Source organism: Bacillus sp. Medicinal_06 (genome assembly GCF_056711665.1).
Genome location: NZ_JBWYHD010000002.1, coordinates 173015 through 230685, shown reverse-complemented (window position 1 = coordinate 230685; position 57671 = coordinate 173015). Strand labels below are relative to the sequence as shown.

Below are 57671 nucleotides of genomic sequence, written 5' to 3'. Positions count from 1 at the left end.
AGGATCAAATCGTTTTACACCTTGCACTTCTTTTAATTTACCGACCTCTTGAACAAGACGACCTCTTTCATTTAGTAGTTCTAAAATTTGCAGGTTCATTTGATCGATTTGAGAACGTAAACGATCTAATTCTTGTGATGCCATAAGAAAGCCACCTCTTTCAAGTTATATATCAAAATCACCTTATTATCATGGTTAAGATAATTTATTATATCCGATAGATGTCAGGTTGTCACATGATATACTCAGCTTCAAAAAACTCAAAAAAAAGGAAGACTATGCAGTTTTAACTCAATAACAGCAAAAATATCCATAGCCATCCAGTTAAAACTCTATAACTCCTAAAAAGCTAAAAGTCATTGATACTTTACACATTAATAAAAATGAAGTGAAGCGCATAGCCTCTATTACTATTTAAAATTGAAATTCCATTCGTTTATTCCATTGGCAGGGCGACCCAATGCTCTTCAGACACCTCTACAAGCTTGGATTTCCGTAAAGAATATTTATCCTCTTCATTTGTTTCTTCTATTATCACTCTTTTTTTCTTCGATTCAATTTTAGGATCCGGAATTGGTATTGCAGATAGCAAAGATTTCGTATACTCATGTTGTGGATTCGTATAAAGCTCTTCGCTTTCAGCAATCTCCACAATTTTCCCAGCATACATCACAGCCACTCGATCACTAATGTGCTTCACCATTGAAAGATCGTGCGCAATAAATAAATACGTCAACCCTAATCGATTCTGCAGTTCCTCTAACAACTTTACAATTTGAGATTGGATAGATACATCAAGTGCAGAAAGTGGTTCATCGCATACAATGAACTTCGGTTCTACCGCAAGCGCACGTGCAATTCCAATACGTTGACGCTGTCCACCAGAGAACTCATGTGGATAACGCATTGTATATGCAGGATCAAGTCCGACCATATCAAGCAATTCTTCAACTCTTCTTGTCCTTTCTTTTTTACTCCCACTCAATCGATGCACATCCAATACCTCGCCGATAATATCAATAACTTTAAAACGAGGATTCAGAGATGCATAAGGATCTTGAAAAATCATCTGCATATGCCGACGCATCATTTTCATTTCACTCTTTGAAAAACGATTCACGGCCATTCCTTGGTATAATACATCTCCAGCTGTTGGTTCATGAAGACGTAATATCGCACGTCCTGTCGTGGACTTTCCCGATCCAGACTCTCCTACAAATCCCAAGGTCTCACCCTCCCAAATTTGAAAGCTAATATCATCTACTGCTTTTAAAACGTTCCCTTTTCCTAAATCAAAATATTGTTTTAACGATTTCACTTCAACTAAAGGTTTATCGAGAGGCTTACTATGTACAAATTTCGTTTTCTTTTTTTCATGTAAACGCGGCAATGCATGGAGGAGCTTTAATGTATACGGATGCTTGGCACTTTCAAAAATTTCTTCTGTCGTTCCAGTCTCTACAATCTCTCCATCTTTCATTACAGCGACTCGATCACACATACTAGCAACAACTCCTAAATCATGTGTAATCAATATAATTGAAATTCCAAAACGCTCTTGAATATCTCTCATTACATTCAAAATTTGCGCTTGAATCGTTACATCAAGTGCTGTAGTCGGTTCATCAGCAATTAATAAAGTAGGACGACAAGCAAGTGCCATCGCAATCATAACACGTTGCCGCATCCCTCCAGAAAACTCATGTGGATATTGATTATAACGTATTTCACTGCTTCTAATACCTACAAGTTCAAGCATTTCAATTGCTTGTTCCTTAGCCTCTTTTTTAGATAAACCTTGATGTTTCATCAAAGTTTCGGATATTTGTTTCCCAATTCGAATAGTTGGATTAAGAGACGTCATCGGATCTTGAAAAATCATACCAATTTCCTTACCACGTATGCTTTCCATTTCCTTCTCCGTTTTATAAGCAAGGTTATCTCCTAGAAAGATGATTTCTCCTTCTTTTATATCAGAAGTAGCTAGTGGAAGAAGGCGCATAATAGAACGAGCTGTTACACTCTTCCCACTTCCTGATTCGCCTACAATTCCCAGTGTTTCTCCCTTTTTCACCTCAAAATTCACACCTCGAACAGCCTCAAATTCTTGATCCCTTGACTGAAAAGACACACGTAAATTCCTAACTTCCAAAATAGATTCCAAATCTCCAACCTTCCTTTATATATATTTAAAATAATCTGAATATTGACTTTTTAAAACCCTTAAAATAAAATATACTATACACATCGGAATAATTCAATTTACTATTTAAAAAAGGAGGTTCAATCTATTGGAAGTAACAAAAGTAAAAAAAGTGAGTACTACCTACGGAAGATTCAATCTAGCAAATATTATTAATCGTACTCATGGAAAAATGCAACTACGTCTTCCCTACAAATATTTACTCCTTATACTTGGCTTACCAGTTAATATCGCTGTCTTTTTTATCTACCTATATAGAAAAAGGGGAGATTCATATTTCTCTATTTTGGAAGAAACAAAGAACTCTTTACTTGAATCTGGATACCGTGAACATGTAAGACATGAGTTATTAGATCAAGCCCTACGGAAACAGGAGTTTTTTGGTCAAAAGGTTAGTATCCAGAAAACGAATCAACTGGTAGAAAAATGGACAGAAAAACAATTTCACAAAACTGTGATTGAAAAAGCAAGTCAAATTCTTGAACAACAAGGTAAACAAAGAATAACATTTGAAAATACTTTTCAATCTCTTATCTCGTATCCTATTTTTTTAACTTTATCATTTATCCCAGGTTTATTTATGTACATATTCATTCTTCTCTATAGTAATTCCTATCTAAAATATATTTTTGAGAGACTAATTATGAGTGTGTTTGTAATTTTTGGAGTCTCCATTCTTGTGTTTACCATTTTATATTTATCACCTTTTGATCCAGCATCAAACATCCTTGGTGAAACAGCAACAAAAGAACAGATTCATGCATTTAATCATTTGTATGGCCTCGATCAGTCATATTTTCAACAGCTATGGAATACTCTTAAAGGCATTGCAACTTTCGACCTAGGTATTTCTTTCTCAGGTAATGAAGAAGTGATTGCAAGTATAGCAAAAAAATTCCCTATAACACTTACACTAGCTGTCATCTCATTACTCATGGCTATCATTATTGCAATCCCAATCGGTATTATTTCAGCGACAAAACCTAATTCATTTTTTGACTATACTTTTATGTTCATCGCTCTTATTGGATTATCTATTCCGAATTTTTGGCAAGGGCTCATATTTATTTTGAATTTCTCTATTAAATTACATTGGTTACCAGCAACATTTAACCCTGAAAATTGGCTATCTATCATTATGCCGATTATTGTACTAGGAACTGGATTTACAGCATCGATTGCCAGAATGACACGTTCATCAACACTCGAAGTGATTAACGAAGATTACATTATAACAGCTAAAGCCAAAGGTTTAAGCCAGAACTATATTCTTTGGAAACACGCTATCGGTAACGCCATGATTCCAATTATTACTGTAATCGGCCTGCTATTCGGGGGAATGCTGGGCGGAGCTGCTGTTACTGAAAAAGTATTCAATATAAGTGGTATCGGAAGTTATATCGTCGATAAACAGTTTATTCCTGATATTCCAAGCATTATGGGTGGAGTTATTTATGTAGCGATTACCATCTCCTTAGTGAATGTATTTATCGACATCTTGTATGCATTTTTTGATCCCCGTATCCGTTCGAAAATGAAACAATATTAAAGAAGGTGTATTCATGCTCAAGACCATAAAATCAATAAAAAATCATCAAAAGACACAAATTCTACATTCACTCCCAGAATACACACAAGCTAGTTTCACATGTATTCTATCTTTCACACTCACTTTTATTCTAGGCCTAAATATCTATGACTTTAGCCATCAAACATTAAACATATATATATTCGGTACGTTTATCGCCTACATTCTATTTACATGCTTGCAATTTATTATCACACTTAAAGTTAAGCATGACCTTCTTCATGTAGGGTATGTACAAAATAAGACGAGGCTACTGGGTTACATACAACTTTTAAGTATCTTCGTCGGTAATATCTTTATTACTATCACTGCATTCCATTTAATAAAAAAACAAAAGACACTTGAATATACATTTGCTGTATACATGTTTCTTACACAGCTCCTTATTATTGCTTTATCAGCACTTAACCTGTTTAAACCGTATGTTGCAGATACATTTCTTTCATCAATGTTTATACTACTTCTAGTCTTAATATTCCAGCTAATCACACTTTTGCTAATAGCAAAGTATGTACAAAATAATAAAATAGCACCTTGGTTCATATACATAGCCATTCCACTTTTACTTACAGCTATAACAGGTAACCTTTTTGCTCTATTGCTTGGAATAAATCTGATTCTAAAAATTTACAGTAACGATAAAACGAGAATGATGCAATGGGATAGTATGTGGAAAAAAATCACGCAGAATACAACAGCTATGCTAGGACTTTTCTTTATCGTTTTTATATTTTCTATTTCTATATGTAGCTATTTAACATTCGACTACAGTATGGCTGTCGAAAATAATTATAATGTTATTCTTCAGGCTCCAAGTCTTGCTTACCCATTCGGAACAGATAATTTCGGAAGAGATTTGTTTTCTAGAATCGTATTTGGAGCTCGTATTTCGCTAGTTGTTGGTTTAATCTCGACGATTATTCCTGTAGTTATTGGTGGTATTTTAGGAGCATTATCAGGCTATTACGGTCACCGTACAGATAATATTATTATGAGACTCCTAGATATCTTATATGCAATTCCAGGTATTTTATTAGCAATTGCAATAATTGCTGCTTTTGGAGCGAATACAACAAATTTAATTGTCGCACTCAGCGTTGGATCCATCCCAACATATGCTCGAACAATGCGAGCAAATGTAATGATGGTATCAAATTATGAATATGTGCTTTCCGCACGTGCATACGGATTAAATAATTTTTCTATTATTTTTAAACATATTGTCCCAAATTCACTTGCGCCAATGATTGTTAAATCGACCCTTACGATTGGAGGTGCTGTCATTGCGACAAGCAGCTTAAGCTACCTAGGATTAGGTGTCGAACCGCACATACCAGAGTGGGGGAACATTTTAAAGATTGGAAGCACGTACCTTGAATCTCATTCCTATTTGGCAATATATCCAGGTCTTGCCATCATTGCTCTTGTCTTATCCTTCAACTTTTTGGGTGATGGCTTGAGAGATGCACTAGATCCAAAATTAGATTAAATCTATCACTATGCTTTGAGGAGGAATTTATTGTGAAAAAAGTTTTAACTTCTCTCCTGCTAACATCTGTATTGTTAGTAGCAGGATGCTCTGTAAATACAAAATCAGAAGTGGCAGAAAAAGAAAAGAAGAAAACTAGTGTAGTTGATGATAAAAATCCAGTAGAAATCGAAATCCTTGGCCAAAGTGGTAGTGAAACGGACATTAATATCGTTCGAGATCAACTTACCAAAAATGGATTCAAAGTGAAATTAAACATCCAACCCGATTATGGAAGTTTCAAAGCGCAGCAAAATGCGGGTAACTATGATGTTGCGTTATCTAGTTGGACCACAGTTACCGGTAATCCTGATTATGCAGTACGTTCATTATTCAAAACAGGTGGAGACTACAGCATACTGGCTGATGCAGAAATCGATAAACTAATCGATAAAGCGAGCACACAGACTCCGAAAGAATATGCAAATACGTACAAACAATTAGAACAACGTCTTGTATTTAATAAAGCCTATATCGTACCGCTTTACACATCATTGAAAACACAAGCTATCAATAAAGATATTTTAAATAAGGATTCAGTAAGATTGGCGAAATCTCGTGCTCTCGTATGGGAATCAATTGATTTCAAAGACACTAGTAAACGTGAAACAGCACCTCTTGTTCTTACGCAAACTGCTTCAACATTAACATCACTTGATCCTATTAAAGGTAATGATGGCTCTATTAATATGATCAATACAAATATGTATGTTCGACTTATCAACCTTACAGATAATGACAAAATCACATCTGAGGGATCTTTATCTCATAACTACAGTATGGCGGAAGGGAATTCAGAATACTATTTCCTACTTAGAGATGATATAAATTTCTCGAAAATTTCGAACAAAAAGGCAGAAGATACTGGTGAACGTGTAGGAGCTGATGATGTAATTTTCTCACTGAATCGAGCAAAAGATAAAAAATCTGTTCCTGATCACCGCACATATAGTTTACATGAACATATTCAAAATGTAGAAATCGTTACAGACCTCAGCACGCTCGATAAAGTGAAACAATCCGGTAATAGTAAATCCGTAAGAGAAGAGCTTGAAAAGGGATTAACTGCAAAAATTACAGAGCTCGTAACTGACAAAAAACAAGCCAATAATAAGGAAGGGAAATATCAAGTTGTAAAACTTACAACTACAACACCTTTTCCACAGGTATTGAACTATTTAGCGCATCAATCCGCAGGTATCGTCTCTAAAGCACAGGTAGAAAGCATCAATACTTATGATGTTGCTTCATTTGATGTAAATAAAGACATTCCTTACGGTGATCAAAATACAGTTACAGATGGAAATAAATATAATAATACGTTATATGCAAGTGGTCCCTATATTCTTTCTTATAAGAATGATTACGAAGCATTTTTCCAAAATAACCCAAATTATTTAAAAGGGACAAAGCATGAGCCGAAAATTTCAAATGTAACCCTTCGATTCATTAAAGACACAGATAGTGCACTTTCTGCACTACGCAACAATGAGATTTATTTATATTCCAGTGTTCCAGAAACAAAACATGACCTTATCAAAAATGACAATAAATTAGCATTACAAAACATCGAGAGTAATGGTGTAAGCTACCTACTATTTAACACAGCAAATCGCGAAGTTACGAAAAGTGAAGACTTACGAAAAGCTGTTCTCTACTCTATCAATCAAGATGAGATTCTAAGCATTTATCAAAACAAAAAAATTAAAGCTATTTCTACAGTCAGCCCAATTGTGAAAACAGGAAATGAGCTGAAAGCCGATCCAGAGAAAGTACAAAAATTCTTGAGTAACTATAAAGCAAGCAAAAAATAAAAACAAAAAGAGAGTGAACCTAAAGAAAATCTTTTAGTTCACTCTCTTTTTTATTTGATGTTCTCTTCTAAAGTTTGCTTCTTAATATTCCAATGGGATGTATGCCATACCGCCATGCCATCTTTTATGTATAATACTTGTGGTGACTCATGTTTAATACCAAAGTGCTCTGCAGTACGATTCGAAACTTCTCTTGCATCTTGCACATATAAATAATAAGCAGGTACTTCTTTGGCATCGTGACAATATGTCTCGAACTCTGCGTATGCTCCTTGGCTAATTGGGCATGTTGTACTATGTTTAAAAAGAATATATGGTTCTGCTGTTTCTAACAATGCTTCAAACTCTTCCATTGTTTCGATTTTTGTCATGCTCATGTTATTCACCTCTCATACGAATTGGAAGTCTAGAGCGCTTCTCTTTTTTCTCCGCCTTCTCTAACTTTTTCTCTGCTTTTTCTAGTTTTTTCTCTTGTCTAGTAGCTCGAAAATGATTATATACTTCAATCGCTGCGCTACTCCATTGTACAACTTGGGCAACTTTGTCTGCATTATTTTCAATTTCATTTGTTACAGAATCCGATACATTGCGAAGTTTCGTATTTAAAGAATGAATTGTCGTTCCAATTCCGTCTACGCCTTCTACTACTTTATTTAACGACTGAGATTTCTGTTGAATATCATCGGCTAATGCATTCGTCTTATGTAATAATTGCTCTGTCTCTACGCTTATCCCTTGCATTTGTTTCTCTAAGCCTTCTAATGTACTTGCAACATTTTCTAACGTCTTCTGCAATGATAATAAGGTTCTACATGTATATATCACTAAAATTGCAAAAGCAACGGCAGCTATAGCTGCACTTACGTATAAAAGAACTTGCATTTCATCACTTCCTTTATCTTTTTCATACTTTCTCCTATTATACAATCATTTTCCGTTTCGTTCTAATCCTTATGGATCCGCAAGAATTTTCATACTTGTTCGTCAACTGTAACATAAATCAGTCAACAAATTCCAGCAAGTAGGGTACAATAGAAATGGATATATAATTACTAGGGAGGCTTTACATATGAAAGACCCACGTATTGAAACTTTAGCACACAATTTAATTAACTACTCCATCCGCTTACAAAAAGGCGAAAAAGTATTAATCGAAAACTTCGGTCTGCAAAAAGAACTTGTAACTGCACTTGTCAAAGAAGCATATGCAGCTGGTGGTTTCCCATTCGTTTCATTGAAAGATCATCAAGTTGATCGCTCTTTATTAATGGGTGCTACTGAAGAACATTTTGAGCAAATCGCTGCATATGAAGCAAGCGTAATGAAAGATATGGATGCTTATATCGGCCTTCGTTCTGGCGACAACATTAACGAACAAGCTGACGTTCCAAGTGAACGTATGAAAATCCACGGTCAAACAGTTGGTAAAAAAGTTCATAGAGACATCCGCGTTCCAAAAACACGCTGGGTTGTTCTTCGCTACCCAAATGCATCTATGGCGCAGCTTGCGAAAATGAGCACTGAAGCATTCGAGGACTTCTACTTCGAAGTATGTAACTTAGATTACGGTAAAATGGACAAAGCAATGGATAACCTTGTTGAACTGATGAACAAAACAGATAAAGTTCGCCTTGTTGGCCCTGGAACGGACTTAACATTCTCTATTAAAGACATTCCAGCTATTAAATGCTCTGGTCATTTAAATATTCCAGATGGTGAAGTATACTCTGCACCAGTTCGCGATTCTGTTAATGGTACAGTTTCTTACAATACGCCATCACCATATAACGGCTATACATTTGAAAATGTACAACTGAAATTTAAAGATGGCAAAATCGTTGAAGCAACTGCAAATGATACAGAACGTATTAACAAAATCTTTGATACTGACGAAGGTGCACGCTACGTTGGTGAATTTGCAATTGGCGTAAACCCATACATCTTACATCCAATGGGTGATATCCTATTTGATGAAAAAATCGATGGTAGCTTCCACTTCACTCCTGGACAAGCTTACGACAATGCATGGAACGGCAACAACTCTAACATCCACTGGGATTTAGTATGCATCCAACGCCCTGAATACGGCGGCGGTGAAATTTACTTCGATGACGTATTAATCCGTAAAGACGGACGCTTCGTTGTATCTGAATTAGAAGCATTGAATCCTGAGAATTTAAAATAAAAAGAAGAAGAGCTCTCCTTCTAAATAGGAGGGCTCTTCTTGTATTTCTCCACTCTCTTTTCCTTACTTCTAGTCTGACGAGCATGATAATAAAACAAAAGTACAACTGCTAAAATGCCTACTGCTATTGATAAGTATATCGGCCATCCCCAGCGAACATACCCTCTCATACAAACGACGAGTACCATCAATAATTCAAAACAAAATAACAGTCTAATATGCTTCATTGCTCACTCCCGTTATGCTTTCACATCTATTTTCACATGTGGATTTGCTTCTTGAATAAGCAACAACAATTTTTCCTTATTCCGCGGCATGGCAATCATATGCACCTTATATTGATTTGTTGTAATTTCGAGGGATTTTCCAACTTGGCGAACAACTCTCACATCGGATAGTACAATGTCATCATTTAATATACCGTACTTGAGTACACCATTTTCTACCGTATGCTTTTTAATAAATACATCCCAAACGAGCGGGACATTTACAATAAGACAAATTGCCATTCCAATTAGTGCTGATCCCCAGTTTCCATTGTCCATAATGAGCATTCCGATTGGCCAAACAACCATAAGAATTAACATTACACTTACAAAAATCATAATGGGTGTACTTCTTTGGATAGGAAAGTTCATATCATCACCCCTCAACCAAATTATACCATTTGATACAATAAAAAAGCTAGAGACTACTTTAATCTCCAGCTTTCACAAACTATGAAACGCCTTATTCAGCAATATTCTTTGTTGGTCCCTCCATTAAAATGAATGCAACTCATATGGCTCATTGAATCTTCTTCCATTCTGAAGCCAATAAACTATACACCGCAAGATCATGAAAATGATCATATAACCATTCTTCATCTCGCAAAATACCGTCTAAATTAAAACCAAGTCGCTCTGGAATCGCACGACTTTTCTTGTTTTCTACCCCACAACGGATTTCAATCTTGTTTAATTTTAAATCCTCAAACGCATAACGAAGTACCGCTTTTACACTTCGTGTCATAATTCCTTTTTCGCCTGCTTCTTCTGCAAGGTAGTATCCAAGACTTGTTGCTTTCTTAGCCCAGTTCACCTCGTGAATACCAACCATTCCAACGAGCTTTCCTTTGTAACGTATACCTGTCTCAAAACCGTTTCCATCCGCAAATTTCTTCAGCCACATCGGAATAATTTCGTCATATGCATCAGCAGATTTTGTGCCATCTACCCATGGAAGCCATCTTTTTAAATGCTCTCTGTTTTGATCTACTAATTGATATAACTCTTCTTTATGATGTTTTTCTAGTAATTGAAGTTCGATTTCATCATCAACGTGAAGTATGAACATTTCTCCATCCCCCTTTTTAATTTCTTATTATTCTAACACTTTAAATCAGGGAATGTTAAGATTTATATATTCACACTCTCTTTTTTCGTTTTTATAGTAAGAAAACCGGAAGAATATAAAACACCCGTAATAACTAAAATCATTCCTAAATATTGCGGGATTGTTATATTTACTCCTTCCACAAAAGAAATAAACATCGTAACAACGGGAACTAAATTAAAGAACAAAGATGTTTTTGCTGCTCCAATTTTCGCGACTCCTTTATTCCACCAAAGATAACCAAGCACGCTCATTCCAATCGCCATAAATAGGATTGATAGCCATGCTAGTAGAGGAATTTCTGAAATAGGCGCTACACTCTTTTGCATGAAGGAGACCATAATGAAAGCAAGTGCTCCAACAGTCATTGTATATGTGGTTGTTTGTATCGGAGTACCATCCTTAATAAACTTTCTTCCTAGCACACCGTATAAAGCCCAACAAATATTCCCTAATAAAATGTAGAAATCTCCTTTTGAAAAAGCTAAATTTTGTATGACAAAAAACGAACCTTGCGTAATAACAAAAATAACTCCAAGCAATGCAAGTAACATTCCGATAGCTTGACGTTTTACAATTCTTTCGTGCAAAATTATACTGGCCAATATCGTTGTAACAAGTGGATTCGTCGCCATAATAAGCGAGCCGTTTATAGCCTCCGTATTTTTCATTCCTAAAAAGAAAAAGAAGTTAAAGCCAAATACCCCAACTATGCCGAGTAAAATATAATAGCCAATATTTTGTTTCCATACTTCTAACTCAAAGTTTTTTCTTATCTTTAAAATACATAGCATTACAAGAGCAGCTATTCCAAAACGCCATGCCGCAATGTGAACTGCTGAAAAATATTGTACTGCGTATTTCGAAGCATTGAATGTCCCACCCGTAAATATTGCAAAGCCTAACAACTGAACATACACTTTATTTTTCATTGTCTTCCTCCAAGGCTTTGTCTTCTAAAAAACCATAATAAATCTCTAATTTATTCTCTGTTAGTTCTATTACACGCTGTAATTGCTCTTGCTGTTCCTTTAAACGTTCCAAATGAACCGTTAAAATCGAAATACGTTTTTTTATTTTAGCTGGTACTTCTTCTTTTCTTTGCTTAATTTCTTCTATAATGCAACCGTCACTTGCAAACTCTGCTATCTCTTCTAGTGACATTCCTGTTTGTTTTAACGAGTACAAAAATTTCAACAAGCGTACATCTACTTCTGTATATTGGCGAATGCCGCTATTCCGTGTCGGTGGTGGTAATAATCCCAGTTTTTCATAATAGCGAAGTGTATGAATGCTCATCCCTGTTAACTCTGCTACTTCACCAATCTTATACATGTTATCTCCCCCTTGTTTTTTCACATTTTCATCTTACAACTTAGAGTTAACTCTAGGTCAATACATAAATAAAAAAAGACGTGCAGCCACCGCTGCACGTCTTCCCTTTATTACTTCTCCGCAACTTGCACTTCTTTCACGTAAGCCGCTTCGAATTTTTGGATGTCACCTGCGCCCATGAAAATAAGAACGCCGTTTTTATGTTTCTTTAATACATCCGTTGTTGTATCTGTAATTAATTCTGCACCATCAATACGTTGTTGCAGATCTTGAATCGTTAAGTCACCTTTGTTTTCACGTGCTGATCCGAAAATATCACATAGATATACTTGATCAGCCTTGCTTAGGCTTTCTGCAAACTCATCTAAGAACTTTTCTGTACGTGAGAATGTGTGCGGCTGGAATACAGCGACAATTTCACGCTCTGGATGTTTTTGACGAGCTGCTTCAATCGTTGCGTTAATTTCTGTCGGATGGTGTGCATAATCATCAATGATGACCTGTTCTCCCATCGGCTTTTCATTAAAGCGACGTTTTACACCTTCAAACGTTGTTAATTGATGTTTTACTGCTTCTACATCAACATTTTCATAATGACAAAGCGCAATAACTGCTAGTGCATTTAAGACGCTATGATTGCCGTATCCTGTGATTTTGAACGTTTCATAATACGTATTACGAACGAATACATCGAATACAGTACCATCTGTTCTCTTTTGGATGTTACGTGCTTGGAAATCATTATCTTCACCAAATCCATAGAAAATAACAGGTACTTTCGCTTGAATTTTTTGAAGTTCTTCATCATCACCACATGCAATAATTCCTTTTTTCACTTGAAGCGCCATCTCTTGGAATGCACTAAACACATCATTAATGTCTGTAAAGTAGTCTGGATGGTCAAAATCAATATTTGTCATAATTGCATAGTCTGGATAGTAAGACAAGAAATGACGACGATACTCACATGCCTCAAACACAAAATACTTACTATTTTCTACCCCATGCCCTGTTCCATCTCCAATAAGGTAAGATGTTGGGTGTGCACCTTGCATTACATGGGCTAACAAACCAGTTGTTGATGTTTTTCCATGTGCACCTGTTATAGCAACACTTGTATACTTACTCATAAGGTCCCCTAAAAAGTGATGGTAACGGTGTACTGGGAGATTTAACTCTTTCGCCGCTACAATTTCTTCATGCGTATCAGGGAATGCATTTCCGGCGATAATCACTTGTCCTTCTTTTACATTGTTTTTATCAAAAGGAAGGATGGAGATACCACGCTTTTCCAATGCTGTTTGTGTAAAGAAACGCTTTTCAAAATCAGAACCTTGAACAGTATGCTTCATATCATGAAGAATTTGTGCTAATGAACTCATTCCTGTTCCTTTAATTCCTACAAAATGGTAAACTGTCATCTTAAAGAACCTCCAACATTTCGAACTAATACAACGGCCTATCTATAAGACAGTATATGAATCTTTTCTTATTTTGGTAATCATCATACATTTTCGATATAGCGGAACTTTTATCATTTCTCACCAATCGGGATAAACACGTACGTACTTCTTATATGTCCACAACAAACTTATTATAGCAAAAAACAATCCGTTATACTATGATAACAGAAAAACTGATAGGGTCAATCACCTATCAGTTTTTCAAGTTTTTACATCTCTTCTCTTTTTTCTAATTCAACACGCTCTAAACGTGGGTTTGGACGATATTTACGTCCAGCCTTCGCTTCTGGTTTTCCATTTAATTCTACATTATCACCTGTAAAACCAATATTCATCTTTAATAAACTGCTTCCTACTCCGTATAAATCTACAGGAACATTTTGTGCTTCAAATTCACGAATACGTTTTTCATCGAATCCACCAGTTACAACAATATCTACGTGCTGGAACCCTTCCTCATCGAGCGCTTTACGAAGAGCGAAAACAAGTGATGGATTGACACCACGTGGGTCAAATGTTCCAAGCACTTCTGGATGACGAATGAAATACTGATCAATCATTGTACGTGATGTATCAATACGTACACCTTTTAATTCTGAACCGAATTCACGTGCAACGCGAAGCCCATCTGTAATAACATCATTGTTATAGTCAATCAGTACAACAAGATCGTCCTCTGGAAACTTTTTATGGTATGCTTTCGCAGCTTCTACAACATCACCATTAAACATTTGAATTAATGCGTGAGGCATTGTCCCCATTCCACTCTTGCCCCACCATTCATTCATTGCATGCGTTGCCTGTGCGCTCATGCCACCGATATACGCAGCATATCCGTCACCAGCTTGCTGTGTATAATGATCATCACGGTCTCCCATGAAAATAACAGGTTTTGCTTTTTCACCGCTGCGAGCAGCTTGTACAACGTTATATACATTTGTCGCAACAGATGTACGACGAGCTAAAATCCCATCAATTACACCTTCTAAAAATCCGAAATATTCATAAGGCCCTGTAATTGTTAGAACTGTTTCAAATGGATTAATATTGTCCCCATCCTTTAAAGAATGAATTTCAAGTTCTTCAGGATGTGTAGCGAATGTTTGTAACAATGCTAATACTTCATCTGTTCCGCAAAGTACCGCATGTTCTTTTTGGAAAAATTGCATTGTCACAACACTTTTTGGGCGAAATTCTTGAATAATGTCACGAGTTTTTAAAAAGTAAACAGCAGAGAACCAGCCTTCCCCAACTCGTTCATCAAATTTAAATGTTTTATTTGTTAGTCGATTGATTTCACCTTTTAATTTTAATTCAATTTCTTTCATGTCGTTTACTCCCTACTTTACTATCCAACATTTTCTCTTAGTATACAGCAAAACCGCTTCCTATACATTCGTTTCCTGCATAGCAGCAAACTCATCCTCTGAAATAAGGACATCCCTCGGTTTTGTTCCCCGTGCTTCGGAAATAATTCCTTGCGCTTCCATCTCTTCAATAAGACGTGCCGCACGATTATAACCAATACGGAATTTTCTCTGTACAGAAGATGTGGACGCGCCCCCTTGTTCTACAACAAATTGACATGCATCAAAAAACAGTTCATCTTCGGCTTCATGTTGCTCTGTTTTTGCCAATAAATCCTCTTGCTTAAATAAATAGTTTGGTTTCATTTGCTTTTTCACATGTTCAACTGTTTTTTCAATTTCATCATCTGATACGTATACACCTTGCACACGAACAGGTTTTGACGTACCGTTTCCTAAAAATAGCATATCACCGCGGCCAAGTAATTTTTCCGCGCCCCCAATATCAATGATTGTACGTGAATCGACTTGGGATGATACTGTAAACGCAATACGCGTTGGAATATTCGATTTAATTAATCCTGTAATAACATCTACAGATGGACGCTGCGTTGCAACTAATAGATGAATACCACAAGCACGTGCTTTTTGAGCAATACGGCAAATTGCTTCCTCAACATCACCAGGAGCAACCATCATTAAATCAGCTAACTCATCAATCACAATGACGATATATGGTAATGCCTCACCTGGAACTTCCTGCTCGCTCACAATTGTATTATAACGATTTAAATCACGTGCACCAGCATGCGCAAACAATTCATAACGGCGCTCCATCTCTTCTACAGCCCATTTTAACGCTGCTGTAGCTGCTTTTACATCGGTAATAACAGGTGCTACAAGATGTGGAACAGAATTATATGGTGCAAGCTCTACCATTTTTGGATCAATCAGCATCAACTTCACTTCATGCGGTTTTGCTTTATATAAAATACTCGTTAAAATCGCGTTAATGCACACACTTTTCCCTGAACCAGTCGCACCAGCAATCAGTCCATGTGGCATTTTCCTAATATCCGTTACAATTGGTTCTCCAGAAATATCAAGCCCAAGTGCAACCGTAAGCGGGGATTCACTCTTCGTGAACACAGGGCTTCTCAAGATTTCCCTTAGAAATACCGGCTTACTCTCTTTATTCGGAACCTCAATTCCGATTGCGCTTTTCCCTGGAATCGGTGCTTCAATTCGAATATCTTTTGCAGCTAAACTCAGCTTAATATCATCGCTTAAGTTTGTAATTTTATTTACTTTCACACCTGGATCAGGTTGTACTTCAAAGCGGGTTACAGCCGGTCCTTGTGAAACATTAATAACATGAGCCCCAACATGGAAATTATTAAACGTCGTATCTAATAATTCTTTCTGTTCTTCTAACCATTCTGTATTATCTAACGCCGCTTGCGTAGGGATCGTCAATAATGTTAATGGTGGCATTGTATATTCCGGCGGTGTTTGCAGTACATTACGCATATCATTCTCTCTTTTGGCTACAACGTATGCTTTTTCTTGTACTCCTCCATTTGCAACAGGTGCCTTCACTTCTGTTTGCTGTACTGGCTTCCCTATTACTCGAGCTTCCGCTACAACTCGTTCTACTGGTCTCTCTTCTACTTGAGTTTCTACCACAACTTGTTCTACTGCTCTCTCTTTCACTTGAGTTTCCACTACAACTTGCTGTGCTGGTTTCTCTTCCACTTGGGTTTCCACTACAACTTGCTGTGCTGGTTTCTCTTCCACTTGGGTTTCCACTACAACTTGCTGTGCTGGTTTCTCTTCCACTTGGGTTTCCACTACAACTTGCTGTTCAGTTCGCCCTTTTTCTTGTGGTATTTCTTCCACTTGTTGCACAGGTTGCGCGTTCACTTGCGAAGTTTCTTCAGCTTGTTTTACAGGAGTCTGCGGTGTTTGCACCCTAACCGCATGCCTCTCCATCAACTTTCTTCTGTCTTGCTTTAACATCACAACATTAAACGGCACATGGCGCTTCTTCTCACGCTTCGGTTCTTCTTTTTGCTTAACAGGCTGTTCCAAAGCAACCTCTTGCTTTTCTTCTGCCTCTTCAATTAATACATTTGCAAAGTTTTGAATCACTTCTTTCGTATGCTTATCCGCCGCTAAAGCTGTTTCAGAAATATCGTTTTCTGCTTTAGAAACAAACTTCTCTTGTTCTGCAGGTTCTTCTACTACTTCAACTTCCGGCGTTGTTTCAGATTCTTCCGCTACTTCAACTTCCGGTGCTGTTTCACTTTCTTCCACTACTTCAACTTCCGGTGCTGTTTCATTTTCTTCCGCTACTTCAACTTCCGGTGCTGTTTCACTTTCTTCCACTACTTCAACTTCCGGTGCTGTTTCACTTTCTTCCGCTACTTCAACTTCCGGCGCTGTTTCACTTTCTTCCACTACTTCAACTTCCGGCGCTGTTTCACTTTCTTCCACTACTTCAACTTCCGGTGCTGTTTCACTTTCTTCCACTACTTCAACTTCCGGCGCTGTTTCACTTTCTTCTACTACTTCAACTTCCGGCGCTGTTTCACTTTCTTCTACTACTTCAACTTCCGGCGCTGTTTCACTTTCTTCTACTACTTCAACTTCCGGTGCTGTTTCACTTTCTTCCACTACTTCAACTTCCGGCGCTGTTTCACTTTCTTCCGCTACTTCAACTTCCGGCGCTGTTTCACTTTCTTCCACTACTTCAACTTCCGGCGCTGTTTCACTTTCTTCTACTACTTCAACTTCCGGCGCTGTTTCACTTTCTTCTACTACTTCAACTTCCGGCGCTGTTTCACTTTCTTCCACTACTTCAACTTCCGGCGCTGTTTCACTTTCTTCTACTACTTCAACTTTTTCTTCAATAACATTTTCTTTCAAAACAGCGTTCTCTACTGACTGTTCTTCTGTCTCTTTCTTATATTCAATTTCTTTCGTTGACGTTGTATTGATGTTCTCTACAGTAGAGTCTTGTAATTGGCCTTGTAGAGATTCTTCATTTCCTCCGTTATCATCTTGTGATAACACCACTACATCTGGTTCTTGTCTAAATATCTGTACGTTTTGAGCATTATGTTCTTCTTTCTTGTTATCCTGTCCAACTGATTTATGTAACAAGCTATCAGTTGCAAATGGACGCGAGTCTGAAGCGATATCTACCTTGCCTTGCTCTTCTAACGAACTAAGTGAACGTTCAGAATCGTAACCGTTTTTCTCTAGCCACTGATCAACAACGGATTTTTCCTCTTTTTTACTTTCTTGTTGTTGATGATCTAGATTTTCATCCTGCTTCTCAGAAGGAACAAAGGATTCGTCTGAGAAATCGGCAAGTGAGTATCCTTTTTTCTCTAGCCATGCATCGACGACTGATTTTCCTTCAACCGATATTTCAAGATCTTCCTGCTTTTTTTCTTCCGTCTTCACTTCTTCTTTCTCCATAGACGGACGTTTATATCCAAAGATCGGTGAAATCATCTCTGTTGGGCGAAATGGTCTTCGATTTCCTTCTTGTGTTGGTACAGATTTTTTTTGTATGAACGGCTCTGGCTTAATTTCTCGTTCAGCTTGTTGAGGGACAAATGTATGAATAGGTTCTTCTACATATCTCGGTTCGCGCCTCTCCATGTTTGTTACTCTCGGCAGTGGCTGCTTTTCAACATGTGTTGATTCTTCCACATTCTCCTCATCGAATCCATCATCAGGCACTAACGGAAATCGGCATTTCACACCTGAATTCCGACTAGCCATTTGCGCTTCTCTTGCTGCAGTGTAGTGGTTTACACGAGGAATTTTCGGCTTACTTTCAGTGTTCTTCGGTACTTCTTTATTCATCGCTGTTTTTTCTTCCTGATGTTCCTCTTTGTTAAACAGCTTTTTCATCCAATCTAACATGTTTACCACTCTTTCTACTAAATAGTAACATCCTTTATTGTATCAGCATTCGGCAAAAAGTGCAGGTAAAATTACGTTCTTGTATTTTGTACACCATATTCAAATTTTCAGTAAGTATAATACAAATCTATTTTAATTTTTCAACATATAAGTCGGTACCCGAAAAACAAAAAGTGACCTTGTACTCGTGTTCTCGCAGGAAGGTGACCTGATCGCTTCTATCCACGATCTGATACTCTCTACTACCTTAAAAAGTTGTTTTTATATAAGAAAATAGCAGCCTCATATATAAGGCTGCCACTTAGAGCTTAATCCTCCGGTATTCTTCTACACTCTCTGCCACACTTTGCAGTAAAGATCCTAAATATTGTGTGTCTGATAGTTTCTGATCTTCTTCAGGATTCGACATAAATCCAAGTTCAAGTAAAACGCCTGGAACTTTTGACCAATTGAATCCGGAAAGATCATCTCGAAACTTAATCCCATTTACTTTTACTTGGCTGTTTTCTTTCATTTTCTTTACGATTATTTGAGAAACTTGTAAGCTTTCTGTATAAATTTCTTTTGTATATGTATTTCCTTCCGCTGGCGTCAATACAGCAAACCCTGTTTGCGCTCGATTTTCAGAACCATCTGCATGAAGACGTAAAAATAAGTTCGCTTGATGATCATTCGCAAATGTCGCACGTTCTTTATTACTGATGTCAACATCATGTGTTGTTCTTGTCATCAGTACTTGCATGCCTTTCGCTTCGAGCTTCTCTTTTAGCATAACCGCAGCTTCTAATACAAGAACAGATTCTCGTTTTTTCGTCACAACACCAGTCGTTCCATCAGTCACTTTATATTTCTGTTCAACTGCACCCGGGCCAATTGGTTCTAAATTTAAATTTGCTTTCTCTTGATGCCCTGGATCAATCACCACAAGAAACTTCCCTTGTTTTTGCTCAGCATCTACTTTTACCGCAGGAGGGTTCGCTGATTCCTCAGCCGGTGGTACTTGTTCTACCTTTGGCTCTTGTTTTTGATCTTGCTCCGTGGATAACTCTTGTTCAGTTTTTTTCTCTTGTTCTCCATTTTGTTCCACTGGTAATTCAGTTTCTACTTTCTTCTCTTGCTTCTCTTGCTTCTCTGGCGGGGCTTCTTTCTTGTTTTCTACAACCTTTTTACTCTCTTCTTGAACAGTAGATAGCGTTTCTTTTTCTTGTTCTTTCGAGCATGCACCCATATATATTCCAAGTAATGCAACTACACACATCATTTTTATATACTTCATCGTTTCTCTCCCATCTAAAAAGAAAGATTTCATGCCGGTTTTTCAATTTTTATTTAGGTTTTCGCATATAAATCGCGGCTATGAAGAAAAAAGGACCTACTCTTATTCTCTCTTTGTTTTCACTCCGCATAGGGTAAGGTCGACGCTCTCTTCCAACTTAAGAGAAAGGTTTTCAATTAGATTTTTCACTTTTTATGTCTATATTTAAAATAGTTTCATAATCTCATCAATACTACGTGCGATACAAACTGGTTCCCATATCTCTGCTCCTTTTTCTGCTGTGTATATGGGCTGAAGATCATTCTTTATATCAACAAAGATAGGATCACCCATATCCGTCTCATATCCAATAACAATCCAACCCTCTTGCCAATCTCCCTTTTTTCCACCAATAAGCGAATTTTTGTTTTTATCATATCGATATCCCGTTTGTCCCTTTTCCAATTCATTTTCATGAAATAAGTATATTTCAAATGATTGTAATTCAATATCATGTTTCCTCGAAGTTTCGATAAGACCTAGAAGCTCTTTTACTTTTGGATGCTGTTTCATACACTCCTATCCCCTTCTATTTTTTCTAAATTTTAACTAATTTGTTTTTGAAATACAATATGATTTTTTGGGAAAAGCGTTACAATCTAGGGACATTTCCGCAAAAAAAGTAGCCTCATTTTATAATGAGGCTACTTTTCTATATCAATTAAAATTTAAATTCTTGTCCAACTTCATAGCTATCTTCTAATACAAGGATACCTTTTTCTTGCGGAGCATCTGGAAGCTCTAATTCACGTGCAGAGCAAAGCATACCAGAAGATGGAGTACCGCGAAGTTCAGCTGGTTTAATTAGCATACCACTTGGCATTACAGCACCGATTTTTGCGACAACAACTTTTTGTCCTGCATCAACGTTTGGTGCGCCACATACGATTTGCAATGTCTCTGTACCAATTTCCACTTTACAAATGCTTAATTTATCAGCATTTGGATGTTTTTCTTTTTCAGCTACGTAGCCAACAACAAATTTCGGCGTTAGATCTGCTTCTACTTTTTCTTCAAAGCCATTCTTCGCTAAGATTTCATTGATCTTTTCAACAAGCTCTTTTGTCAAAGTAAGGTTTCCAGTTTCCTTTACTTCTACATAAGAAGACGCATTAAAGATGTTAAATCCTCCTGTTACATTGCTTTCACGATCATAAACGCGAGCAACATCTCCTTTGCGGTCAAACGTACGGTTTTCTAATGTGATATCTTGTAAGGCAACGATTAATGTGTCGCCAATTCCTTCAAGGTTATAAAAAACGTTCACTTTGTTCATCCTTTCTCTTTTCCATCTGTCTTCTTCCGATTTTTTGCTAAAATAAAGATCGGCTCAAAGTTCCCATCTTCATATACAAATGAAAGTGATGTAATCGGAACATGACCCTCAGCAAAAAACTTCATTGTCATTTGTGCAATAATATCATAACCGATTTCGTTCACGATATCAGCAATAATTAAAACATCTTGGTGCGGAACAGCCACCACCATGTCGCCTGAAATCTTTTCACGCATTGATTGTAATAGCGATTCATTCAAAATACGACTCGCATCATAGCCATCATTTGTGTTTAAGAAATAAAATGTATTTCCTGCTACTTCATCTTGCTTAAATGTATGACTTAATGAACGCACATTAAACAATGCCATTTCACGTACTTGCTGCTCAGTAAGCCCTAATTTTTGTAATAAACGCTCATCAATTAAGCGATATGTTTTATTAGAGTCTAATGCATAATAAATGCGCGTTTCTGCTGTATGATCCGTCATTAAAAACGGATTGCCTTCCTCGGCTTGTTTCGGGAAAGAAGTAGAGCGAATAACCGGCAGAATTTTTGCTGCACTGCTTTCTTCTTTATGCATTGCAACCAGTGCCTCTTGCACGTAATAGACGACATCTTCAATTGCCGCTTCTTTTTTCACTTCCCATTTTGCTACAACTCCTGGAAGCGAAATGTTAATACCTTTTTTCGTATCTTTTTGCTCAATGCGAAGTACATCTTTTTCACTATCATAATGAAATTCCCATTCTGGGCGAGCTAATCTACTCATTAGCTCTTCTTTCATTTTTTTATTTGTCATTTTCATCTTGTTTGCCTCCCTTCCAAAAAAATAACCTCCCCCGCGAAGGTAGAGGTTGCTTTTACAATTTAATTGGCTACTCGCCTTATTTTAACCCTTCAATAAACGCTTCAATTTGTTCTTGTGTTTTACGATCTTTGTTTACATAGCGTCCAGTTTCTTCACCTTTATTGTACGCTACAAAGCTCGGAATGCCAAATACGTCTAATTTCACGCATAGATCAATAAATTCATCACGATCTACATAGTAAAATGAGAAATCACTATATTTCTCTTCCACTTCCGGCATAAATGGATCAACAAAACGGCAATCTGGGCACCATTCTGCTGAGAACATAAAAATTACTTTCTCTTCATTTTTTAACTCTTGGAATTGCTCCATACTTTCTAATGATTTCATCTATATTTCCTCCTCTAACGAAGTGTATCTTTTCATGTGTAATCTTTCTTTTATACTACCATACATCACGCATGGTGCAAGGTTTATGCTTGCTTTTCATCATACTTATATTGTCCAATTAACAGCTTTACAATATGTACAAATAACCCTGTACGATCCACATGATGATCTGTGAAGATTCCAATTGCACCTTCATGACTGCGAATATCTTTCCGCATTACAAATTCCTCCATGACTTCGCTTAGCTCTTTCCCGCTTTCAAGAGGAGCAAGAAAATCGTCGGGTAACTTAATACGCGCCCCGCCCGCTATAAATATTTTCCCTTCCCTTGTTGCTAAAGCACCCCAGTTACACATAAACAAGCCGTGATCTGTTTTCATAACGCCTCCTTCTAATCCAAACCCGATGTCAGCTTGCTCTGCTTCTAGCGCTCGCTTTGCTCTATTGATTGCACCTTGCATCGTTTCTTCATCAGAGAATGGTTGCGCTGCGACTCCTGAAGGAACGGAAACTGCAGTAATAATCGCATCTTTCCATACTTCTTGTACGGCTCCTACTTTTGTTTGATTTTTCGATCCAATTGCTACTTTCATCTTATCCACCTCGATCTCTATATACATCCTGGTCAATACGAAAAAATTCGAATTATTTTTTATGGCAATTCATATTCCCATCTATGCGTACATTCTGTCAGCATGTATTTTCCTGTGTCTCTTTCTAAATCCCGCTTATAACTTATGTAACTACATTGCTCTGGCGAAGTAATAATTTCAATAGGAAGATCCGGTGACTGCTTGAAACGACTCAGGTCAGGTATCACTTCTATCCAACTTTCTTTTGTTTTTTCATCATAATGGGATTTTAAATGATATATGAGCCAACCTTCTGCCTCTTTAGGTGCATCACTGGCTAAAGAAGCCTTTCCTCCAAAATATTGACGAGCTACTGTAATTTCTCCCTCTTTTCCGTTCTTCATGTCCTCCATAAATTGTACGATTTCATGAATATCTGCATCTTTCACTCCCTCCTCAAAGACACTGCGATTCACCAAAAATAGTATAGCTATAACCGACACTATAATACCGATTATTACCCATTTTTTTGTCATGTGGTTCCTCCACTATTGATTTATAAATGAGCAGACACTCTTTTCCATCAAAAAAAGAAAGGGTTTTATCCCTCTCTTTTAAGCGTTATTTTTAATTGTTTCTAACGTCGTTTTATCTGTTGCTTTCACAAGTTTCGTAATCAATTCTTTCGCTGCTGCATAATCATCCACATGTAAAATAGATGCATGTGTATGAACGTAACGAGCGCAAACACCAATTACTGCTGACGGAATACCAGAGTTACTTGTATGTACACGACCAGCATCTGTACCACCTTGTGAAACAAAGTATTGGTATGGAATGTTATGTGTTTCTGCTGTATCTAAAATAAATTCACGTATTCCTCTATGTGTTACCATTGTACGGTCATAAATACGAAGAAGCGCTCCTTTTCCTAATTGGCCGAACTGCGTTTTATCCCCAGATGCATCATTTGCTGGACTTGCATCAAGCGCATAGAAAATATCTGGCTGAATCATGTTCGCAGCTGTTTGCGCCCCTCGAAGTCCTACTTCTTCTTGTACAGTTGCACCAGAATATAATGTATTTGGTAATGTTTCATCTTTTAGTTCTTTTAATAATTCGATCGCAAGCCCACAGCCATAACGGTTATCCCAAGCTTTTGCCATGATTTTCTTTTCATTTGCCATCGGTGTAAACGGACAAATTGGAACAATTTGTTGTCCTGGTTTCACACCAATTTCAAGCGCATCTTCATAACTATCTGCACCGATATCAATTAACATATTTTTTATATCCATTGGTTTTGCACGTTGCGCATCACTTAATAAATGAGGGGGAATGGAACCAACAACCCCAACAACCGGTCCGTTTTTCGTCATAATTTGTACACGCTGTGCTAGTAATACTTGACTCCACCAGCCGCCTAGCGTTTGAAAACGAATCATTCCGTTTTTCATAATTTGCGTAACCATAAAGCCGACTTCATCCATATGACCAGCTACAAGTACACGTGGGCCAGTTTCATCCCCTTTTTTCAGGCCGAATACGCTACCTAAACCATCTTGGACGATTTCATCTGCATATTTACTTAGCTCTTGTTTCATAAAGCGGCGCACATCATGCTCAAATCCTGATGTACCTTGTAATTCTGTTAACGTGCGAAATAATTCTAATGTCTCTTTATTCACGAAGTCCCCTTCTTTCAAACCTTAGTAGAATACCTCTTTTTATTGTAACGAAATTTTCGAAATGTTTCTAGTTTCTTCTTTTTTCGTTAAAATTGCATTATAATTGTTATCGATACACTATTTTATAGAAGTGAGGTGAATATATGAGCTGGAAAGGTTTACTAGCTGGTGTTGGTGTTGGTTTTGCAGCTGGTTATCTTGTTGCAAACAAAGTTCAAGAACAATCCCATATTTCTTCAGAAAAAGCATTGAAAATGGTGAAACAAGCATTAAGTCATAAAGGCGAAGTTACTGGCTCTTGGGTACATATGGTTCCAGAGACATTTGAAAAATATGATGTCGCGTACGAAGTATACCGCGGCGGTCTTACAACAATTTTGAATGATATACAAGAACGATTCGAATTTTTAGTAGATGCAAAAACAGGTACAGTTTTAGAAGTAAAAGCGGCCTAAAGGAACTCTAAAAATCCGAAAACATACGTTTAAATAAAGTAAAACTTTAATCAGTAGAGGGTTTGCTTCCTTATCAACTGATTATTAACTCTCACCAATCGATATTTTACAAGCAGTAGCCACATAACAGCGTGCAGACGAATTTCTGCACGCCTTTTCACATTCTTTCAATTATCGTTGCAGTCGACATCCCATGTCCAATGCAAATTGTCAGCAGGCCATATCTTCCCTGCCTCCTCTCCAATTCATGAAGAAGAGAAGTCATTAATTTCGCACCAGTTGCCCCAAGTGGATGACCCAATGCAATTGCACCACCATTAACATTGACCTTTTGCAAATCTGCTTCCATTTCCTTTTGCCATGCTAACACAACCGATGCAAATGCTTCATTAATCTCTATAACATCCATATCCTGAATTGTTAAATTTGATTTTTGCAGCACTTTTTTCGTTGCAGGGATAACACCATCAAGCATTGTCGTCGGATCAGAACCAACAACCACTTGATTCACAATACGAGCACGCGCTTTACACCCCAGCTCTTTCGCTTTTTCACTATCCATCAGCAAGATCGCTGCAGCACCATCACTAATTTGGCTTGCATTCCCTGCTGTAATTACTCCATTTTCTTTAAACACCGTTTTTAAATTGGCTAACGCTTCATAAGAAGTATCCCTTCTCGGTCCTTCATCATTTTCAACTAATATTTCATTTCCTTCTTTATCTACACCGCGCAGTGGGACAATCTCTCGCTGAAAGTTTCCAGATTCAATCGCTTGAAGTGCTCGTCTATGACTTTCTAACGCGTAAGTATCTAACTGTTCACGGGTAATACCGTATTTTTCTGCAATCATCTCAGCAGACACACCTTGATGTACAATTTGATACTTTTCATGAAGACTACTTGGGATAGTCTGTTCATTTCCATCGCTTAAAATAGGAACTTTTGTCATATGTTCTACACCAGCTGCAATTGTAATATCGATATCCCCTGATTTAATTTCTTGCGCGGCAAAGTGAATCGCCTGTTGCCCAGAACCGCAAAGACGATTAATCGTTACTGCCGGAACTGTTATAGGAAAACCTGCTTCGAGTGCTGAAAGTCTTCCAATATTAAAACCTTGTTCGTTAATTGGCGTTACACAACCCATAACAATATCTTCTATGAGTCCTTTCTCTATATTTCCCCGTTTTGTTACTTCATCCAGTGCAACTGCCGCAAGTTGTACTGGATGAAGTAAACGAAACGCTCCATTTCTTTTACCAACCGGCGTACGTACAGCTTCAACAATGACAACATCTCGCTTCATATTTTCTCTCCTACTTTCCCTTTTGAATAATCATAAAAACCTTTCTCAGTCTTTCTTCCAAGATGCCCTGCTTCTACAAGTTTCACAAGTATTTGCGGTGCTCTAAACCTATCACCAAATGCTTCTGTTAGTCCTTTGCTCGCAAATAGCATTGTATCTAGTCCTACATAATCTGCTAGTTCAAATGGTCCCATTGGATAGTTCAAACCAAGCTTAATTGCTTTATCAATCTCCTCTTTACTTGTAATGCCTTCTTCATACATACGCATGCACTCTAACATATGAATAGCAATTGCCCGCGATGTCACAAATCCTTGCATATCTTTCACAACTACCGTTTCTTTTCCAAGTTCTTCTGATACTGTTCTTACTGCTTGTATTGTGCTTTCTGCCGTAACCACTCCTCGTACAATTTCAACGAGCTTCATAACAGGAGCAGGGTTAAACCAGTGCATTCCGACTACTTTTTCGGGACGACTCGTTGCACTTGCAATCGCAGTTACACTTAACTCAGAGGTATTTGTTGCTAGAATGGTAGATTGCGCTGTATATAAATCTAGCTTTTGAAAAATCTCCTTCTTCAACTGTAATATTTCTGGTACAGCTTCAATAACAAGCTCTACATTTTGGCAAGCCTCTTGCAATATAACTGTAGAAGTTATATTGGATAAGATTCCATTTTTCTCTTCATCCGTCATACGTCCTGCGCTTACGAAACGACTCAAGCTTTTGGTGATCGTTCCATAAGACTTTTGTAAACTTTCTTCCGATACATCATACATTTTCACATGTTTACCACCCATCGCTAACGCCTGGGCGATTCCACTTCCCATAATTCCTACACCAATTACTGCGATATTTTGAATCATCGTATTCCTCCTACCATTACTTTTCATTTTTTCTATGTAATGCATTCAAACAAAACATTCGTTGCAAAATAGTCTTGAATACTATTGGGTAATAGAATGAGAGATATCAATAACGATTATTCCTTACAGCATCATAGGTCCATACTTTTTGCAATTATATTTTTCATGATTTCATTCGTCCCAGCATAAATCGAACTTACCGGAATATCACGATAACGGCGCGCAATCTCATATTCTTCCATGTAGCCATATCCGCCGTGCAGTTGTATGCACTCCGCTGCTACTTTTTTTGCAAGATCTGTTAACCACCACTTCGCCATCGATACTTTTGTTACAATATTCTCGCCATTCATATGAGCAGTAATACAGTCATCTACAAATGTTTTACCAATTTCAATTTCCGTATACATCTCTGCTAATCGAAACTGTACCGTTTGAAAATCGCTTATATGTTTCCCGAATGCTTTTCTCTCTTTTACATACTTTTTCGTTATATGTAGCATCACTTCCGCTGCTGTTTTCGCTGCAATTGCAACGATAAGACGTTCTTGTTGCAACTTTTCCATTAGATAATAAAAGCCTTTTCCTTCTTCCCCTAACAAATTAGAAGCAGGGACTTTTACATCTTCAAAAATAAGTTCCGCTGTATCTTGACTATGTAAGCCAATTTTTTTTAGTTTTTTTCCTCTTTTAAATCCTTCCATTCCTCTTTCTAAAACGAGCAGGCTCATTCCTTTATGAACTGGTTTAACATTTGTGTCTGTCTTACAAACAACAATGACTAAATCCGCATGAATACCATTTGTAATAAATGTTTTTTCACCATTCACGACATAATCAGCACCTTCTTTCCTTGCCGTTGTTCGAATACTCGCCAAGTCAGAACCTGCTCCTGGCTCTGTCATCGCAATTGCAGTTATATATTCACCGCTTACGCATTTTGGTAACCAGCGTTTCTTTTGTTCTTCTGTTCCGTACTGCGTGAAGTATGGAACAACAATATCATTATGCAAACCAATTCCAATTAAACTTGATCCAACCTTTTCAAGTTCCTCATTAATGACAATCGAATATCCAAAATCAGCACCTGCTCCACCATACTGCTCATCTACCATCGGACAAAGGAAACCTTTATTTCCCATACTTGTCCAGAAAGAACGAGGAATCATCCCGTTTTTTTCCCATTCGTCATAGTATGGATATGCTTCCTTTTCTAAAAATTTATGAAAAGCATCACGAAAAATGTGATGCTCTTCCTGTAAATACTTATGTTTCATCATATCCTCTCCTTAGATTCCTCTTCTATCACTTGGCTACGTAAAATAAATTTTTGAATTTTACCGCTCGCATTCCTTGGCAATTGTTCAACAAATACATAGCGACGCGGACGTTTATAATCAGCAAGTTTATCACTTGCTTTACAGTACTCATCTAATATTTCTGCGGTAAGAGACTGATCTTTTGAAACGATGTACGCTAAAACACTTTCTCCCCAAAGCTCATCTTTTTCTCCAAGTACCGCAACATCTAAAATGCTTTCATGCGTATACAAAAAATCTTCGACTTCACGTGGATAAATGTTTTCTCCACCGCTAACAAGCATATCGTCAACGCGATCTGCAACATACAAATAACCATCTGCATCTACATAGCCTAAATCTCCTGAATGATACCATCCTTTATATAGGGCTTTTGCTGTCGCCTCTTCATTGTTGTAGTACCCTTTCATCAAACAGGAACCCCGCATAATAATTTCTCCGATTTCATACGGCCTTACTATATCATTGGGCTCAGATGGACCTTCTTCATTTGGACGGACAATACGAATTTCATGATTATAGGCAGCTTTTCCTGCAGAACCTACTTTAGTAAGTTGCTCATTCTCTCGTAAAAAAGTAACTGCCGGTCCCATTTCCGTCATACCATAAGCTTGTACTAATGAAACATTCAATTTTTCATCACAAGCTTTTACAAGTGCCGGTGCCATTGAAGCTGCTCCATATAAACCGTACCGAAGAGAAGATAAATCATATCGCATTAAATCTTCCTGCAACATCATATTCCACATGGTAGGTGCCGCAAACATAACAGTAACCTTTTCTTTTTCAATCATTTCAAGAACATTCTTTGCATCGAAATGGTGCAGAATAATATTTGTGCCACCGCTATGTACCCTTGGAACGAAACAACAATGCAGCTCTGCACAATGAAACATTGGTGCTGTTACAAGACCACGACTATTTTCGGTGTAATGTAAATATGCGATTCCCATCAAACTTTGATCAATAATTTCTCGGTGCCGGTGAAGTACCCCCTTTGGATAACCAGTTGTTCCACTTGTATACATAATGGAACAAACATCATCTTCTTTTACTTCTACTGCTTCAAATTGTGGTAATGCATTGGATAGTTTTTCTTCATATGAAATAGAAAACGACGGATGAGTTTGGTCGATGTACCAGAACTGAATATGAGGAAATTGTTTATGAATGCTTTGTACTTGAGAGGATAATTGCTGTTCAAAAAGTACGATTTTTGGAGAGGCATCTTCTAATATATAACTGAGTTCTTGTGGTTTTAATCTAAAATTAATTGGGTTAAATATGGCACCAATTTTTGCACAAGCAAAACATGTAGTTGCGAGCTCACTACTATTAAAGAGAAATGTCGAAACGCGGTCACCTTTTTGTATACCACTTTTTTGAAGTGCATGAGCTAGCTTATTCACTTGTTCATTCCATTCTGTATACGTCCAGCGAATATTTTTCTTCGGTTCAACAATTGCTTCTTTATTTGGATAACTTTCAGTAGTCAATTCAAGCAATTTTCCAATCGTTATATACAATATATTTCCCCCTTTCGAATAAAGTGAAACTTTAATCAGTAGGGGGTTCTTCATCCCCCACTGATTATTAGCCCTCACCAATCGGGCTTTTACGGGCAGCCCTCCCCCTACCTATCTTCCCCGTTTCCCTCTGAATCTTGAGGTGGGGGCTTACTGCCTGTTAATGCGGGATAAAACGCTTCTCATATAGAACGTGTAATAATGTAGTAACTCAGAGATATTATAACAATTTTCAGAATATTTTAAAGTTTATTCTTTCGACAAATCCTTACAACGAAGTGGTTTGTAGTTGTAAGGAAGCATGAAGTGGAGGGGTCCTCTCCACTTCATGCTTCTATCTTTCTTACACTTCGCTTGATACATTCACTTCTTTTCGTTCTACCTTCTCAAGCATATTTCCTTCTTCATCCCACTTCACAGCGCGGTAATACGCATCATGGTAAAATGTAAACCACGCCTTTTTCTCCATTCCATACTTCATCCACTTCTGCTTATGTTCAATAGATGTCATTGGGTAATCATCATAAGCCATGACCCATAGTACGTTTTGGTGAGCGTGCGTTGGCAATAAATCTGCTAAATGGAGCATCGTTTCCCCCTGACTTTCAAGAACAATCACAGCATGACCATCACTATGTCCGCCTGTATGCACCATTCTTACTTCATCTGAAATTTGGATTTCTTCTTTGAAGGTGACAATTTGCTCTACAATCGGCTCCCAATTTTCTTTCCAATATGTATTACGAGAACGAATATTAGGACTTTTCATTTCATTCCATTCTGTTTCTGACACGTATACTTTTGCATTTGGGAACGTTGGAACAAGCCTACTACCTTCCCACTTCGTTAATCCTGATGCATGATCAAAATGAAGGTGCGTCATTAATACATAATGGATATCTTGTGGCTTTAAACCAAGCTCGGCTAAAGAAATTTCCACTGACGATTCTTCCGTCACACCTTGATTCCGCTTCATCTTTTCATTCATTTTATCATTTCCAATTCCTGAATCAATAAGCATATTCCCATCTTTCGTTTGCACAAGCAATGGGTCTGTCCGTAAATAAATATGATTTGTATCATTATGTTTATATTTGCGTGACCATAAAACTTTCGGTACAACACCAAACATTGCTCCCCCATCTAAATGTGTATTCCCACCGCAGAGCCATGTCACTTTGATTTCTCCGATTTTTAAAGATTCCATTCCACATTCCCCCTTTTCATCTTTATTTTAACATAAAATTCAGATTATTTTTCCGTATAAAAAAACCTGTGCATTACTGCGCAGGTTCTGTACGATATTTCGCTTCAACACGATAAATACGATGTCCTTTACTAGAAAATTTCTCTTCATATTCCGTCATAATGTTACCTTCAAAATCACTATTATGAAGATCTAAGCTAAGGAATGTGAGTAGCATACCATATTCAGCCATACTCATAAGAGAGTATTCAAATAAACCTTGGTTATCCGTTTTAAAATGAATTTCTCCGCCCGTTACTAACACTTCTTCATAATTACGTAAAAACGTTTTATACGTTAAACGACGCTTTGCGTGGCGGTTTTTTGGCCATGGATCTGAGAAATTTAAATACACACGGTCAATTTCACCGTTTGCAAAGAACACGGTTAAATCTTCAGCATCTTTATTAATCAATTTTAAGTTTGGTACTTCTTCTTCAATTAACTTATCAAGCGCATCTACGATAACACTTGTGAATTTTTCAATTCCGATATAATTAATATGCGGGTTCGCTTTTGCCATCTCATAAACGAAACGGCCACGACCTGTTCCTACTTCAATATGAATTGGATTGTCATTTCCAAACACTTCTTGCCAATTGCCACGACGCTCCTCTGGATTTCCAATTACAAACTGTGAGTATTCATTAATTCGATCCATTGCATATGGTTTATGTCTTAAACGCATAGATGTCTCCCTCTCTTTACCAGACTATTTTTTGAAGGTTCATTCCTTCTTTCTTTTTTAATCAATCTACCAAACAAAAAACCAAGTACGTACGAGCACTCGGTCCGTTTCTTTCAAGTATAAGGTGTACCATTTTGATACAAACTACAAAGAGCATAGAACGAAACTTTCATTTCTGTAGAAAGGTTTCGTTAGCCACTGATTAGCTACTCCATGACGAAACAGAAAATTTCTCTTACTTGTTCACATTGAACAACAATCGAAAGGATGATCCAGTCATGCCGATTAATCAACAACATCAATTAGAAGTTTTAAAAGATATTTTAATCAACCACCAAAGTGATTGCTGTGGAACGGTTTCTGAGTGCGAACAATTAGAACGGCTCATTCAATCATTGCTTGCAAACGATAACGTGAACAGCGATGTAAAAGCAATGCTAAACGATGTATATTACTATAGTCAATCGGGTAAATATTCTCCTGATTTAGACAATCATATTTCTAGTAATCAAGAGCAACTCACACAATGGATTTCTGGAATGGACAATTTCTCTTAATTCTTTACTCTGAAGCAAGTAGTTGCTGTAAATATTGATGCCAATATTCAGCTTCTGCTTGCTGTTTTTTTGTTATATGCCATTGAATAGATAAAATAGTTTGTGCCACTACATACCATTTCATACGCTGAACCAATGATTCATTCATTTGAATCCCATAATACGCTAACCACTCGTCCCATTCGTGACGCGGAACATACCAATGTAATAACATGCCAAGATCGAGGGCAGGATCTGCAATAACAGCTCCATCCCAATCAATTAAAAATAATTCATCTTCATTCGATAATAACCAATTGTTATGATTCACGTCACAGTGACATACAACAAATTCATCATATTCAATATCCTTCAATGTAGCTTTTAAATACTCCAGCCCTGTCTGAATCGTTTCATCCGTTCTTATGTCTCCTCTTAAAATAAAATACAATTGTTCTAATAACTCCTGTGCATGCAGCGGCTGCTTTCCAAGCCTTTGTATCATTTGCACAAGTGCTTTAGACGAATGTATTTTTTTTAAAAGCTTCGCAACACGCTCTAGTTTCATATCCTCTGGCTCTAGCTTTTTCCCTGGAAGCCACTTTTGAGCCGAAATTACATCGCCGTTTGTCACTCTTCTTGTCCAAAGTAATTTTGGAACAATTCCTTCTGCCGACAATACCGCTAAAAAAGGCGATGTATTCCGCTTTAAAAATAGCTTTTGTTGTCCATTTTGCGCAATATACGCATCGCCCGTTGCCCCACCAGCTGGTATGAGACTCCACTCTTCTCCTAATAATTGTTCCAACCATTCCATATTCATTACCCGTTAACAAATCCTTATCTTTTATAGTTATGAAAAGAAAAACCGCAACACCTTTTGAACATGTTGTGGATTCATATATTTTTTTACTGTAATTAAATGAAAGAAAACTTGGCATAAGCCAAGAGATGAGGACAAACGAACCGCCCATCCTTTTACTTTATTTTACAAAATCAATAGTAGAATGACAATTTATCGAAATCGTCACCTTTGTCAATTCTACATTTATTACATTCTCATCGTCAAGTAGCGATTTGTCACATTATCGCCAATATATACGAGCTAATCGGAGCCACTTGAAATTCACTTCCTTGAAATGAAGAAATTGGCTGTATTTTTGCTTTTGTATCATCGGCTAATACGTACCACATTTCATGTTTTGGCAGCGAAATCCTCTCTAATTGCACACCATTATGAAACAAAACAACAATTTCTTTCCACGGACCGAACTCCCCTACATTTTGTAAATGATAAGCAACAATAGCAGGAGGCGCTTGTAAAAATGTCATATGCTTCTTTATAAGATGAGCCTCCGGTAAGCGAAACGCTCTATGCGCCTTACGAATCGCAATCAAACCTTGTATATAAGCAATCGTTTCCATTTCTTTCTCTTTTTGATTCCAATCAAGCTGATTAATTTCATCAAGCGCATTATAACTATTTTCATTCCCTTTCTTAGAACGATAAAATTCTTGTCCTGCGTGTAAAAACGGGATTCCTTGTGAGAGTAATGTCATTGCTGTCGCTAGGCGATGACGTCTTTTTTGCACTTCTTCCGCTTCCTGATTGCTGCGCACGAGTTTATCCCACATCGTCATATTGTCATGACATTCCACATAGTTAACACTTTGAATGGGCTCTAAAAATAACCCTTCTCTTTTTTCATTTACAAGACTTCCTGTTAGCACATATTGTAAATGGGCGTGATCTACACTTCCTCCAAACGCAAAACCACGCTTACTTACATCAAACGTACTACCTTTTATCGCATCACGAAATTGATCGTTGAACTGTGCTATTCGCGGCATTTTGTTTGCATTGTTAAGCGTCGCTTTCTCCTCTAGCGAAAGCGGTGTTTGTAAATCCCAACCTTCCCCCAACAACAGTGCATCCTTTTTTATTTTTCTGACTTCCTTTTCTAATTCATTCATTGTTTCCACATCTAAAACTCCCATTAAATCAAAGCGAAAACCATCAACGTTATATTCAGTAAGCCAATATAGAACAGAATCAATAATAAATTTCCGCATCATTTTTCGTTCTGATGCTATATCATTCCCAACTCCCGTTCCATTTGATGGCATGCCATTTTCATCATGTCTGAAATAATATCCCGGTACAAGCTTTTCAAAAGATGACGTTTCTCTTTCATATACATGGTTGTATACAACATCCAAAATCACGCGGAGGCCACGTTCGTGAAACTTCTCAATAAGTTGTTTACAATCCTTGATTCGATTATAAGGATCGGTAGGATCACTTGCATACACGCCTGTTGGGACGTTGTAATACAATGGATTATAGCCCCAGTTATACGCCGCAAAAGGACGCATTTCATCTACTCCAGCAAAATGATGAAGAGGTAAAATTTCAACATGTGTAACCCCTAAGCCTTTTATGTAAGAAAAGGCCGTCTCTGTCCCAAGTGTCCCCTTCGTATTCTCTTCTGTTAATCCCGCATATGTCCCCTTTTTTATCACACCACTATTTGGATGCATAGTAGCATCACGAATATGGACTTCATAAAGGATTGCATCGGTAAAAGAATCTATTTTCGGCAACGCATTTTGCTTCTTTATATATGTCTTCTCAAGATCAACCACAATTCCATACTTACCATTAACTGATACGGATTTTGCATATGGATCTACAGCTTCATTCCATATCAAATTAATACAAACGAGAAATGTGTACTGCGCCCCTTCAAAATCTCCTTGTAAAACATAGGACCAAACACCATTCTCTTCTCTTTTCATCTCATAATCCATATACTCTTTATCGTTTTTATAAATTCTTACTTTCGCAAGTCTTGCAGTTGGTGCCCACATCTTAAAAGTTGTTTTTTCCTTTCCATAACAAACTCCTAAATCGCTACCATCATAATAATATTTTTCATCAAATACAGCTGTTCGAATAACCGCTCCAATTTGTAAATCTGTTTCCTCATTTCGCTCATCTCGCACTGTATAATACTTTCCCACATCAAGTGGATCTTCTATATAACATTCATACTTTGTTACATCTGAAAGAGATATGATTTGAACAATCTTAAGCTCCCATACATGATTTCCTTCCTGTATAAAAAATGTCCGGCTTGTTCCATACGTATGCGGGAGCAAGATTGTAATTTTATTCATTTCATCTAAATAGGCTTCAAATGGACGCTTTACTTTCAGCATAAAAAATCACCATCATTCTCGAAATTAAAATGAAACTACCTTTTAAAAATAGGTATTCCTAAAGGTGAATCGCACACTACACACAAACTTACTATTTTCTATAGTATATTCACATTCATAAGAAACGTTTTTTACACTTTAAAGTTCTGTAACTTTATTTCATAAATTGACTTATACTTCGGAGTTTGATGGACGTGAGACTCGTACAATGTAATGGTGTCAGCTTGAAACAATAACGCATCCATTGTTTTCAGGTTTGTAAGATTAAATTTTTCTTCTCCCATCCACTTACGGGCAACAGTAATATGCGGATGATACGGACGTGTTTCAAGTAAAAAACCATTTCTCTCACAAATCGCATGCACCTGCTTTTGCAAATCAAATAACACTTGATTTTTTTGCAATCCAGCCCAAAATATACGCGGGCTCTCTACTAGGCCGAATGTAGAAAAGTTTTGCAGCGTAAGATTTAACTCTGGTGTATTCACAAGGAGTTGTAATCCTTTCTCTATTCCTTGCAGTTGTTCCTGCGTTGCACTCCCTAAAAAAGCAAGTGTAATATGATAGTCTTCTTTATGTACCCATGAGCGAAATGGTAACTTATCTTTCATTTCTTCTTTATAACTCGCAAGCCTTTCTTTTATATGATCTGGCAAGGTAACTGCTAAAAAATAATGTGGTACCATTTATATCTTCTCCTTTTTATTATTGTTGCTCTTCTTTTGTATCTCATTCCAACAATATAAAGAAACCCGCCCTCCAAATAGAGAGCGGTCATATTTCAGCATACAATTAACCTATTTCGCTAATTCATAAATTGCTTGTGCATAAATTGCTGTTGCTTTTAGTAAATCTTCTATTTCAATATACTCATCCTTTTGATGGGCAAGTTCTTCTTTACCAGGGAATAGCGGTCCGAATGCAACGCCAGCTTTTAATGAACGAGCATATGTACCACCGCCGATTGCTAATAACTCTGCTTTCTCTCCTGTTTGTTCTTCATACACACGTTGCAATGTACGAATTAAAACATGATCTTTATTAACATGATGTGGACGTGAGTTAGAGTAATCAGCTACTTGGAAGTCGTTCTTGCTGGCATAGTCTTTTAGTTTCTGCACTGTCTCTTCAAAATTCGTTGTTACTGGGTAGCGTACATTTAATCCTAAGTTTCCGCCTTCTTCTTTCGTATAAGAAAGGCGCCCCACATTCACTGTTAACGGTCCGCTAATTTCATCTTTATAAGCGATCCCTGCTTTTTCTCCAAGCGTATCGTTCGTAAATGTTTCTGCAACAAATGCCGCAAATGAAGCACCTTTACCGTCAAGAGCAATCGTTGTTAAAAAGTTCGCTAACAAGAGACCAGCATTTTCACCTTTTTCAGGAGTAGAACCGTGAGCAGAAACTCCCTCTACTTGTAATGTCACAGTATTTCCTTCTACATTTGCTGTCCCTGTTTTCTTCTCAGCTTGTAAGTATTGTTCGTAAGTATCTTTAATCGTCGCTGCCTTTTCAGTCGTAATCACTGCTTCTGCGAAATCAGGAACCATATTTAAACGACGACCTGAAGAAAATGAAACAAGCTCATATTCTCCGCTTTTTGTTTCACTATTCTTTTGCACAACTTGTATATCAGAGATCCCTTTTTCCGCATTAATAATAGGAAAATCAGCGTCTGGTGCAAATCCCATTGTTGGCATTTCTTCATTCTTAAAATAGTGATCAACACATTTCCAGTTACTTTCTTCATCCGTTCCTAAAATCATACGTACGCGTTTTGAAAGTGGTAACCCTAATTCTTTTACAATTTTCATCGCATAATAAGCTGCCATTGTCGGCCCTTTATCATCAATTGCACCACGTGCAAAAATCTTTCCATCACGAATATCAGCGCTGTATGCAGGTGTTGTCCAACCATCTCCTTCTGGTACAACGTCAACGTGACAAAGAATACCCACTAATTCTTCTCCTTGTCCCATTTCAAGATGCCCTGCATACCCTTCTAAATTTTTAGAAGTAAATCCTTCTACTTCCCCTTTATGTAGCATGAACGAAAGTGCTTTCGCTACACCTTCTCCAAACGGCGCCCCTTCTTTTGCTGTTTCTTCTTCCCATACGCTTTTAATTTGCAGAAATTGCTGCGCGTCATGAATTAATTCTTCTTTTCTTTTCTCAACTTCTTCTGTCCAATTAATTACTGACATAACTCATTCACCTCTTCTATATTCTCTCTTTCATCATAGCAAACGAAAATCTGATATGCCAACAGGAGAACATTAAGTAACGAACAATTGTAATATTTCAGATATTTCGAACTAGTTTTTCTTTTGTTTTTCTAAAAAAATTTGCAGGAATTTGACGGTTTACGTAGAAATTTATGTGGTAGTTGATAGAAGAGACATAGAATGTCAACTACCAATATTTTTCTATTTTATTATTTGTTAAACTTTTGTAAAATTTAACTAGATGAAAGCATGAAATTTGTCATGTGGAGTACAATGGAAGTAAAGACCTTCTTTCCTGAATGGGGTCAAAAAAACTAGTAGAGGAGTGGTTTTCTCTTGAAACCTACAACTACTCGTATGCTAACACGCATTAAATCAATTTATATGTACATCAATGAGAATGGTACGGTAACGACGAAAGACCTTGTAGATGAGTTCGGGATCACACCACGAACAATACAACGTGATCTGAATGTGTTGCAGTTTAATGAGCTCGTGTATAGCCCTTGCCGCGGTAAGTGGACAACAACAGGAAAGAAAGTGAGAATGACCTCGTAACGAAAACAATTGTATCTAAAATATAATACATACCCCTTTCTGTGAAATCAGAAAGGGGTTCTTTCTATTTATTGGAATCGGTCTCAATCTTAGCTTTCTGCTTGAACTTGATATGTTTTTAACATTTCTACTTCTTCATCTGTTAATTCGCGATACTGACCAAGTTCTAATTCTTCATCTAACACTAAAGGACCCATCTCTGTTCTCTTTAAGTAAACAACTTTCTTTCCAACAGCTTCAAACATACGCTTCACTTGATGGAATTTCCCTTCTGTAATAACAAGCTCGATTTCAGATACATCATCGCTTTTCAGAATGGTAAGCTCGCCCGGCTTTGTTTCATAGCCATCATCTAAAATAACACCTTTTGCAAATTCTTCTACATCTTTTTCTGTTACAACTCCAGCTACGTGTGCATAATATTTTTTTGGTACATGCTTTTTCGGAGATAATAGCTGATGAGCAAGTTTCCCGTCATTTGTTAATAATAGAAAGCCTTCTGTATCAATATCAAGTCTTCCAACTGGAAACGGATCAAAGATTGCATCTTCCAATTCCAATAAATCGACAACTGTTTCATGGTTATCATCTTCTGTTGCCGAAATAACGCCCTGTGGTTTATGCAGCATTAAATATACAAATTCCTTATATTCAACAATCTCACCGTGAATCGTCACTTCTTGTTCTTCCACATTCACATGAAACTTCGCGTCTTTTACTGGCGTTCCATCAATTTTTACAACACCGTCTTTTAATAGTTTCTTTACTTCTTTTCTACTTCCGTATCCCATATTTGCTAATAATTTATCTAATCTCATTCTTTCACCTTCTTGTATTTATCATAGAAAAGGGACGTGTATTACGCCCCTTTTGATTTCAACTTTATTTTCAACTTACCGCCAAGTTTGCGCTGAATCTTTTCTAAAGCTTCTCCACCAAATACTCTTTCTAGTACACCTGTGCGAATTGCTAATAATCCGTAAGCAAGACCACCAATACCAGCACAAATCGCAACTGTAATGAGTGCACCAAAACGGCCATCAGGCGAAATCACAAAGGATAAAATTCCTTGGGATAGTTTGACTACAACGACCATCACAATTGTTAATACTGCAATTTGGAAAGTTCTCTTATATACGACACCGAATGAATAGTGTGCATATTTTCGAATCTGTTTATTCGTATACCAGACGGAAACTAAGAAACCGACAGCTGTCGCTAAAACAGCTCCAATTGTGCCGAAATAACGAATAAAGATTACGTTACATAAGAATTTCAAAATAACACCCATACCAAGTGCAATGATTGCATGTTTTTGTTGGTTAATTCCTTGCAAGATGGCTGCAGTTACTGTAAATAAAGCAAATAGTAACGCAACTGGCGCGTACCACATCAGTATTTGTCCACCTAATGGATCCTTTTCATAAAACGCTGTATAAATCGGATACGCAAGCGTAGAAATACCAACTACCGCCGGCAATGTTAAAAACATATTTGCCTGGAATGTTTGCGTAATTTGTAGTTTTAAATAACGAAATTGTTTTTCTGTAAATGATTTTGTAATTGCTGGAACAAGCGTTAAACTAAACGCCGTCGCAAGTGAAACAGGAATCATAATTAATTTATGCGTCCACATTGTGAAGATACCGAGTGCTCGCTCTGCAATATCCCCTTGTCCAATTGCTTGCATAATAGAGTTAAATGTTAATGTATCAATTTGTTGATATAAAGGAATTGTTAACCCAATAACAACATAAGGAATTGCATACGCAAATAATTCTTTAAATAATTGAATTGTACTTACTGTTGATTCTGGGACAGTTTGTTCAATTAAATATTGATCGAGATGCTTTTTGCGTTTTAACCAGTACCATATTAACACACCGAGCGCTCCCACAGCTGAAACAAATGCTGCGAAAGTTGCCACTCCAACTGCTGCTGCTACTGATCCTCCTATTACTTTAATGACAATAAAACTACCCGCTAATAAAAAGACAATACGAATAATTTGTTCAATAATTTGCGATACCGTAGTTGGCCCCATTGATTGATGACCTTGGAAATAACCACGAATTAAGCTTGCTGCTGGTACAACAATAAGCGCAAAACTGACGAGGCGAATAACCATCGTAACGTCTTCTATACTATTGTGTACACTTTGTTTACCCAGCATTGCCTCAGCAAATAATGGCGCAGACATGTAAAGAACGAGGAAGGAAAGGATTCCTGTTGCAATCATCATAACCATTCCCGAGCGGAACATTCTCCGGCTCGTCTTATAATCTCCAAGCGCATTATATTTAGAAACAAATTTTGAAACAGCAAGCGGCACCCCCGCCGTTGCAATACTTAAAAAGATCGTATATGGAATATATCCATACGTATAGAGCGTTCCGCCTTCTGTGCCAACTAAGGCATGAAATGGAAAGACATAAATCATGCCTAAGAACTTAACTAAAAAAGTTCCTAACGTCACAATAAGCGTTCCGCGCAGAAATTTTGAATCGGACATAGATGATCCTCCTACATATATAACGCTGAACTCTAACCTTTGTATTGTACCACAATTCTTCAGTGAAACAGTACCTCACTGAATTTTTCTTTTCTACGAAAACATGCTATTCTTTTAGGCAGGAAATGTAGAAAATGAGGTCGATATACTATGCATTATGATGTTATTGTCATCGGAGGAGGCCCTTCAGGATTGATGGCCGCAATCGGTGCTGCTGAAGAAGGCGCACGCGTCTTGCTTCTTGATAAAGGAAATAAACTTGGACGTAAACTTGCTATTTCTGGTGGAGGTCGCTGTAACGTAACAAATCGCTTACCACTTGATGAAATTGTCAAACATATACCAGGAAATGGTCGCTTTTTATACAGTGCTTTTTCTATTTTTAATAATGAAGATATTATTACATTCTTCGAAAAGCTTGGCGTAAAGTTAAAAGAGGAAGACCATGGCCGCATGTTCCCTGTCTCTAATAAAGCACAATCAGTTGTAGATGCTTTATTAACAAGACTAAACGAACTAGGCGTTAAAATCCGTACCAATACACCAGTTGAAACAATCGAATATGAAGACGGTCAAACAAAATCCGTTGTTCTCAAAACAGGTGAAGTGCTTGAAACAAACCATGTTGTTATCGCCGTTGGCGGGAAATCTGTTCCTCATACTGGCTCAACTGGGGACGGTTACGCTTGGGCTGAAAAAGCTGGGCATACCATTACTGAGCTTTTCCCAACAGAAGTTCCAATTACTTCAAGCGAACCATTTATTCGTGATCGTACACTGCAAGGACTTGCTTTACGCGATGTAAATGTAAGTGTACTGGATCCAAAAGGTAAAATTGTCATTTCTCATAAAATGGACATGCTCTTTACCCACTTTGGTATTTCTGGCCCAGCTGCTCTTCGTTGTAGTCAATTCGTTGTAAAGACGATGAAAAAATTTAAAATGCGTGCGGTAGAAATGAGCATTGATGCATTGCCGGAAGAAAATGGCGAACAACTCTTCCAGCGCATGATGAAACAAATGAAAGAAGAACCGAAAAAAGGAATCAAAAATGTGTTAAAAGGATATGTTCCTGAGCGTTACTTCTTATTCTTATTAGAAAGAAACGAAATTGACGGTAGCGAGCAAGCTGGACAAGTTTCTAACGAAAAGATTCGCGCACTTGTGAAAGACTTCAAAGAGTTTAAAATAACAGTAAACGGCACACAGCCTCTTGAAAAAGCATTCGTTACAGGCGGCGGTGTTTCTGTTAAAGAAATTTATCCGAAAGAAATGGCCTCTAAATTCATGAATGGCCTATACTTCTGTGGGGAAGTTCTTGATATTCATGGTTACACGGGTGGCTATAATATTACTTCTGCTCTTGTTACAGGTCGAATTGCCGGAACAACTGCAGGACAAAACGCGAAAGTGCGGTACTAAAAAAGAAACACGGGTGGATTCTTTCCACTCTTGTTTCTTTTTTGTTGCTTTATATAGCTTAGTAGCTTTATATTTTATAATGTTGAATAATTGAAACAAAGGGGAAAACATATGCGAAAACAAGTCATGATATCTTTAATGTTAATGACGTTTCTTTCCGCTGTAGAAGGAACGATTGTAAGTACAGCAATCCCTCGTATAACGAGTGATTTATCTGGAGTCGAACTTGTTAGCTGGGTATATGCAATTTATATGCTAGCAACAGCTGTCTCAACTCCCATTTATGGGAAATTAGCCGATTTATTCGGCCGTAAAAAAGTACTTCTCATTGGTGCAGCCATCTTTTTAATTGGTTCTGCACTATGCGGAGTCGTGACATCAATGGAACAATTAATCATCTTCCGTGCTCTTCAAGGTATAGGTGCTGGCGCTGTTATGCCAATTACAATGACGATTATCGGCGACTTATATAGCGAAGCAAAAGATCGTGCAAAAGCACAAGGTTGGATGAGTGCTGTTTGGGGCGTTTCAGGTGTTATTGGGCCGCTAGTAGGTGGATTCTTAGTTGATTCTCTTTCTTGGCGTTACATCTTTTTCTTAAACGTTCCATTTGGAATTCTTGCTTGTGCGATGATTGCCATTTCTTATAAAGAGTCAATTAAACCAGCGAAACATCATATCGATTATCCTGGTGCAATCATCTTCTCACTAAGTACAATTGCGTTACTTTATGCACTTCTAACAGGAAGTAGTAAGCAAAACTGGGGCGACATTACAATTATCGGCCTCTTAATCTTTGCAGCTATTTCATTCATTATTTTCTTATTCGTTGAGAAAAAATCTCCGGAGCCATTAATTCCGTTAGCACTTTTTTCTAATCGTACATTATCAACAGTAAACATCCTAACACTGATTGCTGGTGCAATGATTATTAGTATTACAATGTACCTTCCAATTTGGAGCCAGGGTGTATTAGGAAAAAATGCGACAGAAGCTGGACTTATTCTTATGCCAATTCCTGTTATGTGGACATTCGGCGCGATTTTTTCTGGCAATTTAGTTGGTAAGTTACAAACGAAACAAATTATTTTACTTGGAGCTAGCATTTTATCCATTGCTACCTTCTTATTATTTACATTATCAACTCATTCACCAGCATTTCTTATTTATGTTGCAGTCGGACTCTTCGGGTTAGGGATGGGCCTTATCACACCTATTTATATGGTAACCATTCAAGCAGCTGTCCCAGCACACACACGCGGAACAGCAGTCGGCTTAAACACATTTATTAATACATTTAGTCAAACATTAGGTGCTGCTATCTTCGGAACAATCTTTAATACGATGATCCACGCGCAAGGCATGCAAAATGTTGATCTTGTCTCAGGTGGGCACGGCGGCGCAGCAAATGTAGTAACAAAATCACAAGAGGCATTAGCTTCTAGCGTACATGTTATTTATATGAGTACATTTGCGCTCGCACTACTTACACTATTTATCGGCTGGCTTCTATTAAAGCCAGCAGGGCAAACCGCTGAACAGTAAAAAAAGAGGCTGATTGCTTATAGCGATCAGCCTCTTTAACATATTGGGAAACAAGAGCCAGTAGACTCTTGTTTTTTGTCATTATTTGTTGAAAGGTCGATATCCTTTGTCGAATCGCTGATATATTCGAATTTGCGCCGATATATGGTGAGAAATGGTCGATATATTGGAAAAATCGCTGATATAATCTCATTTACCAATTTACACCTCTCCCCTCATATATAGAACAACACTTACTCTTCATTTTCCACCACATATTTCAGCATGGACAATTTATTGTTCCAAAACTGTTCATAATACGAAAGCCACTCTTGTAATTCAGCTAACGGCTCGGGCTGCAAACAATATATCTTTTCCCTTCCAACCTTTCTTCCTCTTACTAATTTCGCTTCTGAAAGAATATGAAGATGTTTCGCTACAGCTGTACGGCTCATCGGAAAATGATCTGTTATTTTAGAAATTGGTAATTCTTTTTCAGTTAATAACCGGAGTACTTCTCGGCGCGTTGGATCAGCAATTGCTTGAAAAACATCATATTTCGCTGTTGATGAGGACATTTACCCTTCAACAACCTTTTTCAGTTTTTCATTTACAATCGTTACCCAGCCGCCGGCCATTCTATCACGAATAACAGAAGCTTTCTCGTTCGCTTTCGAAATCTTTTCATCAGACTGTTTCCATCCACCATGAATAAGAGTGAACTCCGTTTTATCTCCTAAATCTTTTAAAACAAACGAAACGATCCAGCCATCTGTATCCCATGAAAACGATAAACGATGAGGCTCATCGATTTCTAACACTTTGCATGGTGATGGTCCAAAAGGTGATTGCACGTGAAATTCATGTCCTACCTTCGCTTCAAAGTCATTTGGCATAAACCAAGATGCAATTCCTTCTGCAGTAGATACTACATTCCATACCTTTTGAATAGGCGCTTCAAAAATAACTGTTTGTTTAATATCTTGTAATGTATTTTGCTGATTCATATTATGTCTCCTTTATGAAGTGTTAAAATATAACACCTTTTGGTTTCGTTTTTTATAATATAACACCTTTTGGTTTTATGTCAACTTATGCAATTTCGCAATGATTGTTGAGAAATGCTCAACATTTTTTCAACAGGACAAACACCTTTGCAACATTTCCTCATAATATACTCACAAAAGCAAACATACCTCACCCATTAGCCTTCCTCCCTCCCTTCGGATTTATTTTAGAAAGCGAGATATGTTGCCTGATCCATTGGAGCAAGGAGCGATTGTCTAACTCCATGCAATTCCTACTTGCTCACTCTTTTTCTTTATAGATTTTCTACAATAAAAGGAGATGAAAGATATGTACTATTGCATTCATTGTTCTGAAATTCACCACGAAAAAGGTGGAACCGATAGAATATTTAAAAACGGTTTTTACATTGATCCTTTCTTAGGTGAACGTTATCACCTCGGCATGTGCAAAGACACCCTTGCCGGTGAAACAATTCTATCTATAAAAGAAAACCTAGCACCCCAATCTATCATGAACGCTTTACCAACGCATATCATTTCTACTTAAAAACATAAAAAAGAGCTGGCTCCCCAGCTCTTTTTTATGTTTTATAAACAACCATCGCCGAAAAACAATAAATTTGATTTTCATCATCATTAATGGATACACCAACTTGATATTTAATATCTATAAGCTGTTCTTCATTTAGTTTCTTCAAAAACACATTTACGGAGTCTTCCAAGTCCTTTTCATGACTTTCATCAAACATCTTGACTCGAATCATTTTAACACCATCCTAGATCGCAGCCCTCCGCCGCTTGATTATTGCCACGGTGCGTATCTATGATGCGATAAAACTTACCATCTTCATATATATATCCGTCTTCTAACACATATTTCTTATCTTCAGTATAGACATAAAACTTACCTATCATAAATTTACTCGTATATAATTCCAAATAATTTGATTTGAATTTTGCTACTACCTTATTCGTAATATCAATTTTAATTGTGCGCCCCACCTTCTCTCCCCTCCTTTAAAAAGAACGGATTTAGGTATATTGTATTAACGAGTTTACATTTTATGATTAAAAATAGTTGGATATGCCCCTATTTTTCTCCGGACGTTTCTGAGAATACTCACTCCATTTCACATACAGCTCTTTCAACAAAAGGTGTGATTCATTTCCGTCTAAAAACGCGATAAAAAACAACAGCAAAACCATTGACACCAATATATAACATATGATAATATAATAAATTTGATATTTTTCTCCATATGTGTTATCATTACATATAGTTACCACATATGGAGGTGGATGATTTGTTTCAAATCGGCGATAAAATTGTTTACCCTATGCACGGAGCAGGAATAATCGAAGCAATTGAGGATAAAGAAGTGTTAGGAAAAACACGTCAGTATTGCGTGATACACATGGTGATTAGTGATATGCAAGTGATGATTCCTATGGATAAAGTAGAAAATTCAGGCATACGTTACGTTGTCGACAAAAATACATTAAACGATGTATTAGTTGACATTCATAATGGTGAAGCTGACCACTCCCTCTCATGGAAACAAAGATATACCATGAACATGGAGAAGATGAAAAACGGGAATCTTCTAGACGGTGCTGAAGTTGTTCGCGATTTAATTCGTCGCAATAAAGAAAGAGCATTAAATGCGAGTGAAAAGCAAATGTTAGACAACGCACGCAGAATTTTAATTAGTGAAGTTGCACTTGTGCAAGATGTTTCAGAAAATCAAGCAACTGATTTCCTTCAAAACACAATCAGTCATTAACATGAAAAATATATGCAAATTTAAAATAGCTGACCGCTATTTTTTTTTGCATAAATACAAATTAAAAAACTGACGCACAACCTTTCCTTTTGGCAGGAAAGAGCATCTAGCCATGTATAAAGGCGTTCAACTCCTCTTCCTGCACCATATCTCAAACCAATACAAAAAGCAGCATGACTCCGGTACAAAAACTAGAATCATGCTGCTTTTTTCTATCTTTTTAAGGAACAGTACAATCATTTCTTCTATTTATGATTCAACATCACTAACAACTTTTCTTGACTATACATCCACACTGTAATAATTAAACATGCAAGCGCTACTTCTGACAGTGCCATAAACCCAATTGCATAATGACCTGTTAATTGGAATAGTAACGTTAAAATTAACGGTGGGAAAAAGCCTCCTAAGCCACCTAAAGCTGCGACAAGCCCGTTCACAACCCCAGCTTGTTCAGAAAAGTACATCGGTACGAGTTTAAAGATTGTTCCGTTTCCAATTCCTGCACAAAATGCGACAAGCAGGCAACCGAATGTATATACGTTCATACTTGGCATAAACGATAAAATAATGCCGGATAGTGTTAAACCGATGAATACGAAGATTAAAATTTTAAACGGATTAAATTTATCACCGAGCCAACCACCAATTGGGCGCATGACTGTTGCCAATACGATAAAACCAGCTGTTCGCATACCTGCATCTACCTTTTCTAATCCAAAGTGAGATACTAAGAAGTTTGGTAAGTATACTGTAAAGGCAACAAACGATCCGAAAGTTAAGAAATAGAAAATACATAAGAACCAAAGTTTTTCATTTTTGTATACACCTTTTAACTGTTCCATTAATGGTGTATTTACTTTTCGCTCACCCCGATCTCCTAATAAAAAGTTCAGAAGTGCAAAGACAGCAAGTAAGATTAAAAAGGATTGGACAGTTGCTCTCCAGCCAAATGAAGTTGCGATTACAGGCGCTAAGAACGAGGTAACCGCTGTTCCTGCGTTACCTGCACCGTAAATACCATTTACAAAACCGTGACGCTCTTTCGGATAATATTTTGGCAAGGACGTTACACCTACGGAGAACACTGCTCCGCCAACCCCGACAAATAAACCACCGATAATTAAATCCATCATAGAGTTCGCAACGCTAATATAAAAGACAGGGAATAATAAAATGATAAAGCTTATAAAGAATAATTTTCTTGCGCCATAACGATTGGTCCAATAACCAATTGGAATCCGAAGCACTGACCCTAAAATAACAGGTACTGCTGTAACAAGGGAAATTTGCCCTGCTGTTAATGCAATATCCACTTTAATAAATGGCATTAGCGACGATAAAATCACCCATACCATAAAACCAATAACAAGATTAGAAGTTTGTAACCCTAATTGAAAATTCGGACTTCTCATCTTTTTCGCCTCCTATTTTGCTCATTATTTCACAATATATATTAATTCCCTCCAGTCTAATCACAGATTTCCGTGATTAGACTGGAAAAAATCAACCACCGCTCACTGGCGGAATCAATGCGACAACATCACCAGATTGTATTTTGTCATCTTCATTTGCATATTCTTCATTAATCGCGACCATAATTTGCTCTGAAACTGCGATATGATGTTCTTTCGTAATGATATCTTTTAATTCTGCAACAGTAATATTTTCACAGTCTAGTTTCAGCACATTTGTTCCCGCTTCTTCTTGTAAATGCGCAAACAGTAATACTTGAATCATTTTCCCATCTCCTTTCCAGGTTCCCCATTTGGATACGATATTTTTTCTAATTGATCACCAATCCATGAATCGCCATCTTCCCAAAGCTCTTTTTTCCAAATCGGAACAATTTGCTTGATGCGTTCCATAATGTATTCATTTGCTTCATATGCAGCTTTCCGGTGCGGTGTTGATACAGCAACAACAACGGCAATATCAGAAATTTGAAGTGTACCGATGCGATGTGTAATCGCAACGTGTGTCCCAGGCCACTTCTCTTTCACTTCATCTCCAATTTTTGCAAGCATTTTTTCAGCCATTGTCTTATAGGCTACGTACTCTAAATATAACGTACGGCGCCCTTTCGTAAATTCTCTTACAGTACCAATGAAAGTTGTCACAGCACCACATTCACGGCGAATGACTTTATTTGTAACCTCTTCAATCGAAATTGGTGTGTCTATTACTTCATAATACGTATATGTCATTGCGCACCCCTTATTGTTTGTACGAGCCATTCCATATATAATGCTTCCTCTGATATATGGAATGTTTTATATGTTTCTTGTAAACTTTGCATAGCATCATTCCATGTAATAACCGCTCTCACATTCTCTACTTTATCTAGTAAAGCAATATCTTCATTTGTCCGAAGTAAAACTACTTTGGGATAGTTTTCTGTTTTATATCCTTCAATTAAAATGAGATCTACTTCAAAAAATTGATATAATCGTATGATTTCTTGTAAAGGCCATTCATCCCGAAGAGAAGAAAGCGATAATAATCCAGCTCCTTCTACAGCGCTCACGACCGCACCCGCTTGCCTATGTCGTTCACTATCCTTTTGCGGCACTTCTGGATAGCCACCATGTCCGTGATGCTTAATTGTAGCAACTTTCATACCTTCATCCGAAAAAGCTTGAATTAATTTCTCTGTTAGCGTCGTTTTTCCGCTATTTTGATAGCCGACTATTTGTAAGACTGGAGTGGTTCTGCCCACGGCCATTCACTTCCTTGGCTCGATTCTAGTAATAACACCGAGACTGTCATCCCAGCTTCAAATCCTCTTGTTCCTCCTGGTAATACAATTAAAGCGTTACTATCCGCAAGTGAGGAAATTGCACTTGATTTATCGAGTCCAACTGGAGTTACTTGCAACTGACCATTCATAAACTCTACTTTTCCTCTTACAAATCGCGTAAATGGATTTGCCTTTGGAAAATCCTTCTTTAAAATTGCATCCGCTCGATATGCATGTGGTTCTTTCACATGAAGGAATGTCTGAATAACTGGATAAACGAGTAATTCAAAACCGACATAACAAGCAGACGGGTTACCTGATAATCCAAATAACAATTTCCCATTTACTTCAGCTACTGTTGTGACACTACCTGGTCTCATCGCGATTTTATTAAACAGGACATTCGCATGTAACTTTTCGTAAATCGCAGGTAAATAATCATAATCACCTACCGAAACACCGCCTGTTGTGATTAAAATATCCACTTCATTCATCGCAGTTTTCACTGCTTCATAGCAATCTTCTAAGTCATCAGCAAGCTGTCCATAATACTTCACGATTCCACCGGCTCTAGCAATTTGAGCTGCGATCATATAAGAGTTACTATTTCTAATCTTTCCTTGCTGAAGTGGTTCATGCACTTCTAGCAATTCACTTCCCGTCGTTACAATTCCGACAACTGGCTGTTTCACAACCTTTACTGAACTGTAACCAAACGTCGCTAACAGTGCTGCTACACCCGGATTAATCTTCGTACCTTTTTTCACAAGTATTTGATTTTGTTTCACATCCTCACCTTTAAACGAAACATTATCACCGGCCTTAAAAGAACGCTTTAACTTCATATACGTTTTACCGTTATGCTCAAACCCTTCCGTCAGTTCTAACATGACAACTGCATCACAACTTTTTGGGATTGCTGCACCTGTCATAATCCGAACCGCCTCGAAAGCCTTTACTTCATCTCTAAAAACAGAACCAGCTCCAATTTCTCCGACTACTTCAAATTCAATTGGATGATTTTGACTCGCCTCTTTTGTATCTTCCGCTCGAATCGCAAATCCGTCATAGGGAGAGCGGTCAAAATGCGGTACATCGTGATCTGCTACAACATCTTCTCCCAAAATTCTTCCGTAGCTTTCGATAATAGCAACTGTTTCTATCTCGCCTTGCTGAGCATAGTTCATAACCTTTGTTACTGCTTCAGCAACTGGAATTGGTACTCGTTTTTCTAACATTGTTTTCACCCCATATTTGCAAAATATCACATCTTGGTTACACTTTATATTGTACAATGCTAATCATAATAGCAATTACTTCAAGGAGGAATTCCATGTCTTCATTTACTCATTTTAATGACCAAGGCCGTGCGAAAATGGTCGATATTAGCGATAAAAAAACTACTGTACGAACAGCAATCGCTCGCTCTAGCATCTTAGTTACGAAAGAAATTTATGATAAAATCTCTCAAAACGAAATTGGTAAAGGCGATGTATTAGCCGTTGCACAAATCGCCGGTATTATGGCTGCCAAACGGACTTCTGATATTATTCCGATGTGTCACCCTTTACTTCTAAAAGGAGTAGATGTCTCTTTCGACTGGGAAGTGGCGAAAGAACAATATCGTTTACTCATTGAGGTAAAAGTGAAAACAGAAGGTAGCACGGGAGTTGAAATGGAAGCTTTAACAGCAGCCTCTGCAACTGCTCTTACCGTGTATGATATGTGTAAAGCCGTTGATAAAGGTATGATTATTGGCGAAACATATTTACTTGAAAAAACAGGTGGGAAAAGTGGAGACTACGTTAGAAATCCACATTCCTAATCCCCCCGAACCTAAAGGTTTTCCTTTAGGTTCATCCTATATATCTCGCATACAACCCTTTTGCCACCGTCATATCATTCGTTCCATGAATAAACGCCCTGCCGTCTGTAAATAAAACAAAACGATATTCATCAACAAAGAATGATAATAAATATGGTGTTGTTTTCACATCTACGCTTTTTTGTAAGCGCTTTTTAATTTCTTCTAAATTAAGAATTTGCGGTACTCCTGGACGGATTTGCACCGTGTTTCGTCCACATAACACTTCTGTTTTCATTTGTGATTCAAACGTTAAACTTGGATACGTGCGCAGTTTTCCGCAAGATGGACACGTTTCTTTTTTCTGCCTAGTTACTTTAAACGCCATATGCTGATTGTTCCAAAGATCAAATGACAGCATCGTTTCACGAAGTGCACCAAAATCTTCTACCAATATTTTAAGGGCTTCTGTCACTTGGTGACTGGCGACCATTTGGACAGCTGGTTGTATAATTCCCGCCGTATCACATGTTGCCCCGCTTGATGGATGCTCCATCAGACAACGGAAACACGGTGTTTTCCCTGGAATAATTGTATATGTGACCCCGTAGCTTCCAACACACCCTCCGTATATCCAAGGAATATTGTATTTTTGCGAAATATCGTTAATAAGCAGACGCGTTTCAAAGTTGTCAGTTGCATCTAATATTAAATCCACATTCTGAATTAACTCTTCCATTTCTTGCACCGCTACATCCGTTACAACCGGTACAATCTCCACTTCAGAATTGATCTGCCTTAAACGTTCAGCCGCTGCAACTGCTTTCGGCTTATACCACTTTGCATCTTCTTCTGTATATAACTGCTGCCTTTGTAAGTTGCTCCACTCGACATAATCACGGTCTGCAATCGTCAGCTTGCCAATTCCCGCCCTTACAATCGCCTCTGAACTTGCTGCTCCTAATGCACCAGCACCAATGATGAGCACATGCTTTTCCCTTATTTCCCTTTGACCTGTCTCGCCGATTCCTGAAAATAACATTTGTCTTGAATAACGCTCCTGCACATGTCTTTCCCCCTTCCTTATCCACCGATATAAGACATTTCAATTTTCGGGCGGTTATTTGCACTTTCTTCAGTCCGCTCATCAGAATATCGATCTTTTCGATATTCCCATACGTTTTGTATTGCCTTTAATAAATCGGCATCCGAAATATCCTCTCTAAGTAAGCTTCTTAAATCTGTTCCTTTCGTTGCAAACAAACAAGTATAAAATTTACCGTCTGCCGAAATCCGTGCTCTCGTACAGGAAGAACAGAAAGATTCAGAAACTGAAGTGATGAACCCAACTTCCGCATCACTACCCACATAACGATAACGCTTCGCAACTTCTCCAAAATAATGAGGATCTACAGGTTCAATTGGGTATACCTGATTGATTTTCTCAATCAATTCTTGCTTCGTAATGACCTGTTCAAAATTCCAGCCATTCGTACTGCCAACGTCCATAAACTCAATGAAACGAAGCGGAATTCCTCGCTCCTTAAAATAAGAAGCCATCAGAAGAATTTGATTATCATTCATTCCTTTTTTCACAACCATATTTACTTTTACATCAAGTCCAGCTTCTTTTGCTGCGGCAATTCCTTTTAGCACAGGTTTTGTACTAATATTTCGGCCATTAATTTTGCGAAATACATCGTCTTCTATTGCATCTAAACTAACATTCACTCGGTGTAATCCCGCTTCCTTTAACGCCTTTGCTTGCTTTGTTAAATGAATCCCATTTGTCGTAAGTCCAATATCTGTTAAGCCATCCAACTTTACAAGCCGTGTAATAAGCTTTGGCAAATCTTTACGTAGTAATGGTTCCCCGCCCGTAAGTCTAATTTTCTTTACACCCATACCTACAAATAATTTTGCTAATCGTTCAATTTCATCAAATGTAAGCAAAAATTCTTCTTGTAAAAATGCATAATCAGGCCCGAACACTTCAGCTGGCATACAGTATGTGCATCTGAAATTACAACGATCAATGACAGAGATGCGTAAATCTTGAAGTGGACGCTGCAAAGAATCTGTAATCTTCTCGCGCATCGTTATCCCCCCCTTTTCTGCTAAATTCTATCTGTCTTCATTCTATTATAATATATTTTTAAACTGCGATGTTTTTGCTTAAACTCTTTATTCACTTTCTATGTTTTTTAGTTGCCTCCATCATAAAAAAGAAGAAGAAGGTACGTTGTGATATTTCTCACATCGCCTTCTTCATTCAAAAATTCTTCACAAATTCGTTCAAATTTTATTCACATTTCAGTTACAATCACTGTATTTGCGTACGGTACTCCTCACCCCACTCACGCATAAGTGTGATAATTGGTGTAAGGGATTTTCCGAATTTCGTTAAAGAATATTCCACTTTTGGTGGAACCTCTTTATATACTTCACGATGAATTACTCCAGCTGCCTCTAGTTCTCGAAGCTGCCTAGTTAGCATGCGCTGTGTGATGCCAGGCATTAATCGTACAAATTCATTAAAACGAATCACTTCGGCATTCATTAAGTGAAATAGAATAACCCCTTTCCATTTCCCACCGATTACATCTAACGTTACTTCTACCGAACAACGATTTATATCTTTCTGTTCCATTTTGTCACTCTCCATTAGTATACAAATTGATACTATATGCTAAAAATGTGCGTACTTACATCTTTTATTTTACTATTGTAGAATCAATTTTGTAATCAGCTTACTATAAAAAAGCAAATTATTAAAAGGTGGTTGTTTAAATGGAACATACAAAAGAAGAAATTTTAAAAGCTTATCAATTTCGACATGCATGTAAAGAATTTGATGTAAATAAAAAAATCTCTGATGAAGATTTTCATTTTATTTTAGAAACTGGCCGACTTTCTCCAAGTTCATTTGGTTTTGAACCTTGGAAATTTGTTGTGATTCAAAATCAAGATATTCGTAACAAGCTTCTTCCTGTATCTTGGGGTGCGCAAAAACAATTACCAACAGCAAGCCACTTTGTCGTTATATTAGCTCGTAAAAAAGAAGAGATGATTTATAACTCATCCTATATTTCTAACTTTATGAAAAATATTCAGCAACTTCCTGAAGAAGTTATAACGATGAAACGCGGTTTTTATAAAGAATTTCAAGAATCTGATTTTCAATTACTAGAAAGTGATCGTGCCATGTTTGATTGGGCTTCTAAACAAACTTACATCGCTCTTGGCAATATGATGACTGCCGCTGCTCAAATCGGCATCGACTCTTGTCCGATTGAAGGGTTTCATCAAGAAAAAGTAGATGCAATTTTAAAAGAAGAAGGAATTATTTCAGATGATGCATTTGGTGTGTCTGTTTTAGTTGCTTTTGGTTATCGCGCAGAAGAACCAAAACGTGATAAAACTCGTCAAACAATGGATATGGTTGTGGAGTGGATTAAATAAAGTAAAAGGGTGTCTACAAAAGACACTCTTTTTTTCAGTACGAAATGTGCGCTTGTTCACAGCTAAGTACTAACTTATCACCTATAATGAAAAGATATTTCTTGCATTTTCACCATGTTTACATCCACAATAAGAAATAGACTGCTTTTAAAAGAAAGGTGATTGCTGTGACAAACCGTACGGCATTATCAGAAGATTTAAAGGAATTGCTTGCATCTGTTGAATATAAAATGCAGATTAATAAAGGAAGTTATATTTTCCAAGAAGGTGTGGAGGCAAAAGAACTCTATATCGTTCGCTCTGGAAAAGTGCAGATTAGTAAAATTAGTGCTGACGGACAGGAGTTAACACTTCGCATTTGTTCAACGCATGATATCATCGGAGAATTAACATTATTTACGGACAATGCAAAGTATTTATTAAATGCGAAATGCCTTGAAAATGTTGAGGTTGGCGTAATTAAACGAGATGCTTTAGAGAAGGCATTACTTGAAAAACCAGCCCTTGCCTTTGAATTTATGAAATGGATTAGTGAACATTTAAGGAGAATGCAAACGAAATTCCGTGATTTAGTGTTACATGGTAAAAAAGGTGCTCTTTATTCGACTCTTATTCGTATGACGAATAGTTATGGCGTATTAAAAGAAAACGGCATCCTTATCGATCTACCTTTAACAAATCAAGAGCTTGCGAATTTCTGTGCAACCTCACGTGAAAGTGTCAACCGTATGTTAAATGATTTAAAAAAGCAAGGAATTATTTCTATTCATAAAGGAAAAATCACGATTCATAATTTACAATTTTTAAAATGCGAAATTGCTTGTGAAGATTGTCCCGCCTCTGTGTGTAGTATTGAGTAGCCTCTCTATTTGAGAGGCTACTCTTTTTTCTTTCTCCTTTATTCTACAAAAAAGAATCACTCTTCGATGTGAAAAATGTCACAACTTCCCAAAAAATGTTATAAGTCTGATTTTTGACAATCTGTTGAACTGTGATAGATATCACATCTCTATTTGACGCGCTCTCTTATATTGAAAGTAAGCAAGAGAGACGTAATAAAGGAGTGAACAGTATGAAAAAGAAACCTTCAGCATTAATGAAACGTTTAAAATATTTTTCTCCAATAGATCGCTATAACAACAATCATACACAAGAAACGTATGAAGATCGCGAATGGGAAAACGTGTATAGAAAACGCTGGCAACATGATAAAGTCATTCGTTCTACACACGGTGTAAACTGTACTGGTTCTTGTAGCTGGAACATTTACGTAAAGGATGGAATTGTAACTTGGGAAGGCCAAGAGCTGAACTATCCATCAACGGGCCCTGATATGCCAGACTTTGAGCCACGAGGATGTCCACGCGGAGCAAGTTTTTCTTGGTACATTTATAGTCCACTTCGCGTGAAATATCCATATGTCCGTGGCGTACTTTGGAATATGTGGCAAGAAGAACTTCAAAACCACAAATCACCGCTAGACGCTTGGAAAAGCATTGTGGAAAATCCTGAAAAAGCACGTACTTATAAGCAGGCCCGGGGTAAAGGCGGATTCATCCGTGCTAGTTGGGATGAAGTATTACAACTTGTTGCCGCTTCTCTACTTTATACAGTAATCAAATACGGCCCAGATCGAAATGTTGGTTTCTCACCAATTCCAGCCATGTCGATGTTAAGCCATGCTGCTGGTAGCCGCTTTATGCAGCTCATGGGTGGTCCAATGCTTAGCTTCTACGATTGGTACGCTGATTTGCCACCAGCTTCTCCGCAAATTTGGGGTGATCAAACAGATGTACCAGAAAGTAGTGATTGGTATAACTCTGGTTACATTATGACGTGGGGTTCAAACGTACCAATGACAAGAACACCAGACGCTCACTTCTTAGCAGAGGTGCGCTATAAAGGAACGAAAGTTGTTTCTGTAAGTCCTGACTTTGCGGAATCCACAAAGTTTGCTGATGATTGGATTAGCGTAAAACAAGGTACAGACGGAGCACTTGCAATGGCAATGGGGCACGTCATCTTACAAGAGTTTTACGTGGACCAGCAAGTGGAATACTTCACAAATTATGCAAAACAATATACTGATTTCCCGTTCTTTGTCACATTGAAACAACAAGGAGACCAATTTGTTGCCGATCGTTTCTTAAACGCGAATGATATTGGCCGTGAAACAAAGCTTGGTGAATGGAAACCTGTTCTTTGGAACGATAACACGAACGATTTCGCAACACCTCATGGCACAATGGGGTCACGCTGGGATAACGAAAAGAAATGGAACTTGCGCTTAGAAGATGAACAAACCGGCGAAAAAATTGATCCACGCCTTTCCTTACTTGGTATGGAAGATGCTGTTGGAACTGTACAAATTCCGTACTTCTCTGATGATGGAAACAAAGTATTAGAACGCACAATTCCAGTGAAAAAAATCACGACTGAAGAAGGCGACATTTTCGTTACAACTGTATACGACTTAACGTTAGCAAACTACGGAGTTAACCGTGGACTTGGCGGGCAAGAACCGAAAGACTTCAATGATGATATGCCATTTACACCAGCATGGCAAGAGAAAATGACCGGCGTAAAACGAGAACTGATTATTCAAATCGCTCGTGAATTTGCTCAAAATGCGGTTGATACAAATGGCCGCTC

Annotated in this window: 59 protein-coding genes (2 of these 59 running past the window's edge); 15 read left to right on the top strand and 44 right to left on the bottom strand. The window is 37.6% G+C overall.

Annotated elements, in window-relative coordinates; genetic code table 11:
* Together AC1M36_RS04810 and AC1M36_RS04805 are read right to left on the bottom strand one after the other, a co-directional pair.
* Positions 1 to 144, bottom strand: the beginning of a protein-coding gene (locus tag AC1M36_RS04810) for a bifunctional 3-deoxy-7-phosphoheptulonate synthase/chorismate mutase (RefSeq protein ID WP_336450410.1). Its footprint begins 927 nt before the window's first position; 144 of the gene's 1071 nt are visible here — the first part of the coding sequence; it begins with the start codon at positions 142 to 144; the stop codon falls past the left edge of the window.
* A 292-nt stretch (positions 145 to 436) separates the two neighbouring features.
* Positions 437 to 2164: an ABC transporter ATP-binding protein gene (locus tag AC1M36_RS04805; RefSeq protein ID WP_336450411.1), complete on the bottom strand. Its 1728-nt coding sequence runs from the start codon at positions 2162 to 2164 to the stop codon at positions 437 to 439.
* 211 nt (positions 2165 to 2375) lie between these two features.
* Between AC1M36_RS04805 and AC1M36_RS04800 the strand changes: the two genes are divergently transcribed.
* Genes AC1M36_RS04800 through AC1M36_RS04790 form a run of 3 tightly spaced genes read left to right on the top strand, consistent with a single transcriptional unit; the run spans position 2376 to position 7133 of the window.
* A complete protein-coding gene (locus tag AC1M36_RS04800) occupies positions 2376 to 3752 on the top strand; it encodes an ABC transporter permease (protein ID WP_336450632.1) in 1377 nt (458 codons plus the stop codon).
* Positions 3753 to 3765: 13 nt separating this feature from the next.
* On the top strand, positions 3766 to 5280 hold the full coding sequence (locus tag AC1M36_RS04795; protein ID WP_336450412.1) for an ABC transporter permease: 1515 nt from the start codon (positions 3766 to 3768) through the stop codon (positions 5278 to 5280).
* 29 nt (positions 5281 to 5309) lie between these two features.
* The gene (locus AC1M36_RS04790) at positions 5310 to 7133 is read left to right on the top strand and encodes an ABC transporter substrate-binding protein (RefSeq protein ID WP_479845676.1); all 1824 of its coding nucleotides are present in this window, start codon (positions 5310 to 5312) and stop codon (positions 7131 to 7133) included.
* 50 nt (positions 7134 to 7183) lie between these two features.
* Here AC1M36_RS04790 and ytxJ read toward each other — a convergent pair whose 3' ends face one another.
* Together ytxJ and AC1M36_RS04780 are read right to left on the bottom strand one after the other, a co-directional pair.
* On the bottom strand, positions 7184 to 7510 hold the full coding sequence (ytxJ, locus tag AC1M36_RS04785) for a bacillithiol system redox-active protein YtxJ (RefSeq protein ID WP_336450413.1): 327 nt from the start codon (positions 7508 to 7510) through the stop codon (positions 7184 to 7186).
* Between the two features lies 1 nt (position 7511).
* Positions 7512 to 8060 carry a DUF948 domain-containing protein gene (locus AC1M36_RS04780; protein WP_336450414.1) on the bottom strand — a complete coding sequence of 183 codons (549 nt, stop codon included), beginning with the start codon at positions 8058 to 8060 and terminating at the stop codon, positions 7512 to 7514.
* A 142-nt stretch (positions 8061 to 8202) separates the two neighbouring features.
* On the opposite strand from AC1M36_RS04780, the gene AC1M36_RS04775 reads away from it, so the two are divergent.
* Positions 8203 to 9318, top strand: coding sequence for an aminopeptidase (locus AC1M36_RS04775; protein WP_336450415.1), 1116 nt, complete (start codon positions 8203 to 8205; stop codon positions 9316 to 9318).
* Positions 9319 to 9338: 20 nt separating this feature from the next.
* Here AC1M36_RS04775 and AC1M36_RS04770 read toward each other — a convergent pair whose 3' ends face one another.
* The 16 genes from AC1M36_RS04770 to AC1M36_RS04695 form a co-directional block, all read right to left on the bottom strand.
* A complete protein-coding gene (locus AC1M36_RS04770) occupies positions 9339 to 9545 on the bottom strand; it encodes an ATP synthase subunit I (RefSeq protein ID WP_336450416.1) in 207 nt (68 codons plus the stop codon).
* A gap of 12 nt (positions 9546 to 9557) precedes the next feature.
* Positions 9558 to 9956, bottom strand: coding sequence for a PH domain-containing protein (locus AC1M36_RS04765; protein WP_336450417.1), 399 nt, complete (start codon positions 9954 to 9956; stop codon positions 9558 to 9560).
* Positions 9957 to 10104: 148 nt separating this feature from the next.
* On the bottom strand, positions 10105 to 10653 hold the full coding sequence (locus tag AC1M36_RS04760; RefSeq protein ID WP_336450418.1) for a GNAT family N-acetyltransferase: 549 nt from the start codon (positions 10651 to 10653) through the stop codon (positions 10105 to 10107).
* Between the two features lie 62 nt (positions 10654 to 10715).
* Positions 10716 to 11624 (bottom strand): DMT family transporter, encoded by a 909-nt coding sequence (locus AC1M36_RS04755; RefSeq protein WP_336450419.1) that lies wholly within the window; start codon positions 11622 to 11624, stop codon positions 10716 to 10718.
* The gene (locus AC1M36_RS04750; RefSeq protein ID WP_336450420.1) at positions 11614 to 12027 is read right to left on the bottom strand and encodes a MerR family transcriptional regulator; all 414 of its coding nucleotides are present in this window, start codon (positions 12025 to 12027) and stop codon (positions 11614 to 11616) included. Before AC1M36_RS04750 ends, AC1M36_RS04755 begins: the two co-directional genes overlap by 11 nt.
* A 110-nt stretch (positions 12028 to 12137) precedes the next feature.
* Complete coding sequence (gene murC, locus AC1M36_RS04745; protein WP_336450421.1) at positions 12138 to 13448, bottom strand: UDP-N-acetylmuramate--L-alanine ligase; 1311 nt, start codon at positions 13446 to 13448, stop codon at positions 12138 to 12140.
* Between the two features lie 251 nt (positions 13449 to 13699).
* Positions 13700 to 14818 carry a nicotinate phosphoribosyltransferase gene (locus AC1M36_RS04740; protein ID WP_336450422.1) on the bottom strand — a complete coding sequence of 373 codons (1119 nt, stop codon included), beginning with the start codon at positions 14816 to 14818 and terminating at the stop codon, positions 13700 to 13702.
* A gap of 60 nt (positions 14819 to 14878) precedes the next feature.
* Complete coding sequence (locus AC1M36_RS04735) at positions 14879 to 18736, bottom strand: DNA translocase FtsK (RefSeq protein WP_479845621.1); 3858 nt, start codon at positions 18734 to 18736, stop codon at positions 14879 to 14881.
* Between the two features lie 301 nt (positions 18737 to 19037).
* A complete protein-coding gene (locus tag AC1M36_RS04730) occupies positions 19038 to 20012 on the bottom strand; it encodes an N-acetylmuramoyl-L-alanine amidase (protein ID WP_336450424.1) in 975 nt (324 codons plus the stop codon).
* Between the two features lie 204 nt (positions 20013 to 20216).
* Entirely contained in the window at positions 20217 to 20564 is a 348-nt protein-coding gene (locus AC1M36_RS04725) for a thiamine transporter (protein WP_336450425.1), read from the bottom strand.
* A gap of 148 nt (positions 20565 to 20712) precedes the next feature.
* The gene (ytpR, locus tag AC1M36_RS04720) at positions 20713 to 21327 is read right to left on the bottom strand and encodes a YtpR family tRNA-binding protein (protein ID WP_336450426.1); all 615 of its coding nucleotides are present in this window, start codon (positions 21325 to 21327) and stop codon (positions 20713 to 20715) included.
* Positions 21324 to 22136: a DUF1444 domain-containing protein gene (locus AC1M36_RS04715; protein ID WP_336450427.1), complete on the bottom strand. Its 813-nt coding sequence runs from the start codon at positions 22134 to 22136 to the stop codon at positions 21324 to 21326. Before AC1M36_RS04715 ends, ytpR begins: the two co-directional genes overlap by 4 nt.
* A gap of 79 nt (positions 22137 to 22215) precedes the next feature.
* Complete coding sequence (locus tag AC1M36_RS04710) at positions 22216 to 22530, bottom strand: thioredoxin family protein (protein WP_336450428.1); 315 nt, start codon at positions 22528 to 22530, stop codon at positions 22216 to 22218.
* Between the two features lie 83 nt (positions 22531 to 22613).
* Positions 22614 to 23123: a DUF84 family protein gene (locus AC1M36_RS04705; RefSeq protein WP_336450429.1), complete on the bottom strand. Its 510-nt coding sequence runs from the start codon at positions 23121 to 23123 to the stop codon at positions 22614 to 22616.
* Positions 23124 to 23182: 59 nt separating this feature from the next.
* On the bottom strand, positions 23183 to 23638 hold the full coding sequence (locus AC1M36_RS04700) for a hypothetical protein (RefSeq protein ID WP_336450430.1): 456 nt from the start codon (positions 23636 to 23638) through the stop codon (positions 23183 to 23185).
* 78 nt (positions 23639 to 23716) lie between these two features.
* A complete protein-coding gene (locus AC1M36_RS04695) occupies positions 23717 to 24790 on the bottom strand; it encodes a M42 family metallopeptidase (protein WP_336450431.1) in 1074 nt (357 codons plus the stop codon).
* 143 nt (positions 24791 to 24933) lie between these two features.
* Between AC1M36_RS04695 and AC1M36_RS04690 the strand changes: the two genes are divergently transcribed.
* Positions 24934 to 25245: a PepSY domain-containing protein gene (locus tag AC1M36_RS04690; protein ID WP_017153832.1), complete on the top strand. Its 312-nt coding sequence runs from the start codon at positions 24934 to 24936 to the stop codon at positions 25243 to 25245.
* A 157-nt stretch (positions 25246 to 25402) separates the two neighbouring features.
* Here AC1M36_RS04690 and AC1M36_RS04685 read toward each other — a convergent pair whose 3' ends face one another.
* The 6 genes from AC1M36_RS04685 to trmB form a co-directional block, all read right to left on the bottom strand.
* Positions 25403 to 26554, bottom strand: coding sequence for a thiolase family protein (locus AC1M36_RS04685; protein ID WP_336450432.1), 1152 nt, complete (start codon positions 26552 to 26554; stop codon positions 25403 to 25405).
* A complete protein-coding gene (locus tag AC1M36_RS04680) occupies positions 26551 to 27423 on the bottom strand; it encodes a 3-hydroxyacyl-CoA dehydrogenase family protein (protein WP_336450433.1) in 873 nt (290 codons plus the stop codon). Before AC1M36_RS04680 ends, AC1M36_RS04685 begins: the two co-directional genes overlap by 4 nt.
* Before the next feature lie 131 nt (positions 27424 to 27554).
* The gene (locus tag AC1M36_RS04675; protein ID WP_336450434.1) at positions 27555 to 28700 is read right to left on the bottom strand and encodes an acyl-CoA dehydrogenase family protein; all 1146 of its coding nucleotides are present in this window, start codon (positions 28698 to 28700) and stop codon (positions 27555 to 27557) included.
* Positions 28700 to 30268 (bottom strand): fatty acid--CoA ligase, encoded by a 1569-nt coding sequence (locus AC1M36_RS04670; protein ID WP_336450435.1) that lies wholly within the window; start codon positions 30266 to 30268, stop codon positions 28700 to 28702. Before AC1M36_RS04670 ends, AC1M36_RS04675 begins: the two co-directional genes overlap by 1 nt.
* 343 nt (positions 30269 to 30611) lie before the next feature.
* Positions 30612 to 31475 (bottom strand): YtnP family quorum-quenching lactonase, encoded by an 864-nt coding sequence (locus AC1M36_RS04665; RefSeq protein ID WP_336450436.1) that lies wholly within the window; start codon positions 31473 to 31475, stop codon positions 30612 to 30614.
* A gap of 73 nt (positions 31476 to 31548) precedes the next feature.
* Positions 31549 to 32202, bottom strand: a complete 654-nt coding sequence (trmB, locus tag AC1M36_RS04660; RefSeq protein WP_336450437.1) for a tRNA (guanosine(46)-N7)-methyltransferase TrmB — start codon at positions 32200 to 32202, stop codon at positions 31549 to 31551.
* Positions 32203 to 32480: 278 nt separating this feature from the next.
* On the opposite strand from trmB, the gene AC1M36_RS04655 reads away from it, so the two are divergent.
* Positions 32481 to 32759, top strand: coding sequence for a YtzH-like family protein (locus AC1M36_RS04655; RefSeq protein WP_174100190.1), 279 nt, complete (start codon positions 32481 to 32483; stop codon positions 32757 to 32759).
* A gap of 4 nt (positions 32760 to 32763) precedes the next feature.
* Here AC1M36_RS04655 and AC1M36_RS04650 read toward each other — a convergent pair whose 3' ends face one another.
* The 4 genes from AC1M36_RS04650 to pepV all read right to left on the bottom strand — a co-directional run bounded on the left by AC1M36_RS04650 (position 32764) and on the right by pepV (position 38164).
* The gene (locus tag AC1M36_RS04650) at positions 32764 to 33561 is read right to left on the bottom strand and encodes a phosphotransferase family protein (protein ID WP_336450438.1); all 798 of its coding nucleotides are present in this window, start codon (positions 33559 to 33561) and stop codon (positions 32764 to 32766) included.
* A 257-nt stretch (positions 33562 to 33818) separates the two neighbouring features.
* On the bottom strand, positions 33819 to 35960 hold the full coding sequence (gene pulA / locus AC1M36_RS04645; RefSeq protein WP_336450439.1) for a type I pullulanase: 2142 nt from the start codon (positions 35958 to 35960) through the stop codon (positions 33819 to 33821).
* A gap of 131 nt (positions 35961 to 36091) precedes the next feature.
* A complete protein-coding gene (gene thpR, locus AC1M36_RS04640) occupies positions 36092 to 36646 on the bottom strand; it encodes an RNA 2',3'-cyclic phosphodiesterase (RefSeq protein ID WP_336450440.1) in 555 nt (184 codons plus the stop codon).
* A 111-nt stretch (positions 36647 to 36757) separates the two neighbouring features.
* Entirely contained in the window at positions 36758 to 38164 is a 1407-nt protein-coding gene (gene pepV / locus AC1M36_RS04635; protein ID WP_336450441.1) for a dipeptidase PepV, read from the bottom strand.
* Positions 38165 to 38521: 357 nt separating this feature from the next.
* On the opposite strand from pepV, the gene AC1M36_RS04630 reads away from it, so the two are divergent.
* Positions 38522 to 38743, top strand: coding sequence for a DeoR family transcriptional regulator (locus AC1M36_RS04630; protein WP_000805512.1), 222 nt, complete (start codon positions 38522 to 38524; stop codon positions 38741 to 38743).
* A gap of 89 nt (positions 38744 to 38832) precedes the next feature.
* Here the strand turns inward: AC1M36_RS04630 and AC1M36_RS04625 are convergent, their stop codons facing one another.
* Positions 38833 to 39561: a pseudouridine synthase gene (locus AC1M36_RS04625; RefSeq protein WP_336450442.1), complete on the bottom strand. Its 729-nt coding sequence runs from the start codon at positions 39559 to 39561 to the stop codon at positions 38833 to 38835.
* 41 nt (positions 39562 to 39602) lie between these two features.
* Positions 39603 to 41255: a putative polysaccharide biosynthesis protein gene (locus AC1M36_RS04620; protein WP_336450443.1), complete on the bottom strand. Its 1653-nt coding sequence runs from the start codon at positions 41253 to 41255 to the stop codon at positions 39603 to 39605.
* A gap of 150 nt (positions 41256 to 41405) precedes the next feature.
* Between AC1M36_RS04620 and AC1M36_RS04615 the strand changes: the two genes are divergently transcribed.
* Together AC1M36_RS04615 and AC1M36_RS04610 are read left to right on the top strand one after the other, a co-directional pair.
* Complete coding sequence (locus AC1M36_RS04615; protein WP_336450444.1) at positions 41406 to 42677, top strand: BaiN/RdsA family NAD(P)/FAD-dependent oxidoreductase; 1272 nt, start codon at positions 41406 to 41408, stop codon at positions 42675 to 42677.
* 111 nt (positions 42678 to 42788) lie between these two features.
* Positions 42789 to 44222 (top strand): MDR family MFS transporter, encoded by a 1434-nt coding sequence (locus tag AC1M36_RS04610; protein WP_336450445.1) that lies wholly within the window; start codon positions 42789 to 42791, stop codon positions 44220 to 44222.
* A gap of 233 nt (positions 44223 to 44455) precedes the next feature.
* Here the strand turns inward: AC1M36_RS04610 and AC1M36_RS04605 are convergent, their stop codons facing one another.
* Positions 44456 to 44779, bottom strand: coding sequence for an ArsR/SmtB family transcription factor (locus tag AC1M36_RS04605; protein WP_336450446.1), 324 nt, complete (start codon positions 44777 to 44779; stop codon positions 44456 to 44458).
* Entirely contained in the window at positions 44780 to 45208 is a 429-nt protein-coding gene (locus AC1M36_RS04600; protein ID WP_479845620.1) for an SRPBCC family protein, read from the bottom strand. It abuts the gene before it with no gap.
* Between the two features lie 349 nt (positions 45209 to 45557).
* Between AC1M36_RS04600 and AC1M36_RS04595 the strand changes: the two genes are divergently transcribed.
* Positions 45558 to 45776, top strand: a complete 219-nt coding sequence (locus AC1M36_RS04595; protein WP_336450448.1) for a DUF3973 domain-containing protein — start codon at positions 45558 to 45560, stop codon at positions 45774 to 45776.
* A 34-nt stretch (positions 45777 to 45810) separates the two neighbouring features.
* Here the strand turns inward: AC1M36_RS04595 and AC1M36_RS04590 are convergent, their stop codons facing one another.
* Positions 45811 to 45993 carry a sporulation protein Cse60 gene (locus AC1M36_RS04590; RefSeq protein ID WP_336450449.1) on the bottom strand — a complete coding sequence of 61 codons (183 nt, stop codon included), beginning with the start codon at positions 45991 to 45993 and terminating at the stop codon, positions 45811 to 45813.
* Position 45994: 1 nt separating this feature from the next.
* Positions 45995 to 46231, bottom strand: a complete 237-nt coding sequence (locus AC1M36_RS04585; RefSeq protein ID WP_174100178.1) for a DUF2553 family protein — start codon at positions 46229 to 46231, stop codon at positions 45995 to 45997.
* A 287-nt stretch (positions 46232 to 46518) separates the two neighbouring features.
* Between AC1M36_RS04585 and AC1M36_RS04580 the strand changes: the two genes are divergently transcribed.
* Entirely contained in the window at positions 46519 to 47013 is a 495-nt protein-coding gene (locus AC1M36_RS04580) for a CarD family transcriptional regulator (RefSeq protein ID WP_336450450.1), read from the top strand.
* A 245-nt stretch (positions 47014 to 47258) separates the two neighbouring features.
* Here the strand turns inward: AC1M36_RS04580 and AC1M36_RS04575 are convergent, their stop codons facing one another.
* The 5 genes from AC1M36_RS04575 to AC1M36_RS04555 all read right to left on the bottom strand — a co-directional run bounded on the left by AC1M36_RS04575 (position 47259) and on the right by AC1M36_RS04555 (position 50991).
* Positions 47259 to 48428 (bottom strand): nitrate/nitrite transporter, encoded by a 1170-nt coding sequence (locus AC1M36_RS04575; RefSeq protein ID WP_336450451.1) that lies wholly within the window; start codon positions 48426 to 48428, stop codon positions 47259 to 47261.
* Positions 48429 to 48519: 91 nt separating this feature from the next.
* Positions 48520 to 48753: a molybdopterin converting factor subunit 1 gene (moaD, locus tag AC1M36_RS04570; RefSeq protein ID WP_336450452.1), complete on the bottom strand. Its 234-nt coding sequence runs from the start codon at positions 48751 to 48753 to the stop codon at positions 48520 to 48522.
* Positions 48750 to 49220: a molybdenum cofactor biosynthesis protein MoaE gene (locus AC1M36_RS04565; protein ID WP_336450453.1), complete on the bottom strand. Its 471-nt coding sequence runs from the start codon at positions 49218 to 49220 to the stop codon at positions 48750 to 48752. The genes moaD and AC1M36_RS04565 overlap by 4 nt, the downstream gene beginning before the upstream one ends.
* Complete coding sequence (mobB, locus tag AC1M36_RS04560) at positions 49217 to 49738, bottom strand: molybdopterin-guanine dinucleotide biosynthesis protein B (RefSeq protein ID WP_336450454.1); 522 nt, start codon at positions 49736 to 49738, stop codon at positions 49217 to 49219. The genes AC1M36_RS04565 and mobB overlap by 4 nt, the downstream gene beginning before the upstream one ends.
* Complete coding sequence (locus AC1M36_RS04555; protein WP_336450455.1) at positions 49702 to 50991, bottom strand: molybdopterin molybdotransferase MoeA; 1290 nt, start codon at positions 50989 to 50991, stop codon at positions 49702 to 49704. The genes mobB and AC1M36_RS04555 overlap by 37 nt, the downstream gene beginning before the upstream one ends.
* 95 nt (positions 50992 to 51086) lie before the next feature.
* Here AC1M36_RS04555 and moaC point away from each other — a divergent pair, with 95 nt between their 5' ends.
* Positions 51087 to 51578 carry a cyclic pyranopterin monophosphate synthase MoaC gene (moaC, locus tag AC1M36_RS04550; RefSeq protein ID WP_336450456.1) on the top strand — a complete coding sequence of 164 codons (492 nt, stop codon included), beginning with the start codon at positions 51087 to 51089 and terminating at the stop codon, positions 51576 to 51578.
* A 31-nt stretch (positions 51579 to 51609) separates the two neighbouring features.
* On the opposite strand, the gene AC1M36_RS04545 is transcribed toward moaC, so the two are convergent.
* The 3 genes from AC1M36_RS04545 to AC1M36_RS04535 form a co-directional block, all read right to left on the bottom strand.
* Positions 51610 to 52623: a molybdopterin-synthase adenylyltransferase MoeB gene (locus AC1M36_RS04545; protein WP_336450457.1), complete on the bottom strand. Its 1014-nt coding sequence runs from the start codon at positions 52621 to 52623 to the stop codon at positions 51610 to 51612.
* A 17-nt stretch (positions 52624 to 52640) separates the two neighbouring features.
* A complete protein-coding gene (gene moaA, locus AC1M36_RS04540; protein ID WP_336450458.1) occupies positions 52641 to 53654 on the bottom strand; it encodes a GTP 3',8-cyclase MoaA in 1014 nt (337 codons plus the stop codon).
* Between the two features lie 226 nt (positions 53655 to 53880).
* Positions 53881 to 54207, bottom strand: a complete 327-nt coding sequence (locus AC1M36_RS04535) for a winged helix-turn-helix transcriptional regulator (RefSeq protein ID WP_336450459.1) — start codon at positions 54205 to 54207, stop codon at positions 53881 to 53883.
* A 140-nt stretch (positions 54208 to 54347) separates the two neighbouring features.
* Here AC1M36_RS04535 and AC1M36_RS04530 point away from each other — a divergent pair, with 140 nt between their 5' ends.
* The 3 genes from AC1M36_RS04530 to AC1M36_RS04520 form a co-directional block, all read left to right on the top strand.
* Entirely contained in the window at positions 54348 to 55019 is a 672-nt protein-coding gene (locus AC1M36_RS04530; RefSeq protein WP_336450460.1) for an NAD(P)H-dependent oxidoreductase, read from the top strand.
* 167 nt (positions 55020 to 55186) lie between these two features.
* Positions 55187 to 55879: a Crp/Fnr family transcriptional regulator gene (locus AC1M36_RS04525; RefSeq protein ID WP_336450461.1), complete on the top strand. Its 693-nt coding sequence runs from the start codon at positions 55187 to 55189 to the stop codon at positions 55877 to 55879.
* A 212-nt stretch (positions 55880 to 56091) separates the two neighbouring features.
* Positions 56092 to 57671 carry the start of a nitrate reductase subunit alpha gene (locus AC1M36_RS04520; RefSeq protein ID WP_336450462.1) on the top strand. It continues 2104 nt past the right edge of the window, so only the first 1580 of its 3684 coding nucleotides appear in the window; the start codon lies at positions 56092 to 56094; the stop codon falls past the right edge of the window.

Excerpts from the sequence above, each read along its gene's own strand:
- AC1M36_RS04800 (WP_336450632.1), top strand. The coding sequence starts at position 2,376 with ATGCAACTACGTCTTCCCTACAAATATTTACTCCTTATACTTGGCTTA.
- AC1M36_RS04795 (WP_336450412.1), top strand. The coding sequence starts at position 3,766 with ATGCTCAAGACCATAAAATCAATAAAAAATCATCAAAAGACACAAATT.
- ytxJ (WP_336450413.1), bottom strand. The coding sequence starts at position 7,510 with ATGAGCATGACAAAAATCGAAACAATGGAAGAGTTTGAAGCATTGTTA.
- AC1M36_RS04775 (WP_336450415.1), top strand. The coding sequence starts at position 8,203 with ATGAAAGACCCACGTATTGAAACTTTAGCACACAATTTAATTAACTAC.
- AC1M36_RS04770 (WP_336450416.1), bottom strand. The coding sequence starts at position 9,545 with ATGAAGCATATTAGACTGTTATTTTGTTTTGAATTATTGATGGTACTC.
- AC1M36_RS04765 (WP_336450417.1), bottom strand. The coding sequence starts at position 9,956 with ATGAACTTTCCTATCCAAAGAAGTACACCCATTATGATTTTTGTAAGT.
- AC1M36_RS04760 (WP_336450418.1), bottom strand. The coding sequence starts at position 10,653 with ATGTTCATACTTCACGTTGATGATGAAATCGAACTTCAATTACTAGAA.
- AC1M36_RS04755 (WP_336450419.1), bottom strand. The coding sequence starts at position 11,624 with ATGAAAAATAAAGTGTATGTTCAGTTGTTAGGCTTTGCAATATTTACG.
- AC1M36_RS04750 (WP_336450420.1), bottom strand. The coding sequence starts at position 12,027 with ATGTATAAGATTGGTGAAGTAGCAGAGTTAACAGGGATGAGCATTCAT.
- murC (WP_336450421.1), bottom strand. The coding sequence starts at position 13,448 with ATGACAGTTTACCATTTTGTAGGAATTAAAGGAACAGGAATGAGTTCA.
- AC1M36_RS04740 (WP_336450422.1), bottom strand. The coding sequence starts at position 14,818 with ATGAAAGAAATTGAATTAAAATTAAAAGGTGAAATCAATCGACTAACA.
- AC1M36_RS04735 (WP_479845621.1), bottom strand. The coding sequence starts at position 18,736 with ATGTTAGATTGGATGAAAAAGCTGTTTAACAAAGAGGAACATCAGGAA.
- AC1M36_RS04730 (WP_336450424.1), bottom strand. The coding sequence starts at position 20,012 with ATGAAGTATATAAAAATGATGTGTGTAGTTGCATTACTTGGAATATAT.
- AC1M36_RS04725 (WP_336450425.1), bottom strand. The coding sequence starts at position 20,564 with ATGAAACAGCATCCAAAAGTAAAAGAGCTTCTAGGTCTTATCGAAACT.
- ytpR (WP_336450426.1), bottom strand. The coding sequence starts at position 21,327 with ATGAACAAAGTGAACGTTTTTTATAACCTTGAAGGAATTGGCGACACA.
- AC1M36_RS04715 (WP_336450427.1), bottom strand. The coding sequence starts at position 22,136 with ATGAAAATGACAAATAAAAAAATGAAAGAAGAGCTAATGAGTAGATTA.
- AC1M36_RS04710 (WP_336450428.1), bottom strand. The coding sequence starts at position 22,530 with ATGAAATCATTAGAAAGTATGGAGCAATTCCAAGAGTTAAAAAATGAA.
- AC1M36_RS04705 (WP_336450429.1), bottom strand. The coding sequence starts at position 23,123 with ATGAAAGTAGCAATTGGATCGAAAAATCAAACAAAAGTAGGAGCCGTA.
- AC1M36_RS04700 (WP_336450430.1), bottom strand. The coding sequence starts at position 23,638 with ATGACAAAAAAATGGGTAATAATCGGTATTATAGTGTCGGTTATAGCT.
- AC1M36_RS04690 (WP_017153832.1), top strand. The coding sequence starts at position 24,934 with ATGAGCTGGAAAGGTTTACTAGCTGGTGTTGGTGTTGGTTTTGCAGCT.
- AC1M36_RS04685 (WP_336450432.1), bottom strand. The coding sequence starts at position 26,554 with ATGAAGCGAGATGTTGTCATTGTTGAAGCTGTACGTACGCCGGTTGGT.
- AC1M36_RS04680 (WP_336450433.1), bottom strand. The coding sequence starts at position 27,423 with ATGATTCAAAATATCGCAGTAATTGGTGTAGGAATTATGGGAAGTGGA.
- AC1M36_RS04675 (WP_336450434.1), bottom strand. The coding sequence starts at position 28,700 with ATGAAACATAAGTATTTACAGGAAGAGCATCACATTTTTCGTGATGCT.
- AC1M36_RS04665 (WP_336450436.1), bottom strand. The coding sequence starts at position 31,475 with ATGGAATCTTTAAAAATCGGAGAAATCAAAGTGACATGGCTCTGCGGT.
- trmB (WP_336450437.1), bottom strand. The coding sequence starts at position 32,202 with ATGCGTTTAAGACATAAACCATATGCAATGGATCGAATTAATGAATAC.
- AC1M36_RS04655 (WP_174100190.1), top strand. The coding sequence starts at position 32,481 with ATGCCGATTAATCAACAACATCAATTAGAAGTTTTAAAAGATATTTTA.
- AC1M36_RS04650 (WP_336450438.1), bottom strand. The coding sequence starts at position 33,561 with ATGAATATGGAATGGTTGGAACAATTATTAGGAGAAGAGTGGAGTCTC.
- pulA (WP_336450439.1), bottom strand. The coding sequence starts at position 35,960 with ATGCTGAAAGTAAAGCGTCCATTTGAAGCCTATTTAGATGAAATGAAT.
- thpR (WP_336450440.1), bottom strand. The coding sequence starts at position 36,646 with ATGGTACCACATTATTTTTTAGCAGTTACCTTGCCAGATCATATAAAA.
- pepV (WP_336450441.1), bottom strand. The coding sequence starts at position 38,164 with ATGTCAGTAATTAATTGGACAGAAGAAGTTGAGAAAAGAAAAGAAGAA.
- AC1M36_RS04625 (WP_336450442.1), bottom strand. The coding sequence starts at position 39,561 with ATGAGATTAGATAAATTATTAGCAAATATGGGATACGGAAGTAGAAAA.
- AC1M36_RS04620 (WP_336450443.1), bottom strand. The coding sequence starts at position 41,255 with ATGTCCGATTCAAAATTTCTGCGCGGAACGCTTATTGTGACGTTAGGA.
- AC1M36_RS04615 (WP_336450444.1), top strand. The coding sequence starts at position 41,406 with ATGCATTATGATGTTATTGTCATCGGAGGAGGCCCTTCAGGATTGATG.
- AC1M36_RS04610 (WP_336450445.1), top strand. The coding sequence starts at position 42,789 with ATGCGAAAACAAGTCATGATATCTTTAATGTTAATGACGTTTCTTTCC.
- AC1M36_RS04605 (WP_336450446.1), bottom strand. The coding sequence starts at position 44,779 with ATGTCCTCATCAACAGCGAAATATGATGTTTTTCAAGCAATTGCTGAT.
- AC1M36_RS04600 (WP_479845620.1), bottom strand. The coding sequence starts at position 45,208 with ATGAATCAGCAAAATACATTACAAGATATTAAACAAACAGTTATTTTT.
- AC1M36_RS04595 (WP_336450448.1), top strand. The coding sequence starts at position 45,558 with ATGTACTATTGCATTCATTGTTCTGAAATTCACCACGAAAAAGGTGGA.
- AC1M36_RS04590 (WP_336450449.1), bottom strand. The coding sequence starts at position 45,993 with ATGATTCGAGTCAAGATGTTTGATGAAAGTCATGAAAAGGACTTGGAA.
- AC1M36_RS04580 (WP_336450450.1), top strand. The coding sequence starts at position 46,519 with ATGGAGGTGGATGATTTGTTTCAAATCGGCGATAAAATTGTTTACCCT.
- AC1M36_RS04575 (WP_336450451.1), bottom strand. The coding sequence starts at position 48,428 with ATGAGAAGTCCGAATTTTCAATTAGGGTTACAAACTTCTAATCTTGTT.
- moaD (WP_336450452.1), bottom strand. The coding sequence starts at position 48,753 with ATGATTCAAGTATTACTGTTTGCGCATTTACAAGAAGAAGCGGGAACA.
- AC1M36_RS04565 (WP_336450453.1), bottom strand. The coding sequence starts at position 49,220 with ATGACATATACGTATTATGAAGTAATAGACACACCAATTTCGATTGAA.
- mobB (WP_336450454.1), bottom strand. The coding sequence starts at position 49,738 with ATGGCCGTGGGCAGAACCACTCCAGTCTTACAAATAGTCGGCTATCAA.
- AC1M36_RS04555 (WP_336450455.1), bottom strand. The coding sequence starts at position 50,991 with ATGTTAGAAAAACGAGTACCAATTCCAGTTGCTGAAGCAGTAACAAAG.
- moaC (WP_336450456.1), top strand. The coding sequence starts at position 51,087 with ATGTCTTCATTTACTCATTTTAATGACCAAGGCCGTGCGAAAATGGTC.
- moaA (WP_336450458.1), bottom strand. The coding sequence starts at position 53,654 with ATGCGCGAGAAGATTACAGATTCTTTGCAGCGTCCACTTCAAGATTTA.
- AC1M36_RS04535 (WP_336450459.1), bottom strand. The coding sequence starts at position 54,207 with ATGGAACAGAAAGATATAAATCGTTGTTCGGTAGAAGTAACGTTAGAT.
- AC1M36_RS04530 (WP_336450460.1), top strand. The coding sequence starts at position 54,348 with ATGGAACATACAAAAGAAGAAATTTTAAAAGCTTATCAATTTCGACAT.